Annotated in this window: 32 protein-coding genes (1 of these 32 running past the window's edge); 15 read left to right on the top strand and 17 right to left on the bottom strand. The window is 59.4% G+C overall.

The annotated features are described in order from the left end of the window. The first annotated feature begins 202 nt into the window (after positions 1-202). From LAP85_03115 to LAP85_03105, 3 genes are all read left to right on the top strand, one after another. The gene (locus tag LAP85_03115; GenBank protein ID MBZ5495367.1) at positions 203-1,741 is read left to right on the top strand and encodes a DUF4932 domain-containing protein; all 1,539 of its coding nucleotides are present in this window, start codon (positions 203-205) and stop codon (positions 1,739-1,741) included. A 272-nt stretch (positions 1,742-2,013) separates the two neighbouring features. Continuing rightward, the gene (locus tag LAP85_03110) at positions 2,014-2,976 is read left to right on the top strand and encodes a radical SAM protein (GenBank protein MBZ5495366.1); all 963 of its coding nucleotides are present in this window, start codon (positions 2,014-2,016) and stop codon (positions 2,974-2,976) included. Positions 2,977-3,039: 63 nt separating this feature from the next. Then, entirely contained in the window at positions 3,040-3,330 is a 291-nt protein-coding gene (locus LAP85_03105; protein MBZ5495365.1) for a hypothetical protein, read from the top strand. On the opposite strand, the gene LAP85_03100 is transcribed toward LAP85_03105, so the two are convergent. The 3 genes from LAP85_03100 to LAP85_03090 are packed head-to-tail and all read right to left on the bottom strand — an operon-like array spanning position 3,266 to position 7,879. Next, positions 3,266-3,733 (bottom strand): NUDIX domain-containing protein, encoded by a 468-nt coding sequence (locus LAP85_03100; protein ID MBZ5495364.1) that lies wholly within the window; start codon positions 3,731-3,733, stop codon positions 3,266-3,268. The genes LAP85_03105 and LAP85_03100 overlap by 65 nt on opposite strands. Before the next feature lie 51 nt (positions 3,734-3,784). Next, entirely contained in the window at positions 3,785-5,047 is a 1,263-nt protein-coding gene (gene odhB, locus LAP85_03095; protein MBZ5495363.1) for a 2-oxoglutarate dehydrogenase complex dihydrolipoyllysine-residue succinyltransferase, read from the bottom strand. Positions 5,048-5,068: 21 nt separating this feature from the next. Further along, positions 5,069-7,879 carry a 2-oxoglutarate dehydrogenase E1 component gene (locus LAP85_03090; protein ID MBZ5495362.1) on the bottom strand — a complete coding sequence of 937 codons (2,811 nt, stop codon included), beginning with the start codon at positions 7,877-7,879 and terminating at the stop codon, positions 5,069-5,071. Positions 7,880-8,084: 205 nt separating this feature from the next. Here LAP85_03090 and aceE point away from each other — a divergent pair, with 205 nt between their 5' ends. From aceE to lpdA, 3 genes are all read left to right on the top strand, one after another. Next, the gene (aceE, locus tag LAP85_03085; protein MBZ5495361.1) at positions 8,085-10,760 is read left to right on the top strand and encodes a pyruvate dehydrogenase (acetyl-transferring), homodimeric type; all 2,676 of its coding nucleotides are present in this window, start codon (positions 8,085-8,087) and stop codon (positions 10,758-10,760) included. Positions 10,761-10,847: 87 nt separating this feature from the next. Then, positions 10,848-12,134, top strand: coding sequence for a 2-oxo acid dehydrogenase subunit E2 (locus LAP85_03080; GenBank protein MBZ5495360.1), 1,287 nt, complete (start codon positions 10,848-10,850; stop codon positions 12,132-12,134). A gap of 82 nt (positions 12,135-12,216) precedes the next feature. Further along, positions 12,217-13,644, top strand: coding sequence for a dihydrolipoyl dehydrogenase (gene lpdA, locus LAP85_03075; GenBank protein ID MBZ5495359.1), 1,428 nt, complete (start codon positions 12,217-12,219; stop codon positions 13,642-13,644). A gap of 16 nt (positions 13,645-13,660) precedes the next feature. On the opposite strand, the gene LAP85_03070 is transcribed toward lpdA, so the two are convergent. Together LAP85_03070 and LAP85_03065 are read right to left on the bottom strand one after the other, a co-directional pair. After that, the gene (locus LAP85_03070) at positions 13,661-14,164 is read right to left on the bottom strand and encodes a hypothetical protein (GenBank protein MBZ5495358.1); all 504 of its coding nucleotides are present in this window, start codon (positions 14,162-14,164) and stop codon (positions 13,661-13,663) included. Between the two features lie 143 nt (positions 14,165-14,307). Beyond that, positions 14,308-14,742 carry a CBS domain-containing protein gene (locus LAP85_03065; GenBank protein MBZ5495357.1) on the bottom strand — a complete coding sequence of 145 codons (435 nt, stop codon included), beginning with the start codon at positions 14,740-14,742 and terminating at the stop codon, positions 14,308-14,310. Between the two features lie 344 nt (positions 14,743-15,086). Here LAP85_03065 and LAP85_03060 point away from each other — a divergent pair, with 344 nt between their 5' ends. Continuing rightward, positions 15,087-15,797 carry a single-stranded DNA-binding protein gene (locus LAP85_03060; protein ID MBZ5495356.1) on the top strand — a complete coding sequence of 237 codons (711 nt, stop codon included), beginning with the start codon at positions 15,087-15,089 and terminating at the stop codon, positions 15,795-15,797. Between the two features lie 3 nt (positions 15,798-15,800). Here the strand turns inward: LAP85_03060 and LAP85_03055 are convergent, their stop codons facing one another. After that, positions 15,801-17,621 (bottom strand): peptidase M14, encoded by a 1,821-nt coding sequence (locus LAP85_03055; protein MBZ5495355.1) that lies wholly within the window; start codon positions 17,619-17,621, stop codon positions 15,801-15,803. A 36-nt stretch (positions 17,622-17,657) separates the two neighbouring features. Next, the gene (locus LAP85_03050; protein MBZ5495354.1) at positions 17,658-19,625 is read right to left on the bottom strand and encodes a hypothetical protein; all 1,968 of its coding nucleotides are present in this window, start codon (positions 19,623-19,625) and stop codon (positions 17,658-17,660) included. 214 nt (positions 19,626-19,839) lie between these two features. Here LAP85_03050 and LAP85_03045 point away from each other — a divergent pair, with 214 nt between their 5' ends. Further along, on the top strand, positions 19,840-20,499 hold the full coding sequence (locus tag LAP85_03045; GenBank protein ID MBZ5495353.1) for a DsbA family protein: 660 nt from the start codon (positions 19,840-19,842) through the stop codon (positions 20,497-20,499). A 181-nt stretch (positions 20,500-20,680) separates the two neighbouring features. Here the strand turns inward: LAP85_03045 and LAP85_03040 are convergent, their stop codons facing one another. Continuing rightward, on the bottom strand, positions 20,681-21,265 hold the full coding sequence (locus tag LAP85_03040; GenBank protein ID MBZ5495352.1) for an NAD(P)H-dependent oxidoreductase: 585 nt from the start codon (positions 21,263-21,265) through the stop codon (positions 20,681-20,683). 126 nt (positions 21,266-21,391) lie between these two features. On the opposite strand from LAP85_03040, the gene LAP85_03035 reads away from it, so the two are divergent. Then, a complete protein-coding gene (locus tag LAP85_03035) occupies positions 21,392-23,821 on the top strand; it encodes a transketolase (protein MBZ5495351.1) in 2,430 nt (809 codons plus the stop codon). On the opposite strand, the gene rpiB is transcribed toward LAP85_03035, so the two are convergent. The 3 genes from rpiB to LAP85_03020 all read right to left on the bottom strand — a co-directional run bounded on the left by rpiB (position 23,818) and on the right by LAP85_03020 (position 27,570). Beyond that, positions 23,818-24,255, bottom strand: a complete 438-nt coding sequence (gene rpiB, locus LAP85_03030) for a ribose 5-phosphate isomerase B (GenBank protein MBZ5495350.1) — start codon at positions 24,253-24,255, stop codon at positions 23,818-23,820. The genes LAP85_03035 and rpiB overlap by 4 nt on opposite strands. Positions 24,256-24,353: 98 nt before the next feature. Beyond that, positions 24,354-26,039, bottom strand: coding sequence for an amidohydrolase (locus tag LAP85_03025; protein ID MBZ5495349.1), 1,686 nt, complete (start codon positions 26,037-26,039; stop codon positions 24,354-24,356). A 169-nt stretch (positions 26,040-26,208) separates the two neighbouring features. Beyond that, positions 26,209-27,570, bottom strand: coding sequence for a methyltransferase domain-containing protein (locus LAP85_03020; GenBank protein ID MBZ5495348.1), 1,362 nt, complete (start codon positions 27,568-27,570; stop codon positions 26,209-26,211). A gap of 242 nt (positions 27,571-27,812) precedes the next feature. On the opposite strand from LAP85_03020, the gene LAP85_03015 reads away from it, so the two are divergent. Both LAP85_03015 and LAP85_03010 read left to right on the top strand, forming a co-directional pair. After that, positions 27,813-28,955 (top strand): tetratricopeptide repeat protein, encoded by a 1,143-nt coding sequence (locus LAP85_03015; protein ID MBZ5495347.1) that lies wholly within the window; start codon positions 27,813-27,815, stop codon positions 28,953-28,955. A 293-nt stretch (positions 28,956-29,248) separates the two neighbouring features. Further along, positions 29,249-29,701, top strand: a complete 453-nt coding sequence (locus tag LAP85_03010) for an ATP-binding protein (protein ID MBZ5495346.1) — start codon at positions 29,249-29,251, stop codon at positions 29,699-29,701. Between the two features lie 275 nt (positions 29,702-29,976). Here the strand turns inward: LAP85_03010 and rseP are convergent, their stop codons facing one another. Both rseP and LAP85_03000 read right to left on the bottom strand, forming a co-directional pair. Then, positions 29,977-31,362 (bottom strand): RIP metalloprotease RseP, encoded by a 1,386-nt coding sequence (rseP, locus tag LAP85_03005; GenBank protein ID MBZ5495345.1) that lies wholly within the window; start codon positions 31,360-31,362, stop codon positions 29,977-29,979. A gap of 55 nt (positions 31,363-31,417) precedes the next feature. Further along, a complete protein-coding gene (locus tag LAP85_03000) occupies positions 31,418-32,602 on the bottom strand; it encodes a 1-deoxy-D-xylulose-5-phosphate reductoisomerase (protein MBZ5495344.1) in 1,185 nt (394 codons plus the stop codon). Between the two features lie 353 nt (positions 32,603-32,955). Between LAP85_03000 and LAP85_02995 the strand changes: the two genes are divergently transcribed. The 4 genes from LAP85_02995 to treZ all read left to right on the top strand — a co-directional run bounded on the left by LAP85_02995 (position 32,956) and on the right by treZ (position 39,801). Next, positions 32,956-33,609 carry a DUF5752 family protein gene (locus LAP85_02995; protein ID MBZ5495343.1) on the top strand — a complete coding sequence of 218 codons (654 nt, stop codon included), beginning with the start codon at positions 32,956-32,958 and terminating at the stop codon, positions 33,607-33,609. Position 33,610: 1 nt separating this feature from the next. Further along, on the top strand, positions 33,611-34,840 hold the full coding sequence (locus tag LAP85_02990; protein MBZ5495342.1) for a glycosyltransferase: 1,230 nt from the start codon (positions 33,611-33,613) through the stop codon (positions 34,838-34,840). Between the two features lie 160 nt (positions 34,841-35,000). After that, positions 35,001-37,931 (top strand): malto-oligosyltrehalose synthase, encoded by a 2,931-nt coding sequence (gene treY, locus LAP85_02985; protein MBZ5495341.1) that lies wholly within the window; start codon positions 35,001-35,003, stop codon positions 37,929-37,931. Continuing rightward, complete coding sequence (gene treZ / locus LAP85_02980; protein ID MBZ5495340.1) at positions 37,924-39,801, top strand: malto-oligosyltrehalose trehalohydrolase; 1,878 nt, start codon at positions 37,924-37,926, stop codon at positions 39,799-39,801. The genes treY and treZ overlap by 8 nt, the downstream gene beginning before the upstream one ends. Here the strand turns inward: treZ and LAP85_02975 are convergent. The 4 genes from LAP85_02975 to pyrE form a co-directional block, all read right to left on the bottom strand. Then, positions 39,788-40,591 carry a phosphatidate cytidylyltransferase gene (locus LAP85_02975; protein MBZ5495339.1) on the bottom strand — a complete coding sequence of 268 codons (804 nt, stop codon included), beginning with the start codon at positions 40,589-40,591 and terminating at the stop codon, positions 39,788-39,790. The genes treZ and LAP85_02975 overlap by 14 nt on opposite strands. 1 nt (position 40,592) lies before the next feature. After that, a complete protein-coding gene (locus tag LAP85_02970) occupies positions 40,593-41,366 on the bottom strand; it encodes an isoprenyl transferase (protein MBZ5495338.1) in 774 nt (257 codons plus the stop codon). Between the two features lie 137 nt (positions 41,367-41,503). Further along, complete coding sequence (gene truA, locus LAP85_02965; protein ID MBZ5495337.1) at positions 41,504-42,247, bottom strand: tRNA pseudouridine(38-40) synthase TruA; 744 nt, start codon at positions 42,245-42,247, stop codon at positions 41,504-41,506. After that, positions 42,244-42,300: the 3' end of an orotate phosphoribosyltransferase gene (gene pyrE, locus LAP85_02960; GenBank protein ID MBZ5495336.1), read on the bottom strand. It continues 516 nt past the right edge of the window; only the last 57 of its 573 coding nucleotides appear in the window; its start codon lies beyond the right edge, outside the window — the gene reads right to left on this strand; its stop codon occupies positions 42,244-42,246. Before pyrE ends, truA begins: the two co-directional genes overlap by 4 nt.

Below are 42,300 nucleotides of genomic sequence, written 5' to 3'. Positions count from 1 at the left end.
CCTTCCTCTTTCAAGTATGCGAGCCAAAACGGCACCTGAAAGAGAATAACCCACCTCAGTCACAGCCAGCACTACCCATGGTGATCTCACTTCATTTTCCTTCTACAGAGTCCCGATTGGCCGGTAAATTTCGCCAAAACCTCGTGCGCAGTGAAAGTAGGGATTTCAACATCTTAGTGTAGAGTCCTCGGCGCGGGAGTGGGTGATTGTGCTTCTGCTCTTCAACCAGGTCGGAAAGGGACGCCAGATGAGAGATCCAAAGACGGCGCACAAGGCCGCCTGTGTTTGCGCGGCAATATTTATGCTTTTGATAGCATTTTGTCTCAAGGCCGATCAATCGTTCGGAACCAAAGCCGGTGTGCAGGTCATGGTTGATCCGCGGGTCGAGCTGATGAGCATCATCTTCCGCCTGGCGGGAAATCCAGAATATTCGCGGGGTCGCGTCCCGTCCTACATTAAGGATATCGACGACTATTTCGGCAGGTATAAAAACCATCCCGCCGTGTTGACGGCCGTGAAGCTGCTGGAACGACAGGGGGTATCGTTCGACGCCGTGATGAGCATGGCGGTCCACATTACCGATGCCGCCGACCTTAAAGAGAAGGTCCCGTTCAACCCTTATCCGGAAGGCCTGGATAAGAGGTGGACGCTCGCGGGAGCGCGAGAGTTTCTGGCCGCGGCGCGGCGCTTCGTGAAGGACACGAATTTCGCGTCGTTCATCGAAGCCCACCAGCCGCTTTATGAGACTGCGGTCTCACGCATGAAAGCAGTGCTGGCAGAATCGGGCCGGATCGATTGGCTGCACGGCTTCTTCGGCGCCCGGCCGGACATCCGGCTGGCCGTCATCCTGGGCATGGTGAATGGCGGCTCGAGTTACGGCGTTCATGCGAGAATGCCGGACGGCATGGAAATCTTTGCCGTCCCCGGCGTCTGGCTCACCGACCTGCAAGGGCAGCCGCGCTTCGACAACACCGTCGTCCCTCTCGTCATGCACGAGTTCATCCACTCCTACACAAACCCGCTCGTGGACGCGCATGAGGCCGAACTCAAGGCCGCAGGAGAAAAAATCTTTCCTTTCGTTGCCCAGGACATGGGAAAACAGGCTTATGGAAACTGGAAAACGATGATGTACGAGTCGTTGGTGCGGGCCAGCGTTGTCCGGTACACGCAGACTTTCGATGGCCCCGAGGCCGCGCGCAGGGCCGTCCAGACGGAGGAATCGAGGTCGTTTCTGTGGGTGGGCGACTTGGCTGATCTGATGGCCGAATATGAAAAAAACAGAGCGCGATACCCGACTCTGGAGGCGTTTTCCCCCCGGATCACCGCGTTTTTCAACGACTATGCCGGCAAGATCGCGCGGAAGATCGCCGATCACGAGCAGCGGGTCGCTGCCCGCTGGGACGCCATCCGGGACAAGGCTCCTAAGATCGTATCCATGAACCCGGCGAACGGCGCCCAGGACGTGGACCCGGGACTGAAAACAATTACCGTCACGTTTGACCGGGCGATGAGGGACGGGAGTTGGGCTGTCATCCTTGTCGGCGGCCAGAACGGTTTCCCAAAGCTCACGGGGCAGGTGTATTTCGACGCGACGCGAAGAATCTTCACCATGCCCGTCGAGCTCAGACCGGATTGGAACTACGAGTTCGGCCTCAATGCCGACAGCAACACGGCGTTCCAGAGTGAAGATGGCGTGCCTCTCATCCCCGTCGTGGTGAAGTTCAAGACGAAGAGGATCTGAAGAGAAGCCTGATTCGCCATGGCCATCGAGTCTCGAACTATGGGATCCCCCTTCGACGTTAAGAAGTGGATTCTACAGACAGGGCCGCGTTACTTCCGCCGGTAGCGCCATCGGCTGTGTTGGAATGCGGACGTCAAGCGGTCACCACGAAACTCTTTTCATGCGTTTCGCGTCTTTCGTGGTTTTCAAATTCCGGTGGAACGGCGCGCGTCTCGGGCGCATACTTTTTCCTTATAATCATCATCCATCGGATGGGAGGGGAACGTTCACAAATGGGGTTCGTTTTTGGCCCCCTGCCTTCGCGCAGATTGGGGCAATCGCTCGGGGTTGATCCGCTGCCACTCAAGGTAAAGGTCTGCAACTGGAACTGCGTTTATTGCCAGCTGGGCCGCACGGTTCCGCTCTCGAATGAGCGCCGCGAATATTCTCCTCGCGCCAGCATCCTGGCCGAAGTTCGTGAGGTGCTGGCTGGACACAAGCCGGGGGCTATTGACTGGGTAACGCTCGTCGGCTCGGGCGAGACCACCCTGCACTCCGGTATCGGATGGTTGATCCGGCAGATCAAGAGCTCGACTGACATTCCAGTGGCTGTAATCACCAATGGCTCGCTCCTGCACCTGCCCGAGGTTCGGGAAGATCTCAGGGTTGCCGACGCCGTCCTGTCATCTCTCGATGCGGGAAACGCGCGGCTCTATCGCCGGATCAATCGTCCCTGGCCCGCTCTGAGCTACGAGTTGCTGCTGAATGGATTGATTGATTTCCGCCGGGAGTATCGCGGCAAGCTGTGGATGGAGGTGATGCTGATGAAGGGCATCAACGACGGCGACAAGGCGCTGCAGGAGATTGCCGCAGCCTTACAGCGCATTCATCCGGATCAGGTGCACATCAGCCTCCCCAGCCGCCCCCCCGCGGAGCCAAACGTGCAACTTCCGGATGAAGACCGGCTCAAGAGAGCGGCGGCTATCCTCGGCAGCCAGGCGCAGGTCGTCCAGGCCTCGAGCGGCACATTAGACCTGTCGGGATATGAAAACGTAGCGGATGCCGTTCTCGCCATCATCAGCCGCCACCCGATGCAAGAGGAGGATTTGAGACGTGCGCTGGAATCCTGGTCTCCGGGGCAGGTGGAGGAGGCGTTAAGACAGCTATCCGCGAGTGGCAATGCCCAGGTCGTCGAGCGTTACGGTGAGCGCTTCTGGAGCGCCGCTGCCTGCCGCTATCCCTCATGTGAGGGATAGCGGTCCACCCCTTCGAACTCGATTTTGCGACTGGGATCAAGGGGTTTCTATCAAAATCCGGAAATGAACCTCCATTCGAGCAACGGTCTCATGCTGCTCTTTTATCAGAAGACGGGAGCGCTCGCGAGCGTTCTCCTGGATGAGGGCTACCTTACCGACGTGCGCACGGCCGTCGCTGGCGCTATCGCTGCCAAGCACCTGGCCCCGCGGCACGCGCATCGCATCGGAATCCTGGGAACGGGCGTTCAGTCTCTTTCCCATGATTTCATGCTACCCATGGAATCCGCGGCTAATCCTCTTTACCCGCAAACTTCCGAACCAGTTCGTCCAGCAGCGCAACCTGCGCCTGATTGATCTTTCGCTTCGCTTCCTCGATGCCGAAAAACGCGGCGCGATCGATTTCGGGAAAATCACGCTTCCGGCCGGAGTGCGGCGGCCACTCCATGCTGAAGGTGTTGCTTTTTATCCTGACCGGATCGCAGTCGCCCGGAAAAGCCCAGGCCCGGACGATCTTGCCGCCCTTCTGTTGGATCGGTGTCAGCTCCAAAAACGGCCCGTGAGGTATGAATCCTGTTTCCTCCTCGAATTCACGGCCGGCAGCTTCCAGCGCCTCCTCGCCCGGTGCCAGTTCTCCTTTGCTGACGGTCCAGGCACCATCGTTTTTTTTCTGCCAGAGCGGCCCACCCGGATGGACGAGAAACACTTCGAGGTTTCCGTCGCGAAACCGATACATGAGCAAGCCGGCGCTGATTTTCATAAAGACGTTGCTGAGTAATGAGTGAGGTGCCTCATCCCTCTTTGCTTGTGTCTAGCTTTCCAGGAACAGATCTTCGGGGTGCTCGACGAGTTCCTTGATGCGTTTGAGGAAGCGGACTGCCTCCAGCCCGTCCACGATGCGGTGATCGTAACTGAGGGCCAGGTACATCATGGGACGGATCCGGATCTCGCCCGCGAAGCTCACGGGACGTTCCTCAATTCTGTGCAGGCCCAGGATGCCCACTTGAGGCGGATTGAGGATCGGGGCGGAAAGCAGGGAGCCAAACACGCCTCCGTTGCTGATGGTGAAGGTCCCGCCGCGCAGGTCATCCAGCGTGAGCGTTCCGTCCTCGGTCTTGCGGGCGAATGATTTGATCGCCTGCTCGAGCGCGCCGAACGACATGCGGTCGGCGTTGCGAAGCACGGGCACGACCAACCCTTCGGCGGCGCCGACGGCCATACCGATGTCGTAATGATGTTTGAGCACCATTTCATCCCCCTGGATCTCCGCGTTGAGACGGGGGAAGGTGCGCAGCGCGGGGATGGCGGCCTTGATAAAGAAGGAGACGATGCCCAGACTCACGCCGTAGCGTTGCCGGAAAGAATCCTGATGCCGCCGGCGCAGTTCCAGAACGGCGCTCATGTCGACGTCGTTGAAGGTAGTGACCATCGCAGCGGTTCGCAGTGCCTCCACGAGACGCGTGGCGATGGTGAGCCGGCGGCGGGACATGCGAATCCGCTCCTCTCCCGGCGCCTCTTCGACAGGAGCAGCCGGTACCATGGAAGGAGCCCCGGCTGCAAGGGCAGCCTCCGTTCTGTCCTCCCCGGCATCTGCGTATCCCTCCACATCCGCCGGCGTAATCGGCGCCCCTTCGTCAGAGGCCGGCACTTGCCGCAAGTCCACCCCTTTCTCGAGCGCGAGCCGTCGTGCCGAAGGAGTCGATCTTGGAGTGGCTGTCGGTTCCGGACCGGGCATAGTCCGGGGTGCGGGCGATGGAGTTTCCTTCGCCGGGGTTCTCTCCGGAGGTACGGTCGGGGTCTCGCGCGGCTTCTCCGGCCCTGCATCGGGACCGGGCGCGGCTTCCGCGATCACCGCGAGCACGTCGCCGATCTTGACCGTTTGGCCTTCACTGCGCTCAATACGGGTCAGCACGCCGGCATGGGTCGCGCCGACCTCGAGATCCACCTTGTCGGTCTCAAGCTCGACGACGACTTCGCCCGGGTTGACGAAGTCTCCTTCGGCTTTACGCCAGTGGCCTACGGTGGCTTCCACAACCGACTCACCCAGTTGGGACACAACAAGATTCACGGGCATGATCCGTCTCTCCAGGTAGAGTTACAGTTTCTCGATCAGCACCATGTCTTCCTGGCCGATGTCGAGGCGCGGATTGTAAGCCTGGCGCACAATCGCATCCTGATTGTGCGCGTGTCGCGCTGCAGATCCCTCGGCAGGGCTGGAGCTCCGGCTTCGGCCGACATAGCGCAGGGGCCAGCGTCCCTGAATCAGCCGGCGCAGAAGCGGGCGCACGAAATCCCATGCGCCCATGTTCTCGGGCTCCTCCTGTACCCAGACTACCTCTTCCAGGTTGCGGTAGCCATCGAGCACCGGCATCAGCTCTTCTTGTGGAAACGGGCAAAGTTGTTCCAGGCGGCAAATGGCGATGGCCGGGTTCTTTCCCCGATAACTGCTCCCGACCAGGTCGACGTAGATCTTGCCGCTGCATAGAATCAGCCGGTTTATCCCTTCCGGGGTGCGCCGGGCATGGGCGTCGTCGATCACGCGTTGCCAGCTTCCTTCCGCGAGATCGCGGAGCGGAGAGGCAACCAGCGGGTGACGCAGCAGGCTCTTCGGTGTCATCACGACCAGCGGCAGGGGATCGATTTTCAGGAGGCTCGCCTGCAGGCGCAGCAGGTGAAAATACTGGGCTGCGGTCGTGCAGTTGGCGACGCGCACGTTGGTTTCAGCGGCGAGTTGCAGGAAGCGCTCCGGCCGGGCGCTCGAATGATCGGGCCCTTGACCTTCGAAGCCGTGCGGCAGCAGCAGGGCCAGAGAAGGGATCAGCCCCCACTTGGCACGGGCGGAGAGAATGAATTCGTCGATCATGACCTGTGCCCCGTTGATGAAGTCACCGTATTGTGCCTCCCAGAGCACGAACCGGGACGGCTCCTGCAGGCTGTAGCCGTACTCGAAGCCCACGGCGGCATTTTCCGTCAGCGGGCTGTTGAAGACTGCGAACGAAGCTCGGGCCTGGGGCAGAGCCTGAAGCGGCGTGAAGGATGCGCCGGTTTTCAGGTCGTGGAGCACACAGTGCCGCTGGCTGAAAGTTCCTCGTTCGACGTCTTGACCCGTCAGGCGTATGGGGATGCCGTCTGCCAGAATGGAAGCGAATGCCAAGTCTTCGGCAGTGGCCCAGTGGATGGTTTTGGCATCCGGATCGTCAAGTTCCTTTCGACGTCGTTCCCGGGCACGCACCAGTTTGCTGTGAAGCGTGAAGCCGTGCGGCAGTTCGAGGAGCGCGCGATTCAGCTCGCGCAAGCGTTCCGCGGCAACCGCGGTTCGTGCCTTGCGTGCGGCGCCGGCGGGAGGACGAGCCGGAGTCGGTTCCACGAGCACTTCTTCCGGCCGAAGCTGTTCCCAGGCGCGCTGAAGCGCTTCCGTGTGTTTGCGCAGGAGTTGATCGGGCAGGCCTTGGTCCACACCCCCCCTCTCCAGGAGAGTCCGGGCCCAGATCTCGCGGACCGTCGGGTGCGAGTCGATCTTCTGGTACATGAGCGGTTGCGTAAAGCGCGGCTCATCACCCTCATTATGTCCGTAGCGCCGATAACCCACGAGATCGATCAAGAAATCACGATGGAAGCGGGCGCGATAGGCGAACGCCAGGCGTGCAACTTCGACGCAGGCTTCCGGATCGTCGGCGTTTACATGGGCAATGGGAATCTTGAACCCTCGGGCGAGATCACTGGCATAGAGTGTGCTGCGCGATTCCGCGGTCGTGGTGGTGTATCCTAACTGGTTATTGACGATTATGTGGACGGTGCCGCCGGTGGTATAGCCCGGGAGCCTTTCGAAATTGAGTGTCTCGGCCACAACTCCCTGGCCGATGAAACTGGCGTCACCATGAAGCAGAACGGGAAGCATCCGCGTGGGATCAAAGCGTGGCGATCCAGGATCTCCCGCATCCGTGCCGGCTGCCCGCGCCATTCCTTCGACCACCGGATCGATGGCCTCGAGGTGACTTGGATTGGGCGGAATTGCGATCACCACATTGATCTGCTTGCCGCCGTCCAACGCGCGGCGCGCGCCTGCGTGGTACTTCACATCGCCGGTCCAGCCGAGATCCTCACGGAAGTTGCGGCCTCGCATAGGATCTTTGAACTCCGTCAGAATCTGCGCGTAGGGTTTCTTCAGAACCTGAGCCAGGACGTCCACGCGCGCGCGGTGCGCCATGCCGATCAGGATATTGCGTACGCCCGACTCCGCAGCCGCTCCGATCACCTCATCCAGGATCGGGATCAACATGTCCAGCCCTGCACCGCAAAAGATGGATTTGCCCGGGAAGGTATGCAGCAGAAAGCGTGAGAAGGTTTCGACCTCTGTCAGGCGTTCCAGCAATGCCGTGGGATCGATCGGATGGGCGGGCGGCCGGAACCATCCCGATTCAGCCGCCTGGAGCAGCCACGCGCGTTCCTCGGGGCCCCGCAGGTGAGCGTAATCGTAGCCGATGCTGGAGCAGTAGACCCGGCGCAAGGCTTGGACTACTTCGAGTGCGTTCGCCTTCCCCTCCGCGATCGCGCCGACCACGATGCCGGCCGGCAGTTTGCGCAAATCGTCTTCCGTGACGTCGTGGGATTCGATCGCTAGAGTAGGGTCACCGGGTGGCGGGCTCCCGAGGGGATCGATCCGGGCGTCCATATAGCCGAACTTGCGGATGGACTCGACATAGTTGACTGCCCCCACGATCTTCCCGCAAGGCAGAGCCGCCAAGGTGGCGGGCTGCTGCGACATGCTCTCCGGCGGAGGCGGAGCCCATCGCTCAAAAATGGCTCTGCTGGCCGGATCGACGGACGCGGGATCCCGCCGATAGCGCTCGTAAAGTTCCGCGACATACCCCTCATTAAAAACGCCGAATCTCCCCCGTTCGCTCATATCAAATATTCTAACCCACGCTTCCCGCTACGGCCACTACACGAAACGCCATTCCCTTGTGATACTGTGAGGCAGTTGTCTGATGATCGGAGAATTCAGGAGTAGTTCAACGGCGGTGTTGCAGTTTTTGACATGCGTCCAAAAACATCGCAACGTATTGCAAAAGACGGTATTGGATTTATCATTTGAAGCACGGAGGCTGAAGATGGAGAATCCGAGTGCCGAGGAGTTAGCCGAATCTGAACGGATCGAGACCCGCGAATGGCTCGATTCTCTTGATTACGTCTTGAAGGCAGGGGGGGCCGACCGCGCCAGGCGAATACTGCAGCAGTTGCGCATTCGCGCGGAGGAGGCAGGCGTCAAGCTCCCTTATTCCGCCACTACCCCCTACATCAACACCATCCGCGCCGAGGAGGAGCCTACTTATCCGGGGAGCCGGGAGATCGAACGGCGCATCAAGAGCCTGGCGCGTTGGAATGCACTGGCGATGGTGGTGCGCGCCAACCGGCTGGCATCCGGCATCGGGGGGCACATCTCCACCTATGCCTCGACCGCAACCCTCTATGAAGTCGGCTTCAACCACTTCTTCCGCGGCAAGAATCATCAGGACCCCGATTTCATTTACTTTCAAGGGCACGCCTCCCCGGGGATCTATGCCCGTGCGTTCTTGGAAGGGCGCCTGACTGTGGAGCAAATGGAAAACTTCCGGCGCGAAACCAAGGAGGGAGGCGGCCTGTCCTCGTATCCACATCCCTGGCTGATGCCCGATTTCTGGGAGTTTCCCACCGTCTCCATGGGACTCGGCCCGATCATGGCCATCTATCGTGCCTGGTTCAATCGCTACCTGGAGGATCGGGGCCTGAGGAAACCGTCGGACGCTAAAGTCTGGGCCTTCCTGGGCGACGGAGAAACCGATGAGCCGGAATCTCTTGGAGCCATTACCCTGGCGGCGCGCGAAAAGCTGGACAATCTCATCTTTGTGATCAACTGCAACCTGCAGCGCCTCGATGGTCCCGTGCGTGGCAACGGAAACATCATCCAGGAACTGGAAGCGATCTTTCGCGGCGCGGGCTGGAATGTCATCAAGGTGATTTGGGGAAGCGACTGGGATGCACTCCTGGCCAAGGATCGTGATGGCCTCCTGGTCGAGCGCATGGAAGAAACTGTGGACGGCGAGTGGCAGAAGTACAGCGTCGAGTCCGGTGCTTACAACCGCACCCGTTTCTTCGGCAAGGATCCGCGCCTGCTCGAGATGGTCAAGCACCTGTCCGACGAGCAGATCCGGAGACTGCGGCTCGGCGGGCACGATCCGAACAAGGTCTACGCGGCTTACAAGGCTGCCGTCGCGCACAAGGGAGCGCCGAGCGTCATCCTGGCGCGGACCATCAAAGGCTACGGACTCGGCGAAGCCGGCGAAGGGAGAAACATCACCCACCAGCAAAAGAAGATGAACGAGGAAGAACTGCGGGAATTCCGTTCGCGTTTCGGCATCCCGGTCTCCGACGAGGAAATAGCCGAGGCACCGTTTCACAGGCTTCCGGATCACAGCACGGAGATGCAGTATCTGCAGCAGCGGCGAAAAGAACTGGGCGGATATGTTCCTACCCGGATTGTGAAATGCAAGTCACTGGAGGCACCCGGAGAAGAGCTCTTTCAGGAGTTTTATGAAGGAACAGGCGATCGGGAAATGGCCACCACGATGGTGCTCGTCCGCCTGCTTTCCAAGCTGATGCGCGATGAGAAAATCGGCAAACTGATCGTTCCTATCGTCCCGGACGAAGCACGCACCTTCGGGATGGAATCGCTTTTCCGGCAGGTGGGCATCTATTCGCACGTCGGCCAGCTCTACGAACCGGTCGACAAGGAGACCCTGCTCTATTACAAAGAGGCTCAAAACGGTCAGATCCTCGAAGAAGGGATCACGGAGGCAGGATCGATGTGCTCATTCATTGCGGCCGGGACTTCCTACGCGACTCAGTGCATTAACGCCATCCCCTTCTTTCTGTTCTATTCGATGTTCGGTTTCCAGCGTATCGGAGATTTGATCTGGGCCGCGGGCGACAGCCGTTGCCGCGGCTTTCTCGTAGGGGGGACGTCGGGCCGCACTACGCTGGCGGGGGAAGGCTTACAGCATCAGGATGGCAACAGCCACCTGTTAGCTTACCCGCTGCCGAATCTCATCAGCTATGACCCTGCCTTCGCTTACGAGATCGCTGTCATCGTGCGCGAGGGCATCCGGCGCATGTACGAGGCGCAGGAAAATGTCTTCTATTATCTGACGGTCATGAACGAGTTTTATCCCATGCCGCCCATGCCTGAAGGAGTCAAGGGAGGCATTCTCAAGGGCATGTATCGACTCAGGATTTCCGCGAAAAAGGATGCCAGGCTCCATGCCCAGCTTTTCGGCAGCGGCGCCATCCTGCGCGAAGTGCTGCGCGCGCAGAAAATGCTCGAAGAGAATTATGATGTCGCGGCCGATGTGTGGAGCATCACCAGCTATAAGGAACTGTATCGGGACGGGCACGATGTCGAACACTGGAATATGCTTCATCCGGCGGAGAAGCCCAGGGTCCCCTACGTCAGGGCGTGCCTGGCAGAATCTCCCGGCGTATTCTTGGCGGCTTCCGATTACGTCAAAGCGCTGCCTGACTCGATTTCACGGTGGTTCCCGCGGCCGCTGGTATCGCTCGGGACCGATGGCTTCGGGCGCAGCGATACCAGAGAGGCACTGCGCGATTTTTTCGAGGTCGATGCGCAGTTTATCACCCTTGCCACACTTGCTGCTCTGGCGCGCGAGCAGAAGATCGGGGCGGCGGTCGTGCAGAAGGCGATGATCGATATGAAGATTGATCCTGACAAACCCAATCCGATGATGTCCTAAAGCAAGACCAGCCGCGAATACCACGAATCCCACGAAAGTGCATTCGTGAGGTTTTCTGCATTCGCGGTGGCTTTGGGGAAGGAAGCCATGACCGTCCAATTCAAGTTGCCGGAACTTGGCGAGCACGTTGAGTCAGCGGATCTGATCAAGATCTTGGTGTCCGTGGGGGACAGGATTGCAGTCGACCAGCCCGTTCTCGAGCTCGAGACCGAAAAAGCCGACTTTGAGGTGCCTGCCACGGTCAGCGGCATCGTCAAGGCGATCCATGTGCGCGAGGGCGAAAAGGTCAAGGTCGGGCAAGTTCTCCTTACGGTGGAAGAGGAGGTTGTGAACGCCGTCAAGACTCCCGTGGAGGAGGAAGCGCCGGTGCCGGAGAAAACCGCGCCGGCTACCCCTCTTGGACAGGCGGCTGAACACCTCCAGCAGAAGAGCGTGAAACCTCTCCCGGAGGAGCGGGCCGAGGTTTCGGCTGCACGCCCGCTCGTGCCTGCATCGCCTACGGTCCGCAGGCTGGCACGGGAGTTGGGCGTTGCCATAGAGCAGGTCCCCGCCTCCGGACCGGCGGGTCGTATCCTGGCCGATGATGTGATGGCTTTCGCCAAGCGGCTCATCACCGGCACGGGCGGGTTGCGCCCCGCCGCCTTGCCTGCACTCCCGGATTTCTCCCGATGGGGGGAAATCGAGCGCAGGTCAATGACCGGGATCCGGCGCAAGATTGCGGAGAGCTTGAGCTACTCCTGGTCCAGCATCCCTCACGTGACCAATTTTGAGAGTGCCGACATTACGGTTCTGGAACAGCTGCGCAAGCGCTTCGCCGGAGAAATTGAAGCGTCGGGAGGCAAACTGACCATCACTTCCATCGCCGTAAAAGTCATCGCCTCGGCGCTGAAGGTCTTCCCGAGTTTTGCGGCGAGCCTGGATATGGAAAGAGAACAGATCATAATCAAAAAGTACTGCCACATTGGCGTGGCGGTAGACACCGACCGGGGCCTGATCGTTCCCGTAATCCGGGATGCGGACAAAAAAAATATCCGGGAGCTGTCCGTAGAACTTGTACAGCTGGCGGAAAAGGCAAAAAGTAAGAAGATCACAATGGAGGAGATGGAAGGCGCTGTTTTCACCATCACCAACCTGGGAAGCATTGGCGGCACTCACTTCGCCCCGATCATTCATGCTCCCGAAGTCGCTATCCTGGGCATTTCGCGCGCTCGGCTTGAAGCTGTCATGGTAGATGGCAAATTCGAGCCGCGCCTCTTGCTGCCGCTATCGCTTTCCTATGACCACAGGTTGATTGATGGCGCCGACGCCGCCAGGTTCTTGCGCTGGATTACGCAGGCTCTGGAACAACCGTTCATGCTGCCGCTTGAAGGATAGGGGAAAAGACAGATGCGATGGACGAACGAAATGTCTCTTCGTTTGTCAAGACTCAATCATTGCCGTGCTGGGGATCTTACCAATGAACGATAAGGATGATTCGGCGCAACTGGCAGTTATAGGGGCCGGTCCGGGAGGCTATGCGGCTGCGTTTCTGGCTGCCGATCTCGGACTCAAGGTCACTTTGATCGGCGAAGAGGAGAATCCCGGCGGGGTCTGCCTTTACTGGGGCTGCATTCCGTCAAAGGCGTTGCTTCATGCAGCAAGAGTGATCGCCGATGCGCGCCAGGCTGCGCGCTGGGGCATCCAGTTTGCCGAGCCCCGGCTGGACGTCGCCAGGCTGCGCTCCTGGAAAGGCGATGTGGTTCGCAAGTTGACCGCCGGTCTCGGCCTGCTCGGGAGGCAGCGCGAGGTCCGTTACATCAGGGGCCGCGCCTCGTTCCTGGACGGGCGCACATTGAAGATCGAGAAGCACGACGGGGGCGAACAGCAACTGGCTTTCGAGAAGGCGATCCTGGCGACCGGCTCACGACCCGCCACCCTTCCGGGCATCTCGCTCCGGAGCGCACGCCTGCTGGACTCGACCGCAGCCCTGGAACTCAACGCAATTCCCAAGACGATGCTGGTGGCGGGCGGCGGCTATATAGGCCTGGAGATAGGATCCATCTATGCCACCCTCGGGACGAAGGTTTCCCTGGTGGAAATGACGCCAGGGTTGCTCCCAGGCGTGGATCGCGACCTGGTATCCATTCTCTCGAAGCGGATCGAAGGCCTGTTTCACTCTGTCATGCTTGACACCAAGGTTGTAGGGATGAAGGAAGAGAACGGCGGCATTCGCGCGCAGCTGGAAGGCGCCGGAGCCGGGGCTGCAGACCAGATGTTCGAATCCGTTCTGGTCGCGGTCGGGCGCAAGCCCAACTCCGAGATCGCGGGATTGAAAAACACGCGCGTGGAACTGGACGCGCGCGGATTTGTGAAAGTGGATGGGCAGCGCCGCACCGCGGATCCCAACATCTATGCCATCGGAGATGTTGCCGGCGAACCGCTGTTGGCTCACAAGGCGACGCACGAAGGACGCACCGCAGCTGAAGTGATCTCGGGGCGCAAAGTTGCTTTCGAACCGCGGGCAATTCCGGCGGTTGTGTTCACGGATCCCGAAGTTGCCTGGTGCGGCCTCACTGAAAGCAGGGCCAAGGATGAGGGCCTGCGAGTCAAAGTGGTTCGCTTTCCCTGGGGCGCGTCGGGGAGAGCGGCGACCCTGGACCGTCAGGATGGCGTAACCAAACTGATACTCGACGCTGGGAACGGACAGGTTCTCGGCATGGGTATCGTCGGACCAGGCGCCGGAGAGTTGATCGCCGAGGGGGTGCTTGCGGTCGAGATGGGCGCCCTGGCTTCGGATGTGATGCTCAGCATTCATCCCCATCCGACTCTGTCGGAAACCGTTATGGAGGCTGCCGAGGCCTTCTTCGGCCAGAGCACGCACATCTATCGCCCCAGGAAAGACTGAATCGCTGTGTGAGCAATCACCGCCAGGCCGCCAGGGCGCCGAGTCCCCAAGACAATCCCAGGTCTGCCGGCGTGCTGACGCTCCGGCGTCCTGGCTGTTTCTCCGCTGCAGGGTAGCGATAGTGCCACGCGGCGTTTCTCCAGGGTGTCACGACCGGATCTTCTTCGAACAACTGCCGCAGGATTCTTCTGGCCCTCATCAATCTCACCCGCACGGCGGTCTGGGAACAATTCTGCTCTCGGGCAAGGTCTTCAATTTCGTAGCCGAAGAAGTAACGTTTTTCCAGAAGTTCACGATCCGTGTGGCGGCATTGATCGAGCAGATGGTGCACATTGATGGCGACGAGGCTTACTCGTGGCGGTATGGGAAACTCCCGTATTTCCTCCCTCTTACGATCCCTGCGACGTTGAGTTCTGTAGAGATTCAGGGCGATGCTGTTGACCCAGGTAAGGGTTTTTTCACTGTCCCTGATTTGAGCGCGGCGTTCCCAGCCCCGAACCCTGCCGGTCCCGTCAAGCACGCGGAAACAAACATCCGGGCCGGGATTTTGGCGCGGGTCAGAGGCATGAAAGGAAGATATCGACGTAAACCCGGTCTACTCGATCCTGATGATCAAGGGGGAGAAGAAGCGGGAACAAGAGCTCAGTGAAAACCAACCGGCTGCTACCTTCTTCCCGTAATGTAATCCTCCAGATCGCTGATGGTGCCCTGCTGTTCGACGATGATGCCCTTGACCACATCGCCGATGGATATTACGCCGAGGAGCGCATCCGCTTCCATGACGGGCAGATGCCGGATGTGGTTCTCCGTCATCAAACTCATGCATTCCTCGATTGTTTTGCCCGGAACTACGCAGATCGGTTTTTCGGTCATGACCTCGCGCACGAGCGTGTCCTTCGAATGTTTGCCTTTGAGAATCATTTTCCGGGCGTAGTCACGCTCGGAGAAGATGCCGATCAGGAGCCCCCCGCGCAGGACGAGCAGGGCCCCTACGTTCTTCTCCGCCATCAGCTTGAGGGCGTCGTAAACCGTGGAATCCGGGTCAACACCCCATACATCATAGCCTTTGGCCTGCAATATCTGGCGGACAGTCTTCATACCATGCCCTCCCATTTGGGCTACTTGATACGGCGAGCCTGGACAGTTCCATCACTCCCGCACAAAAAGGTATCTCTAAAGGGAGAGTTACCTCCCTACCCCCGAAGCGCAGCCCTGAAGGACCAGGGCTGACAGCATTTGTATAATAATAGGCAGAATCTCGAACGGCCCGCAACCTCTAAAAGCATCACCGGCGCAAGGCAAAGCTGCGTGTTTGTTTCTTCTGATGCGATTGATCAAGTCGCTTTATGGACTCACGACATATACGATGCCGACGAAAACCTTTTTCATGTATTTTGCGGTTGCTGATTTGGCTGCAGTCTATGCGGTGATATTTTAGAAGCGTGGATCTGGCTCACATTGCATTGCGGCTCCGCTCCGATTTGCGGCATCAGAAGTTCGGCCCGCCGATCGCCTGGGTCTATAACCCGGTCGAATACTCCTGGCCCACTCATGCCGAATACCTCCGCCGCTTTGGCCGGGGGCGGCGAGAAATCGTGCTCGTGGGCATGAATCCAGGCCCATGGGGCATGGTCCAGACCGGCGTTCCTTTTGGAGACGTGGAGATGGTAAGCAACTGGCTGGGGATTACGGGCCGTGTGGGCAAGCCCCGTTCCGAGCATCCACGGCGCCCGGTCGAGGGGTTTCTGTGCCATCGGAGTGAAATCAGCGGGCGCCGGCTCTGGGGCTGGGCGCGCGACACGTATGGCACCCCGGGCCGGTTTTTCGCGCGCTTCTTCGTCATGAACTACTGCCCCCTTTGCTTCTTTGAAGCCGACGGCACCAACCGCACGCCCGACCGGTTGCCAACGGGGGAGCGCGCATCGCTGTTTGCCGCATGTGATGATGCGTTGCGCGCACTCACCCGTTGCCTGAGGCCACGACTGGTGATCGGCATCGGCCGTTTTGCCGAAAGCCGGGCACGCGCAGCGCTGTCCGGCATGCCCGTTGTTGTCGCAGGTGCCCTGCACCCAAGCGGCGCCAATCCCCGCGCCAGCCGCGATTGGGGCGGCCAGATGAATGCTACGCTGAGGGCCCTCGGAGCCACAAGATAGAACCTACTTCAAGGCGATGGTCTTGCGGGCGGTTCCACCTTTGACACTCGCATACGCAACCGTGATATCGCCCGAACCTCTCACCAGGTACTCGATGGTACGCGTGGTGTCGCCCGGCTGACCATTGCGGAGCATGATGCGTTTGAGATTTCGCTGGTCGATCAGCTGCGTCGCGATCTTCCGGAACTTGTCGAGCACCCAGCCGGCCGAAAGCACCTCGACGTTTTTCCCCTCAACCGTCAGAAGGTCGGGGGTTACGACATTGTTCTCTGCCGCCTTTGCCAGAATGGTCGGGACCAGGTGTTCGTTTTTGATGTCGACGCGCACGCGATAGACATTATCGCTGATCAGCTCGACACTGCTTTCTCCCAGGCTGATCTTAGGCATCTCACCCGCCTGGTACAGAGTGAAGGCCATGTTGCGGTGGCAGAGTTCCTCGTTCATGAAACGAGGAGGCACGCGCCCATAGGTCTTCTTCCAAGTTCCGCCCATCTCGACTTTACCGAACTGGGGATGGTCGAATTCCTTCCACTCCGTGAATTCATCGCCGAACTCCAGATAGTCGTTGAACCAGTAGTTGGCAACACGCGGGTTGATCGGGCTGTTCGGATCCTTCTGCTGTTCCTTCAACTCGGGGCTGGTGTAGTACTGCCCGTTATTCCACAGCTCGTTGGAGAAGGACAGAATCCCGAGGCCATCATTAGTCCAGTCAATAAAGCCTCCGTGCACCGTGTAGAGGCCGCTCCAGATGACGAGGTAGCGGTAGAAGGGGAGGATGCGCTCTGCGTTCCGGCCCAGCTCGTCATAGGCCTGGACATCCGCGCGGGAATACTCGCCCATCCATTCGGCGCCCGGACCGCGCAAAATCATGCCGCCGTTGTTATGGTAGGACTGAACGCCGGCAATGTTGGGGTGAGCCAGAAGGAAGTCGTTGATTGCCTTGGCTTCCGGCAGTTCGAACGGGTAATGCATCGAACCACCCTGGATGTAGTCGGGCTGCCAGTCGCTGGCCCAGTTGCGGTTGGGGTCGTAGCCGCCCCCCATCCTGCCGGTGATGAAGCCATCGCCGTCGTTGTCCATGCCTTCCCGGCCAAGCACGATGTAGTCCCCTTTCTCTCCCTGGGGCACAGGTTCCATCATGCGGGGGTCGAGGGCGCTTTTTCGGTAGTTGCCCTGGCCCGGGACATACTTGCGGATCTGGTCAATGACGCCGTTGCCATTCAGGTCGATGATGTCATCCTGGTCCACGAGTCCGTCGTTGTCCTCGTCCGTGGGCACGTGACCGCCCCTCGCCTGAACCCCGGTAGGCCCCTTCATGAAATAGTCGCGGCCATCCGGGTTTACCGTGGGAAAGAGGTAAAATACGCGCTCGTTGACGAGCTTCGTGATGGCTTCGATCCTGCCGTAGTTTTCCATCAGGTACCAGACGGTATAGAGACAGATTTCCGCGCCCTGGATCTCGTTCCCATGCACGTTGGCTTCGATATACATGGCGGCCTTGCTCAGCTCCGGACCGGTGTCGGGATTGTTGATGGTCATGCACATCATGTCTTTGCCATCGTAGCTCTTGCCGACCGACGAGTACTTGAGAAATTTCGGCCAGGCCTTTTCCATGCGCAGCAGATCCGACTTGATTTCCGCGCAGTCATGCCAGCGATCAAAATCGAGCTTGACCTTAAACTGCGGGTCCGACCCGGATGGTTTCTGGTCGATCGCCTTGATGTCCGTCGCCTTCTGCCCCATCACTGCCGGAGCGAGGCTCACTGTGGCCAGGCAGGCCACCAGGACGAGGCAGCGAGTGAAGATCGATGAAGTGATTCGCATGTTGTCTCCGCTTGCTCTGAAAGATGTTGAACCCGACTACTTCAGCGTAATGGTCGCTGTGTCCGTCCCGCCCTTCTGCGCCACGACTTTCAGCGTGACCGTGGTACCGGGTCTCCCTCTGACGATCCACTGGTAGCTCTGCCTGCGGCCGGAGCCTGCCAGCACTGGAACATTGTTGGTCTTGGGGGCGCCCGAAATGATGTCCTTGGCGTCGACGCTGAGCTGGACCATGGTGGCCCTGACCGAGCGCGAAACCTGGCCGTGCGCTGTCGAGGTTGGCAGAAATCCCTTGTTCTCGATTTCGGCCTGGATGCGGAACAGGCCGCCGCCGAGGCTGGTTGCCGAGAAATCGGCAACGGCAATTTTCGGGAAAAGCGATGCCAGGTACAGGGCGAACTCCGCGTGGGTCTTGCCAAGCTCGGCGATCTTCGCCGCCGGTGGATTGGTCGTAGCATAAGGCTTGAAGCCGCCGATATCCACATCCCCGAGGGTTGGGTGCTTGTAGGGCGTCCAGTTGATGAATCCGTCGATCTTTTCGGCATCCATCCATCGGAGCAAGCGCAAATCAAAAGCAGCCGAGCCGTCAGAGGCCGCCGCACCACCGCCCGCGCCCCGGCCTCCGGCTGCCATGCCTCGGCCTCCGCCGCCACCCATGGCCACATCCGGAGCCGCTCCGCCGCGCGCTCCCGGCGCGGATGCCTGGGGGAGACCCCAGCCCGGGGTGCAGAAAGAAGGCACGCCGAATTGATAATAGCCGACCTCAAAAAACGCGCCCGCCGGCGTGCGGACGGGAGGATCGCTGCGCAGCCCGGTCAGTTCGCGGTACTTGTCGACGATCGTCTGCATGTATTCTGCGTCGCCAGGATTGATGGTCTCTGCCGGGCGCTGCCCACCCTGGCCGCCTCCTCGCCCGCCCGCCGCGGGGGCTGCCCCGGCCGCACCCCGAGCACCGGTGACAACCTGATCTATGCCCCCACCTCCCCGTCCACCCATCCCAAAGCCTCTTCCTCCGCCTCCGGCCTGGAACATGCCGACTCTTCTCGCCTCGGCTATGCCCTGCTGGGCGAAGTTGAAGAGGTCGATCGTCTGGGGCGGGGCATTGTCCCCGTTCCGTCCGGCGATGAGATTGTCACTCTCGCCGAAGGTGAGCATGGCAGCGATGTTGCGATGGTGACCGATGTACTCCATCAATGCACGCGTTTCCAGTTCACTGGCCATGAAGCGGCCGGCGTCGGTCTGGTAGTAAGGATACTTGTGCATGAAGTTGCGATTGAGATCGGCGCCCCCCGGTCCATCTTCGGCGATGAAACCGTCGTTGTCCCTGTCGATCCCTTCGTAGTAGAGCCTGTAAGCGCCCACTTCGCCGCGCTGCGGATCCGCCCTCTTCAACAGACGAGGATCATCAGGATGGATCATATAAGGGCCTTTCGGGTCCTTGACGCGCATCAGCGTGATGTAACCATCCTTATTCAGGTCCTCGGGAGGGTTCTCGTCGACCCGACCGTCGTTATCGTCGTCAAGTGGAGAGGTGTTGGTCTTGCGGTCCGCTTTGACCGGTGCGAAGAAGAACTCCGCCGCATCCGGATTCATCCGCGGAATGATATAGAATGCATGCGTATCGATCTGCTGCTTCACTTGCGGGCTGGTTGCATAGTTGCTGAGCAGGTAGTCGATTATGTAAACCGCAAGCTCGCTGCCCACCAGGTGATCGCCCTCGAAATTGGCCGCCACGAGCAGCGCCGGCCGGGTTGGCGATGCCGATCCGGCAGCGTTCATGATCTCCACCGCCCAGATCGAGCGATTTTCGCGGGTCTTGCCGATTTCGACAAGCTTTGCGATGTCGGCGTGGTCCTTGACGAGACTTTGAAGTGTGGTGGTCAGTTCCGCATAGGTATGATATTTCGAAAAGTCAGCGGCCGGGGAGGCCATGGGCCAGGAACAAAGGGCAATGGCCAGTACAGCGGCTGCCGGCAATTGTAGCCGGCCGATTGACAACTTTCGCACGGCGTCCTCCTGATGATGAAATGCGAACTGCTTGAACCTGCGCCGCGATGGCTCGATCCGGCAAGGTGCTTCTAGCCCTGATCCCACCGAACCTCAGCCGGGCGCGCTGGCCCCTCAGCATAGAGAGGTCGGTATTATGGTGCAACAAGAAAAGAACAACGGATAAGATCAAGGTATACTAAGTCTACGATTTATGCAAAAATTGGGATTGGCAATGATTAGAGGATTGGGACTTAAGAAATTGTGTGGAGTCTGGGTCGGTCCGGCGGCTGCGTTCACACTCCTGGCGGCGGCATTGCCTTTGACCGGCCAATCCAGTGCCTATCAGCCCGTGGAACTTTACCTCGGCGGTCAGCCTGGCGCCCCGGTCAAGATCGAGGTGTTCTCGGATTATCAATGCCCTGTCTGCCGCACATTTTATCTGGATACTCTGAAGCCTCTTCTCGCCGACTACGCCAAGGAGGACAAGATTGACAAGATCTGCGTGGTTTACCACGATTTCCCCTTGGATATGCATCCGTTTGCGCGCAAGGCTGCGCGCTTCGCGCTGGCAGCCCAGCGCCTCAGCCGGGAGCGCTGGTTGCGGGTGACCGACGCGCTCTATACGGAGCAGGAGAAGTGGTCGCAGGATGGCAATATCGAGGCCGTCCTGGCAAAGACGCTGGATCCGACCGAGTTGGTACGGCTGCAGAATATGGTTGCGAATCCGGCGATCGACGCAACCATCAACCAGGAAATCATGCTCGCGCAGAGCCGCGGCATCACATCCACCCCCACCTTTTTCATCATCACCGAAACGGGCCGGCAGAATCGTGTCATTGGCGGAGTTCCCTACGCAGTTCTGAAAAACTACTTGGACGGGCTCGTCAAGTAACGACTCCATTGAAGGTGTCGCGATTCCACAAAAGGGTCCATGAGCCCCCTTCTGGAATGCGCGCACCGGTTGCTTCCGGGGAGCAACGCCGGCTTGAAGCCCTGCCCAGGTTACGGGCGTTGCCTCGAGGCGGGCGGCTTCCGCATCTACGCGCATCGAACATCAAGGACAGCGCTCAGTTTCAGAAGTAATCGCGGCCCAGCCGCCGCACCCGCTCGAGATAGCGCAGGCGGGCGGCGTCGCTGACGTTAAGAACATCGTGAAAAAACACGTTCCTCACGGTGCGGACTCCGCAAGTCCTCAGAGTCCACTCATCGAAGGTCTTTTCCAGCGGCCGACCAAAACGGAACAGCCGATAGAACGACGCGCTTGCGCCGGCAGTGCGGATCACCAGGGCCTTTTCGTGGTGCAGCAGGCCTCGGACCCCTCTATCGGAAGTGAATCGGAATGCGAACTCTTCCTGAAACACGCGATCGACAAATCCCTTGAGAATGGCGGGGACCCCGAACCACCACACCGGAAAAACGAACGCCAGAGCTTGTGCCTGCAGGATGCGATTCTGATAGACGGCCACATCGGAGAGCGGGTGGCCCGTCCCCAGCGTGTCGAGTTCCGGACCCCGCAGCACCGGGTCGAACCCTTCAGCATATAAATCTGCGATGTCAGTTTGGTGACCGGCCTCGGCGAGCCCTGCGCACAGTGCGCCGCACAAGGCTGCATTGAATGAGTCGGGCTTCGGATGAGCGAGGACGATCAATATCCGCATGAGCCCATAAAATAGCCAGGATGGTTATGAATTAACACGAAAATCTCTCTGGGAGCCGGGTGGGCTGCCTCGCTTTGTTCTTTCCGCGCATTTCGTGTATTTCGTGGTTTGTGTTAGTTTTTAGCAATGAGCTCGCCCTTCGAGACGGCGTCACAGGAAACCTCTCCGAAGCTCCCCAGGGAAACCGTGGTGCAGGACTATCGGCTGGCGTTTCGCAGCCGGCATGCCAGCATCGTGGCTCATCGGGAAGTCCTGTCCGGCAAGGCTAAGTTCGGCATCTTCGGAGCCGGCAAGGAGGTTCCCCAGGTGGCGATGGCCCACGCGTTCCGAAAAGGCGATTTCAGGGCGGGGTATTATCGGGACCAGACCATGATGTTCGCCCTGGGGATGCTGAGCGTGGAGGGGTATTTCGCTCAACTTTATGCTGATGCCGAGCTTGCCAACGAACCCGCCTTCGGCGGCCGTTCGATGACGGGGCACTTTGCGACGAGGCTGATCAACACCGACGGCAGCTGGAAGAATCTTCGGGCCACCTGCAACTCCTCCGCCGATGTATCACCCACCGGCGCCCAGATGCCCCGGCTTCTGGGCTTGGCTTATGCATCGGTTCTATACCGGCGGCTGGAGGAGTTGAAGGAACTGGGGTCCGCCGGCTTTTCCGACAACGGTAATGAGATCGCGTTCGGCACGCTCGGCAATGCGAGTTGCGCGGAAGGGATCTTCTGGGAGGCGATCAATGCCGCCGGAGTGCTGCAAGTGCCTATGCTGCTGTCGATCTGGGATGACGGTTATGGCATTTCGGTGCCGAATCAGTTTCAGATGACAAAGGGGGATATCTATCGTGTCCTGGAGGGCTTTCAGCGGCGTCCAGGAGAGAAGTCCGGCCTGGATGTCTATGCCGTCGCGGGCTGGAATTATCCTCAGTTGTGCGAGACCTACCTCCTGGCGGCCGAATCGGCCCGGCGGGATCATGTCCCCATCCTGATTCACGTAACCGAATTGACCCAGCCGCTTGGGCACTCGACCTCCGGGAGCCAGCAGCGCTACAAGCCGCCCGAGCGACTGGCGTGGGAGAAAGAGTTCGACTGCATTCCGAGGATGAGAGAGTACGTGATTGGAGAAGGGCTGGCCTCGGCGCGCGAGCTGGAGGAGTTGGAGGAGGAAGAGAAGAAGGAGGTGCTTGCGGCGAGGGACCGGGCCTGGGCGGCGTTTCGCCAGCCGATTGAAGCCGAGCGGAGCCAGCTGATCGCTGTGACGCAGAAACTGGCGCAAGGCTCGGCCCACGCCCCGGCGTTGGCCCGCATTGCCGACGCCCTGGCAGGCCAGAAGGCCGCGCTGCGGCGCGACTTGATGGCAGCCGCGGAGGAGGCGCTGATTGCGGGACGTTCAGAGGACACGCCCGCCAGGCAACGGCTGGTCGAATGGAAACTCGAGCGGGAGGAAGAGAACAAGAGACGCTACGGCTCGGACCTGTACAGCGAGGCCGCGGAATCGGCTCTCAAGGTAGCTGAAGTTCCCGCCGTCTACTCGGAGCATCCACCCATGCTGCAGGGTTTTGAAATCCTGAACGCCTGCTTTGATGCTGCCTTTGCCCGTTATCCACAACTGGTCGCGATGGGGGAAGACGTCGGCCAGCTGGGCGATGTCAACCAGGGGTTCGCCCATCTGCAGCAGAAGTACGGCGCACTGCGCATAACGGACACCGGGATACGCGAGGCTACGATTCTGGGGCAGGCCATCGGAATGGCGCTGCGCGGCCTCCGCCCGATCGCGGAAATCCAATACCTGGACTACGCTCTCTATGCGCTGCAGATCATGTCGGATGATCTGGCCACGCTGCGCTGGCGCACGCGGGGAGGGCAGAAGGCGCCTGTGATCATCCGGACCCGGGGGCACCGGCTCGAGGGCATCTGGCATTCGGGCTCTCCCATGTCCGGCCTGATCGATCTGCTGCGGGGCATCTACATCTGCGTGCCGCGCGACTCCACGCAGGCCGCGGGCTTCTACAACACGATCCTGCGCTCGGACGATACGGCGCTCATCGTCGAGGTGCTGAATGCCTATCGGCGCAGGGCGCCCTTGCCGGACAACATCGCAGAGTTTACGATTCCGCTCGGCGTGCCGGAGGTGATCAGGACCGGCAGGCATGCGACCGTCGTCACTTATGGCGCCTGCTGTACAGTTGCGGAGGAAGCGGCGGAACTGCTGAGCCGGGTCGGCATCGAGGTGGAGCTGATCGACGTGCGGACACTGACGCCGTTCGACTTGCGCGGCGTAATCGTGGAATCGCTCAGGAAAACAAACCGCGTGCTCTTCGTGGACGAGGATTCACCCGGGGGAGCTACGGCCTACATGATGCAGCAGACTATCGAACGGCAGGGCGGCTACGAATGGCTCGACGCGGCACCTCGGACATTACCCGCCCGGGAGCACCGGCCGCCTTATGGCTCTGACGGCGATTACTTCTCGAAGCCGAACCGGGAGCAGGTTTTCGAGGCGGTTTATGGCCTCATGCATGAAGCAGATCCGCGAGGCTTCCCACCGCTCTTCCGCTAGCGGGTCGGGTGGTCTATCAGCTCGATCCGCCTGAGGTGGCGCCCGCCATCGAAGGGCTCCCCGAGCCAGATGCGCACGATCTCGAGCGCAGCCTGCAGTGGCATCATCCTTTGGCCGAGCGAGATCATGTTGGCGTCATTGTGCCTGCGAGCCAGTTCCGCACTTTCGTTGTTCCAGCACACGGCACATCGAATGCCCGGGAGCCGATTGGCAACTATAGCTTCCCCATTCCCTGAACCGCCGAGCACGACGCCGCGCTCACATGCGCCATCCGCAACCGCCTCGGCAGCGGGCCTGATGAAAAGAGGATAGTCCACGGGATTTTCGGAATACGTGCCGAAGTCCCGCACCTCGTGTCCCGCGGCAGTGAGCATCGCACGAATCTGTTCCTTGTAGAGGAAACCGGCGTGATCTGAGGCCAATGCGATCTTCATAAGCCAATTATCCTCCTGCAAGCCGAGCCCCGCAAAACTGAAGCCGCGAAATGCACGAGATACACGAAATCACCTTCGCCTATTTCGTGGCCCTGATCCTAACGCCTTATGTAAGCCATGTTGCCGCCGATATAGGTCCGCTCCACTTCGAGCGACAGGAGCGCTCTTGGCGGTATCGTCAGGATATCATCGGAGAGCACGATGAAGTCAGCCAGCATGCCGGGTGCGATCTGACCTTTGATTTCCTCCTCGAACCCGGCGTAAGCGGACTCGACGGTGTAGGCGCGCAGGATTTCCTTCCTCGTGAGGCACTGCTCGGCGTGCCAGCCGCCTTCCGGCTTGCCGTCGGGAGATTGTCGCGTCTCCGCAGCATACATACCCCAGAATGGATTGGGAGTTTCGCCCGGGAAGTCGGAATTGAGCGGCACATGCACACCGGCATCCAGAAATGCCCGCCACGCATAAGCGCCTTTGATCCGCTCCGTGCCGACACGGTTTTCCGCCCACGCCATATCCGAGGTGCAGTGGGGCGGCTGCATGCTGGCTATGATGCCGAGCCTGGTGAATCGCGGGATGTCCTGCAGGGCAATCACCTGGGCATGTTCGATCCGCAGCCTGGGATCCTTTGCGCCGGGCGCTTCTTTGAGCGCGGCCTCATAGGCATCCAGGGTGACCCGGTTGGCACGATCCCCGATGGCATGCACGGCCACCTGCAATCCGGCTTTCAGTGCCCGGGAGGTCAGTTTGTAGATCTCCTCCTGCGACGTGGTCAATTGTCCGCGGGTTTCGGGAGCATCCGAATAGGGTTCAAACAGGGCTGCGCCGCGCGATCCCAGCGCCCCGTCGGCAAATATCTTGAGGCAGCGTATGGTCAGCGTAGCGTTAGCGTCAAAGTAAGGTCCATGCTGGAGAAAAGGCTCGATCAACTCCCTGTCGGTAGCGTCGAGCATCACGTAGACTCTGGTTTTAAGCTGTTTTTTGTTCGCGAGGGACATGAGCGCCGCGAGCATCGGTTTCGACACATTTGCGTCGTGAACCGTCGTCAGGCCATACTTCAGGCATTCCTCACCCGCCAGCGTGAAGGGCTTTTCCATAAGCGCGGGGGACAACGGGGGAATGTGCCGCGTAAGCAACGCCTGTGCATCATTTTTCAGGATGCCGGTCGGCCTTCCGGTTTTAGGATCCTTGAGAATCTCCCCGTTCGGCGGATTGGGTGTGTTGCCTGTAATTCCGGCGATCTCCATCGCTTTTGCGTTTGCCCAGCCGGCAAAGCCGTGCAGCCCGCTGAGCCATACCGGGTTGTTCGGCGCCGCAAGGCTCAACTTCTCGTTGTTCGGGTAAGCTTTCGCCCACGCCCCCTCATCCCATCCCCAGCCTGTGATCCACTCTCCCGCCGCCGATTGGGCGGCACGATCCTTTACTTTCTGCACCACTTCATCCGGTGTCGTGATTCCTTCGACATTCAGCTCGATGAAGCTCTTACCCAGACTGAAAAGGTGAACGTGCGATTCGATGATTCCGGGCATGACCGTCCTGCCGCGCAGGTTGATTTGCTCGGCGTCCGAAAACGCACGTCTCATATCCCCAGTTTTGCCTACGGCTACGATTTTGCCGTTCCCCACGGCGAATGCTTCGGTTTCCGGGAGTGAGTCGTTCATGGTGACGACGTGTCCATTTACAAAGATGCGCTCGGCACGCGGGAACGGCTTGCATGCGATCATGAAAGTTGAGACAAGGACAAGAAGTGCGCCTCGGGTCAAAAGAATCACTGCTTTCCCTGACATGAGTCCCCCTTGTGCAATGCCGGAAGTATAGGCTGCGAACTGCTATTTCTGCATGATAAGCAGAAACAGCTGCGAATGACACGAATAATTTCCAGGGCGTGTCGAGTGTTTCTCACGAAGCACGATGCTTTGCGTTATACCTGATCACTGAAACGCAATCCCTGTTGAATCATCCCCGCGTCCCGACTACCAGGCACGTCGGCCCCGGCAGCCGGATGTGTTTCACATCCGGGAAACCCGCCTCCCGCATCCAGGCTGTGTATTCGTCTATACTATAGCTGCTGCCGGCACGGGTACCCACCAGCATGTTGAGCGCGAACAGTGCTGCAGATTTGGGTGAGGTTTTGTCCGGCTCGAGGATGAAATCCTGCACGACCAGGCGACCCTGCGGCCCGAGGGCCTGACAGCAACGCTGGAACAGGTCGCGGTTTTCCCCGGGATCGAGCATGTGACAGATCGCCGATACAAAAACGAGATCGAAGCCGGCGCCGAGGGGGTCGGCGCGCAGATCGCCCGCGCCTATCTTTATGCGTGCAGTCAGACCGGCCATTTCGACATATTTCCCGGTGATCGGGACAACCTCAGGAAGATCTAATATTTCCACCTGCAAGTCGCCGGATGCCTGTGCGAACGCTATCGAGTAAGCACCGGATCCCCCGCCCAGATCCAGCATCCTGTGCACTCCCTCCAAATCCACGGCGCGGACAACGAGCGGTATCCGCTCGGCAGCGTTGCGATCCATGGCGGCGATGAACGCATGCGTCCAGTTCTCATCGCGCGCGCCCGTCTCCCTGCTTATGACGGCGGTTCCGGCGCGAATGCAGTCGGTCAGGGTGGACCACCGCGGCCAAAGATGGACGGTGTGCATCAGGCCCTCTCGGGAATTGTCCGGAGAGCCGGCAGTGAAATAACGCGCGCTTGTTCTCGTGTTGTGGAAAATCCCGGACTCTTTTGACAGCATGCCTATGGCCGCCAGGGCGTTCAAGAGCATTTCCGTGGCGCGTGTGTCAGTAGCCAGGCAGGCCGCAACTGATTCCGCCGACGCTCCCCCTCCGACAGCGGAAAAAACGTCGAGCTCGATCGCGGTCAACAGCGCGCGGCTTTCCTGGAACGCGCGCAGGGTCTGCAGCAACTCGTCCGGAAGAGATCCGGAAGCATCCCGGGCGCGCATCGCAGCCTCTCTCTTCTCACGATTGCAGAGGATTTCCGCCCTCAACTGCGAGGTGTCACTGCGCATCAAGCGCTCCACCGGAGTTCCTTCCTTGAAATGGGAGCGCACGATTTCGGGCACGTCCTCGGGGCTGACGCCGCCATACCAGATGCCATCCGGATACACCACCAGGTTCGGTCCGTGCTCGCAGAGTCCCAGCGACCCGCACGTGGTGAGCTGAACCTCGTCGATCATTCCCTGCGCGGCAATCTCTCTGCGAAGCGTCTCAATGACCGCCCCGGCGCCACGAGCGGTGCAGGCGGGTGCGCCTTCCGGCTTTACCTGATCACAGATAAACACGTGATACAGAAACGGTTCCATCTCTCCCCCTTAGACTTTTTTATTGTGTTAAGCCCGAAGCGGCGCTACCGTCGTTGGTACGAAATCCTGATCCGGTGGGCTGTAGCCCGGAGGGGGAGCTTCAACCCCGTCTGGCTCATATAGCTTCTGAGCCGGCTCAAGAATCTGAATCCCTCTCCCGGTGCTCACGGTCATCAACAGCTCCACGGGCAATGCGCGCATGGCGTCCTCGAAAGCGGACGGTCTCCCGATTAGGGTACTACATGGCCAACTTGCTCGAAAAGGCTCGAATTACTTTCACCGGGAAAATGGCTTCGATGACACGCCGGGAAGCCTGGTGCATTGTACGCGACCACGGCGGCGAACCCACTTCGTATGTATCGCATCGAACGGCGATGCTGGTCGTCGGCACCGACGGCTGGCCGCTGCTTCCTGACGGTGAGATCAGCCACAAGCTTAGACGTGCGGAAGAGCTGAGGGGAGCAGGCTGCCCGATTCGCATCGCGCCCGAGACGGAGTTCCTGGAGGTTATCGGCAGGGCGGAGCCAGGGGAGGCGCAGCGCAAGATGTTCCCGCCAGGCGAGGTATGCCGGATCCTGAAGATCGACAGAGGGACACTCCGCGGCTGGCAACAGTCTGGGCTGATCCGGTCCCAGGATGGGTTCTATGATTTTCAGGATCTGGTTTCCATCCAGGCCATCCACGAATTGGTACGTAATGGCGTCCGGCCGGAGAAGATCGCCCAGAGCCTGCGCAATCTGGCAGTCATCCTCCCGGGTATGGAAAGACCACTGGCCCAATTGCGGGTGATCGGGGAGAATCCGAACGTGCTGCTTGTCAATCACGATGGTGTGCGCTTCTCAGCGACCGGGCAACTGCTGTTCAATTTTGAGGGGCAGGGCCGGGCCGGAGGCGTCGTGCTCCCTCTGGACCTACAGGCGCGCAATTCGGCTGAGTGGTTCGAACTGGGCCTCGGCTGCGAAGAGGAGGGATTGTATCCGGAAGCCACCGAGGCATTCCGGGCGGTTCTGGCGCTCGAGCCCGGTTCTTCCCAGGCCTACATGCATCTGGGAAACGTCATGCGTGAGATGGGCGTCCTGTGGGCTGCCGAGGAGTTTTACGGCAGCGCCACGCAGCTGGACCCCGGCATGGCTCTGGGTTGGTGGAATCTGGCTGGAGCCCAGGAGGAACAGGGAAAGACTGAGGAAGCCATCGCGAGCTATCACTCGGCTCTCGCGGCAAGCCCGGATTATGCCGACGGGCACTTCAACCTGGCGCTATGCTATGAAAAGGCCGGCCGCAGGCGGGATGCCTGCCGGCATTGGTTTGCCTACCTGAAACTGGATCCGGCAAGCGCCTCGGCACGTGTCGCCAGGCGGCACCTTTCCGTGAGCGCCGAGGCGTGAGCGGGAAAACGGGCAGGCGCGGACCGGCGTCAAGGAATGAAGCCTCTCCGGTACCAACGGGGTGGACGAGGACGGAGGAGGCCTCGCGCCCCGGGCTTTCCCGGTCGACCATTTCGCGGTTGGGTCCTGCTATCTCCCTTTCTGAGGGCGGTTCATGCCTCTCCCTTTTTCTGTAATGCAACGACAAATCGCGCCTTGACAGGCTCTAAGAGCCACGGCTAAGATTGCGGCGGGCTCAGCGTGAATGCACGAACATATCTCATGAGCTACTTTACGTTTGTAGATTCCATCCGATGACCATCAAGAGCGACAGGATTGAGATAAGGATCGGCAGCGCGCTGGAATACCTGGATCTGGTGCAGACCCTAACGGACTGCGTTACGGACTTCATGGGATTTGACGATGATACGGCTCACTGGATCGGCATGTCGGTCCGTGAATCGGTAACGAATGCCATCCAGCACGGCAACCGGATGGATCTGAGCAAGAGAGTGGACATCACCTTCGAGGTTGCCACGGATCAGCTCGACATATCGGTCCGGGACGAGGGTGCCGGCTTTCAGATTGACAGCCTGCCGAATCCGCTCGATCCCGAGAATCTCCTGAAGCCCAGCGGGCGCGGAATCTTTTATATTCGGTCCTTTATGGATGAGGTAGAATTCATTGCGCACTCCCAGGGTGGAATGGAAGTTCGCATGGTTAAGAAGGTACCTTCAAATTCAGCAGTCAAGGAGACAGAGATATGAAGATCGAGAATCGCATCGTCGGGGACGTGCATGTGCTGGATTGCAGCGGAAAAATAACCCTCGGCGAGGGGACGATGGCCATTCGGAATACGGTCCGCGAGGTGATCAAGGCCGGCGGCAAGAAAATCGTGCTCAACCTTGCCGACGTCAACTACATCGACAGCTCCGGCATAGGCGAACTGGTCAGCAGCTTTACGACGGTCACCAATCAGGGCGGACAGACTGCTGACAGTGTTTCAGACTTACGACAACGAGCAGACCGCGATCGGCAGTTTTTAGCGGAAGATACTGTTGAAGTTCAGGACCTTGGTGAGATCGTTGATCACGACAAATCCCATCAGGAGGATCAGGAAAACGAAACCCACCTGAACGATCTTCTCTTTGATTCCGAGGCTCAGGTCCCGCCCGATCAGGCCTTCGATCAGGAGCAGAGCAATTACGCCGCCATCCAGAATGGGGATCGGGAGCAGGTTGAAGATTCCGAGGTTGAGGCTCAACAACCCAATAAAACCGATGAAGAGCCGGGCGCTGTGAGTACGGGCAGCGTCCCCGGCTACGCCTGCAATCCCGATAGGTCCCGAGATAGTCTTGACTGAGGCGCTTCCGGTAAATATCCTGCCGATAACCTGCATCGTAAGAACTGCGATGTCATAGTTGTGGCGAACCGCGTGTTTCACCGACCCGAGGAGCCCGTAGCGCTCGTGGTCTGCCGGAATCTTGGCGTAAAAGCCGACAAGCACGCGACCCTTGTCCTCGATCGGCGTGATTGTGAGCCAATGCGTGGCACTGGTGCGAGGAAGCTCCTGAACTGTGGATTCCCAGCTCGCGCCAGGCGGAGGCGAAACGGCTGGGCGCCGGATCTCGAATTGCAGCGGCACACCCTTGCTTTCCGAAATGATGCTGAGGATCTCGTCATAGCCGCTGCCCCGCTTGCCGCCTCCCTGAACCGAGAGGATCTCATCCCCTGGTTTCAGGCCGGCCTTCTGTGCAGGCGAGTTTGGATCCAACTCCTGCACGATCGTCCTGGGCAGCATGTAGTTAAACCCGAGGCTGATAGGATCGACGTCTTCTGTCGGCGGTGTATCGAAGTGCAGCTCGATCCGCTGGCCGCTGCGATCGACGCTCACGTTCAGCGCATCCCGGGGCGCCGTCCCCAGCGCGATCTCCATGCTTTGCCAGGTGTTGACCCGGTTGCCGTTGACCGCCACGATGCGGTCTTTCGACTTGAGTCCGGCGCGCTGCGCGACCGAGTTGTATATGACCGGGCCAACATCGGCCGGGCCGATGAGATAGCGGTATGCCAGCACACCCTCCATGTAGGAAGTGGTCACAATCGCCACTGCCAGCAGGATGTTCATGAACGGGCCAGCCAGTGAAACCAGCAACCGGTGCCACTTGGGATGAGACTGGAACTCGTCCGGAGCTCCTTGACGCTCCTCATCAAACGCCTCCCCGGCCATCTTCACGTAACCGCCCAGAGGTAGGGGGCTTACGCGATACTCCGTGCCTCCGCGCGTAAATCCAGCGAGGCGTGGGCCGAAACCCAATGAAAAGGTGATCACCCGGATCTTCAACAGCTTGGCCATGGCGAAATGACCGAACTCGTGAACAGTGATCACGATGCCCAGCACCACGATGAAAGCCAGGATAGTTGTTACCATCAGAACAGTTTCCTCTTGCTCCCCCTAATTATGATGCTCCAAAGGGGAAAAACTCTCAATGCGCAGCCGAGCACGTGTGGTCTGCGAACTCCCATGCCTTCCGTCGCGCCCAGGCATCGGCATCGAGAACGGCGCCGAGGGAGGAAGCTTCTACCGGAGTATGTGCGTCCAGTACCGAGGCAATGATGCTGGGGATGCCGTCGAACCCGATCCTGTTGTCCAGGAAAGACTCGACAGCAACCTCGTTGGCAGCATTGAGCACTGCAGGGGCCGTGCCCCCGGACCGCAACGCCCGATATGCGAGGTTCAGACACTGAAACTTGTCATGATCAGGCTCTAGAAATTCGAGCCTGGAGAGTTTCTGGAGATCGAGGGAGGGGAGCGCGCAGTTCCACCTTTCCGGATATGTCAGGGCATACTGGATGGGGACGCGCATGTCTGCCAGCCCCAACTGAGCCAGGACGGATCCATCGATGAATTCAACCATCGAGTGGACGATGCTCTGGGGATGGACCGTGACGGCGACCTCGTCGGCTGTGACACCGAACAGCCAGGAGGCCTCGATGACTTCAAGCCCCTTGTTCATGAGGGTGGCGGAATCGATGGTGATTTTCTTTCCCATGCGCCAGGTGGGATGGTTCAAGGCCTCTTCTCTCGTAACCGCGGCCAACTTCTCCTTCGGGGTGTCCCGGAACGGCCCGCCCGAAGCGGTCAGGATCAAACGCCGGATCTCGCTCCGGCATGCGCTGCGCAGGCACTGGTGGATCGCGTTGTGCTCGCTGTCCACCGGCAGGATTTCCACGCCGCGCTCGCGCGCCTTTTCCATCATCAATTGACCCGCCATGACCAGCGTCTCTTTGTTGGCCAGGGCGATGTGCTTGCCGCTCTCGACTGCGCGATAGGTCGGCAGCAGCCCCGCGGCTCCGGTGATGGCCGACAGGACTGTCGTCGCCTCCGGATGGCACGAGACCTCGGTCGTCCCCTCCTCTCCATAAACGAAGCGGGTCTGATCGAGAGGGTACCCTCGGTGGCGCAGGATCGCCTGCAACTCACGGGAGGTGCATTCGTCCAGGCTGGACGCGATCCGTGGATGGGCGGCCTCTATTTGGTTCGCCAGCAACGAGATGTTTCTGCCGCCGGCCAGCCCTACGACACGAAAAGCAGCGGGGAAACTGGAAGTCACCCGGAGAGTATTGGTGCCGATGGAACCCGTCGAACCAAGAATTGATATGGATTTCATGGAAACGCGCCTCGTGGGCCAATATAAAACTTACATTCTATCGAATCCGGCTCCGCGGCGCCACCAAACTTCCGAAAAAGGCACCTTTGGGAATCCTGATGTCGGCAAGATTGCTCTTTGTTGCCCCATCGAGTTCCGCTGCAGGCGGTCGGCCATCCTGTCCGAACAGATCCACGAGGCGGGGCAAGCCGGGTGTGCTGGCCTTTGAAACAACGATCTCAGCGGCCGATACAGCTCCCCTGGCAAATTGCGCCAGGACGGCAGCAGACCCGGTTGCCGCAGCTTGCCCAACGACCAATCTGGAATCACAATATAGACGTGTGTTGTTATCATCCACCGCGGAGGTTGGGGGGATGAACCACCCTGAGCCGTTTCGATTTTACACGGAACGTCATCTGGTCGAACTCACCGGCCGGAACGCGCGTACTCTCCCCCAGCTGCTCGCCATTTTGCGCGAAGTGCCGGGCTCTTCTGTCTTCTATCACACCCACCAGCGTTTTCTGACACACCACTTTGAGAAGCCCGTGGTCTACAACGACTTTGCCGTTTGGGTCGGCGAGGCGTTGCGGGAGGATGCGCTATCGGAAAAACTCGCCGCCATCGACATGCTGGCTTTCACCTCGGTGAGGCAACTGCGCGACAGCATCGTGCAGACGATCGAGATTCACCTGCGCACGGTCGGCGGACGTGCCCGCGAATGCCCGCCTGGCGATGAGTTTCATTTCTGCAAGTCCAAGAGCTTTATCATGCCGCTCGGCACGGTCGGGAGCAACGTCGCGGATTTTTTCTCCAAATTGCCGACGATTACGAACAACTCGCTCTACTTCCATTTTCTGGAGGCGCGCTTCCGGCTGGAGCGTGCCACCAACGATTTTTCCCAATGGCTGGCAGGGTGGGGTAAGACGGAACTTGCCGGGGCTATCGGTGCACTGGATCCCTATGAACGCACCATGGACGAGCTGAAAAACGAGATCATCGAGTTGAGCCGCCGGAAGGGAGCGCATTGATATGCCCATGAAGCTGCGGGATTACGAGGGCATCGTTGGGGTCGAGATTCTGGACGAGCTCAAAGTCGTCGCCGATCGTGTCCGGACCAAGCGGCTGCAAAACATCAATTCGACCCCGGTCGGCGGCGGCGTGGCAGAGATCCTCACGAGGATGGTGCCCCTGCTGCGCGAACTCGGTGTCGATGCGGCTTGGGATGTGATCAAAGGAGACCAGGCCTTTTTCAATGTCACGAAGGCCTTCCACAACGCCTTGCACGGAAAATCCGAGCAGATTTCTGAAGAAATGCTGGAGTGCTACCGGGCAAATACTGAGATGAATCTGCGCGAGATGAATTTCACCGGAGACGTCGTGTGGATTCACGATCCGCAGCCGGCCGGACTGATCGCCGCAAAGAAAGAGATCGGCCGCCAATGGGTCTGGCGGTGCCACATCGACATATCAACCCCGGATCCGCGCGTGTGGGAGTTTCTCAGACCCTTCGTGGAGCAGTACGACGCATCGATTTTTTCCATGCCCGATTTCGCCCAGCGCCTGCCCATCCCGCAATTCATGATGGCTCCTTCCATCGATCCCCTGAGCGAGAAGAATCGCGACCTGGAGCCGGGCGAGATTGTCAAGGTTCTGGAAAAATACGGGATCGATCCCGAATGCCCGATTCTGACACAAATCTCGCGATTCGATCGTCTCAAGGATCCTGTGGGCGTGATCGCATCTTATCGGAGAGTCAAGAAGCGATGCAACTGCCAGCTGGTTCTGGCCGGAGGCGGGGCATCGGACGATCCGGAGGGGGAACTGGTTCTGCAGGAAGTGCGGGAAGCGGCAGGAACTGATCCCGATATTCACATCCTGCTGCTTCCGCCCTTCAGCGATATCGAGATCAACGCACTTGTTCGTGCCTCCACCATTGTTTTTCAGAAATCCATCAAGGAGGGCTTCGGTCTTACCGTGAGCGAAGCTCTGTGGAAGAAGAAACCGGTCATCGGGTCCGCGGTGGGCGGCATCAAGATACAAATTATCGATGGAGTCACGGGATTCCTGGTTCATTCTCCCGAAGGCGCAGCGTATCGAGCCCTTCAGTTGCTCTCCGATGCGGAACTGCGCCGGAGGCTGGGTGAAAATGGCTATCAGCACGTGAAGCAGAATTTTCTGCTGACCCGGAATGTGAAGGATTACCTGTTGATCATGCTTGCGCTCGACTACCCTGAGAAGGATATCGTTTATCTGGACTAATGCCGGAGAGAGGCTATCTGATTCCACTCTGCCTGGTTTACGCATGGTGCTTCCGAAGCGGGCATCTCGAATCTTGGGTCCTTTTGGCGTCTCCATTCAAAGTGCCTTTGTCCCGATGCCGGGCTGGCATGTTTCCGCGTCGGCGAAAGGTGCAATGGGTATGAAGAAGCGCACTAGGGGCGACCCCGTTTACGTTCCCGCGTCCACTTATCGACTGCAATTCAATCGCTTCTTTACCATAAAACATGCTGCGGCACTTACAGACTACCTGGACAAGCTCGGCATCAGCGACTGTTATGCTTCACCGTTGCTCATGGCTCGCCCCGGCAGCCTGCACGGCTATGACGTGACAGATTTCACCAGGATCAATCCGGAGATCGGAACCCTGGAGGAGTTCTCGAGCTTTGTCGGACGTCTCAGACAACTTGATATGGGCCTGCTCCTGGACGTCGTGCCTAATCACATGTGTATCGGAGACTCGAGCAACATCTGGTGGTGGGATGTACTCGAGAACGGTCCCAGTTCCCCTTACGCGTGGTTTTTTGACATCGACTGGAATCCGCCCAAAGAGGACCTCGCCAACAAAGTGCTCCTTCCGGTTCTTGGCGACCAGTACGGGCGAGTCCTGGAAGACCAGCAGATTACCATAGCATGGGACACCAATGGCTTTTCCACATGTTTCTATCAGACCCGATTACCGGTCGCACCGCATACCTGGCACCTGATTCTCGAGCCGGCGCTGGCTGAACTGAAGCAGACTGTCGGCGATTCGCCCCAGGATGTGCTCGAGTTGGAAAGCATCCTCACCGCCATATCGCACCTCCCGGACCATAGCGAAACCGATGAGGCCAGGATCCACGAGCGGCAGCGGGAAAAGGAGGTCATCAAACGGCGCCTGTCGACCCTTCTCGAAGCCAGCGCTCCGGTCCGGTGCGCCTTCGAAGCATCCCTGACGAGGATCAACGGAACGCCAGGCGATCCCAGGAGCTTCGACCGGCTGGAACGGCTCCTGGCGGGGCAGGCGTACCGTCTTAGCTTCTGGCGCGTCGCTGCCGACGAGATCAACTATCGGCGGTTCTTCGATATCAATGATCTGGCAGCGATCCGGGTAGAGGATCCCGCAGTATTTGCCGCGGTTCATGCGTCGATTTTCGATCTCATCCGGCTCGGCCATGTCATCGGGCTGCGAATCGACCATCCGGACGGTCTGTTCGAGCCGGAACGGTACTTCCGGGACCTGCAGGAGGGTTGCCGGACCGCACGCGAATCCTCCGGTTCTGCTTCGGAACACCCGTCTTTTGTCGTGGCGGAAAAAATCCTGGTTGGTGATGAAGCTCTGCGCCCCGGCTGGGAGATCGAAGGCACGACAGGGTACGACTTCCTGAACCTCCTCAATGGAGTCTTCGTCGACAGGGCGAGACGACGCACGTTTGTGCATCTTTACCAGAAGTTCACCGGCTGGTCGGGGCCGTACGAGAGCATGGTTTTTGAGCACAGCAAGAAACTGATCATGCAGGTGTCGATGTCAAGCGAGCTGAACGTGCTGGCACGCATGCTGGATCGCGTTTCCGAGCAGCACCGATGGTCGCGGGATTTCACACTCGAAAACCTGCGCGATGCGTTGCGCGACGTGGTCAGCTGCTTCCCGATCTATCGAACCTATATTGAAAGCGACGCGACAAGGGTGGATTCCGAGGACGAACGCTACATCCGGCTGGCGATCTCAGTCGCAAAACGACGCAACCCGGCGTTGAGCGCGTCGGTTTTCGACTTCATCCAGAGCGTGCTTCTGCTGGAGGACCCCGGCGGACTCAGTGACGAACAGCGGGCCGAACGAAGGCTCTTCGTCCTGCGCCTGCAACAGTACACCGGGCCGGTGATGGCGAAAGGCCTGGAGGACACCGCGTTCTATCGCTATTATCCCCTGGCTTCGCTCAATGAGGTTGGCGGCAGCCCGCAGCGATTCGGCGTATCGCGTGATTATTTCCATGCCCGGAATGCCGCGCGCATGGACCAATGGCCCAACTCGCTGCTGACTACGTCCACTCATGACAGCAAGTGCAGTGAGGATGTCCGGGCTCGTATCAATGTCCTGTCGGAGATACCCGCGGAATGGTATCGGGCGCTGCGCTCCTGGCAGAAACTGAACCGGAGCCGGAAGGCAGATCTTGCTGGCGTCGAAACGCCGAGCGCCAATGCGGAGTACCTTCTCTACCAGACGCTCCTGGGTGTGTGGCCCCTCAAGCCCATGAACCCTCAGGAGCACGAGGAGTTCGTATCCAGAATTCAAGCTTACATGGAAAAGGCGTTGCGTGAGGCAAAGCTGTTCACCAGCTGGGTCAGCCCCAACACATCCTACGAGACTATCGTGCGTAATTTTATCCAGGCGGTTCTGGATCCCGCGCCCGGCAACGAGTTTCTCAATGGATTCATCCCCTTTCAGCGCAGGATCGCGTGGGCTGGAATGCTGAATTCTCTGGCGCAGGTGCTGCTGAAGATCGCTGCGCCGGGCGTCCCCGATTTCTACCAGGGTAACGAAGTCTGGAACTTCAGTCTCGTGGATCCCGACAACCGCCGCCCGGTGGACTATCAACTGCGTCGGTCCCTGCTCGAGCGGCTGGATGATGAGAGTCGGGAAGATCCGGCCGATGCGGTCCTGCGCCTGGCAAACGAACCCAGCGACGGCGGCATCAAGCTCTATGTGACGAGTCGAGCTTTGAAGTTTCGCAAGGCCAACCGGGATCTCTTTGCCCGGGGAGCCTACCTCCCTTTGCGCGCAGCTGGGAGTCGGCAAAAACACATCATTGCTTTTGCCCGGACGCTGGGTCGCCGGTCCGTGCTCGCCTTGGCCGGCCGCTTTTTCACGGCGCTAGGGAACGGCGGGCCATTTCCGGTGGGAGAGGAGGCTTGGGGGGACACGATTGTGCTGCTGCGCAAGAGGGTGGTCGGCAACACCCTTCTGGATGTGTTCACCCAGCGGCGTATAAGCGTGGACAGCAACAAAGGCAGGCTAGCTCTTCCTTTGGCGCAGGTTTTTTCGCACCTGCCCTTCGCTTTGCTGGATATGGAGGACACCTCGCGCAATGCCTGAGGGACCGCTAAGGGATCCATGGGAACTTCGATTTGGCGCTCGGGTTTTGCCGGGCGGCGGCGTGCAGTTTCGTGTCTGGGCGCCACGGCTGCAGACCATCGCCTTGCAGATCCTGCAGAGCGCGACCCGCACAATCCCGATGAGTCCGGAAGCCGCAGGAGAGTTCACCGCAACAGTGCCGGATCTTGCCGCGAGTACCGATTACAGTTTTATACTGGGGGACGGCAGGGAACGCCCCGATCCGGTTTCCCGCTGGCAACCTGCGGGAGTCCACGGCCCTTCGCGGGTGGTCGATCCCCATTCGTTTGTCTGGTCCGACCAGGACTGGAAGGGGATCGCTTTCAGACAACTGGTGATCTACGAACTGCACGTGGGGACCTTCACACCAGAGGGAACTTTTGAGGCAATTATTCCCAGACTCCATTATCTGCGGCAACTGGGGATTACCGCGGTGGAACTGATGCCGGTGGCGGAGTTCCCGGGCGCGCGCAACTGGGGCTATGACGGCGCTTGCCTGTATGCCCCCCATTCAGCGTATGGAGGTCCGGCTGGGCTTCAAAGACTTGTGGATGCCTGCCACCGCGCGGGTCTCGCCGTTGTGTTGGACGTCGTTTACAATCATTTCGGTCCGGAGGGAAATTACCTGGGAGATTTCGCTCCCATCTTCACCGCCAGATATCACGCGCCCTGGGGTGACGCGGTCAATTTCGATGGCGCCGACAGTGACGGCATACGCCGCTTCTTCGTCGATAACGCCCTGTACTGGTTGACCGAGTATCATGTCGATGCCTTGCGTCTTGACGCCGTTCACGAGATTTTCGATGGCGGATCCCGGCATTTCCTGGCGGAACTGGCTGAATCTTTTCATGGACAGGCGGAGCGATTGGGACGCTCAGCCTGGATCATCGCCGAAAGCGACCTCAACGATGTCCGCATCATCGAGCCCCGATCCCGATGTGGCTTTGGGATCGACGCCCAATGGCACGATGATTTCCATCACTCTCTGCACGCGGTTGTGACAGGAGACAAGCGCGGATACCTGGCGGACTTTGGCACGCTCGAGGATCTCAGGAAGTCCATTTGTGATGGTTTCGTGTATGACGGCAAGTACTCCGCTTATCGCCGGCGATGCCATGGCAGCTCGTCGAAGGAGCGGCCAGGCAGTCAATTCGTGGTATATGTTCAGAACCACGACCAGGTTGCAAATGCATGCCTCGGGGCCAGATTGTCGATCCGCGTCTCGCCGGAGCAGCAGAAACTGGCAGGGGCAGTCGTTTTGTGTTCCCCCTGTATTCCTATGATCTTCATGGGGCAGGAGTATGGAGAGACTGCGCCGTTTTTCTTTTTCACGAGCTTCGATGACCCAAAATTGGCGCAGGCGGTTCGCGAAGGGCGCAGGAGAGAATACGCCGCATTTTACTCCGACCGCGAATTTCCAGAGCCGCAGGCGCCTGCAACATTCGAGAGGTCCAGACTCTGCTGGCCGTTGATGGAGCGATCGCCACACGCCGGAATTCTTCGATTTTATCAGGATTTGGTGGCCTTGAGAAAGCAGCACAACTGTCTGTCCAATTGCCGTAAGGATCTTACCAGCGTCGATTTATCCACGCAGGCGAAATGGCTGGTCATTGAGCGGAGGGACTCATCCGCCTCTCGGGCCCTGCTGGTCTGCAATTTCTCCTCTGGCAGTCAGAGCATCCCGATCCTCTATGATGACTGTGATTGGCGGCTGGCGCTGTGGAGCGGCGCTTCTCAATACGGGGGCCGTTTGGGCGAATCAGAACCGCCCGCGCTTCTAAGAAAAAGAGCTGAAGCGCCCCTGCATGTCGTTACTGCGGGATATGGAGCTATTCTGTTCACGAGTACATGAGCTGGAGATAGAAATACATGGCAGGGAAAGCAAACAGAAGGCTGTCAATGCGGTCGAGCAGGCCCCCGTGCCCCGGGATCAGGTTCGAGCTTTCTTTGACCTCCGCTGCGCGTTTGAGCATCGATTCCGCCAGGTCACCGAGCTGGCCGAATATGCCAACGAGCAGCGAAGTCGCGATGACGTGCCTCAAGGGAAGATCGGCAAAGAAGTAATGACGGAGAAGGACAGCCACCAACAGCCCGGCCAGCAGGCCGCCCAGTGCCCCCTCATTGGTCTTTTTAGGGCTTAGCCGGGGTGCAAAAGGTGTGCGGCCGAAGCTCTTGCCGGCAATAAAGGCGGCGGTGTCTCCCGCCCAGATGACGGCCAGCAAAATCAGGGTCCACTCCAAACCGAACTTGGCGCCAAATGCATAACGCACGGCAAAGGCGGCGTAGAGGCAGAGCGCCAGGTAGCAGACGCCCAGCAGGTTGACCATCAGCCCCAGCACACGGTCCCGCATCGCATCCCGGCGCCACATTGCCGCCAGGAACGCGGCCACAAACAATCCCGCACCCAGAACGGTGGTCGGAAACCGCCCCGACTGAAAGCCGATGAGAAGAATCCAGAAGCCGGCGTAACCGAGCCACGGCTGCCCGCGTATCCCCATGCTCTGCATGATCTGAAAATACTCATTGAGGCACAAGGATCCGACGATCCCCAGTGCCGCGAGGTAATAAGCCGGCGGAGAGAGGAGAACAACAGCCAGTGTGACCGGTATCAGCAGCAGGGCAGATAGGACTCGTTTGAGCATATCATCTGGAGACATCCGGGATGCCCCCATAGCGGCGATCTCTTTTTTGAAAGTCCAGGATGGCTTCGAACAGGTGTCGCCGGCGGAAATCGGGCCAGTAGGTCGGCGTGACATAGATTTCGGCATAGGCGATCTGCCACAGAAGGAAGTTGCTGACCCGCAGTTCGCCGCTGGTGCGGATGAGCAGGTCCGGGTCCGGAATGCCCCCCGTATAAAGGGATTGAGAAATCAGCTCTTCCGTAATCTGGATCCGGCGTCCATTCTGCTGATCCAGCAGCCTGTTAAAGGTGTCCACGAGTTCGGCGCGTCCCCCATAATTGAGCGCCACATTGAGGATCATTCCGGTATTGGAGCTCGTCTTTTCCATGGCCCGTTCCAGCTCATGCCGGACCGAAGGTGCGAGTTCCTCCACGCGACCGATGGCGAGAAAGCGAATGTTCCCGTCGACCAGCCTGGTCAGCTCGCGCTTGACATACTCCTTGAGCAGCCGCATGAGGATGCGCACTTCGGTTTGCGGCCTCTTCCAGTTCTCCACGGAGAACGCATACAGCGTCAGGACTTCAAGGCCCAGGCGCGCAGAAACCTCGACGATCTCCCGAACCGAATCGATACCGGCACGATGTCCGGCGACCCTTGGCAGTCTGCGTTGTCGTGCCCACCGGCCGTTACCATCCATGATGACGGCAACGTGACGCGGCAGCCGGTCTCTGTCAATGCTCCGGAGCAGGCTCGCTTCGACAGTTCCTGGTTGGGCAAGAACACCCTTACCAGTCATACAAGGAAACCTCGCTCTATGATTAGATGTACCATGGTAGCACCAAAATGGGACCCCGAAATACATGAAATGCGGCCAAGGAACCTTCGGGGATTCTCCGCAGTTCAGGGTTGCCTTGGAGATAGCGGCCGGCGCCCTCAATACCGGACTTTGAGCAGGATGAGGCCGTGGGCCGGGACCGTGAAACCGGCCCGGCTGCGATCGTGGCACTCGAACAGATCCTCGAATTCGGGCAATGTCATCAGCCCACGTCCCAGTTCGAGGAGCGTGCCCACCATGTTGCGGACCATGTGGTGCAGGAAACCGTTCCCCTCGACCGTGAAAAGCAGGCGGTAGCCGGCGCCTTTGAGCCGGCAACTGTAAATATGGCGCACGGTATGTTTCCGGCCACCCCCCTTGGCGGCGAAGCTGGCGAAATCGTGCGCGCCCACAAACAACGCCGCCGCCCGCTGCATGATCGTAAGGTCAATGGGGTATGGGTAATGAAAATGCTCCCGTGCCAGATGAGGCGGCAGGACTGAACCCCGGTAGATCTGGTAGCGATAGATTTTTGAGAGCGCGCTTCCCCGGGCATGGAAATCCTCAGGTACCTCACGGGCCGATAGGATCCGGATGTCAGGCGGCAAGACACTGTTCAAGGCCCGGGACAGGCTCGCGACGGGAATGCGGGCGCCGGTGGTGAAGCTGGCCACAAAGCGGCGTGCGTGCGTACCGGCGTCGGTGCGGCCGCTTCCAATGGGATTTGACTGCTCTCCGGTGATTTCCTGGAGCGCCTTGCGGAGCTCCCCCTGGACGGTTTTTTGTCGCTCCTGGATTTGCCAGCCATGATAGGCCGTGCCGTCAAATCCAAGAACGAGCTTGATATTGCGGCGGGATTTCATCGGCTCCCCGGCTTAACCACCCTGCTGCCAGACCGACACATGGGACAATCGTC

The organism is Terriglobia bacterium (assembly GCA_020072565.1).
In the GTDB taxonomy this organism is placed as follows: Bacteria; Acidobacteriota; UBA6911; order UBA6911; family UBA6911; genus JAFNAG01.
The sequence above is the reverse complement of the archived record's forward strand: the minus strand, read 5'-3'. Positions and strand labels throughout refer to the sequence as shown.

What these genes read in the sequence shown, in the direction of transcription:
- LAP85_03110 (MBZ5495366.1), top strand. Translation starts at nt 2,014, where the DNA reads ATGGGGTTCGTTTTTGGCCCCCTGCCTTCGCGCAGATTGGGGCAATCG.
- LAP85_03105 (MBZ5495365.1), top strand. Translation starts at nt 3,040, where the DNA reads ATGAACCTCCATTCGAGCAACGGTCTCATGCTGCTCTTTTATCAGAAG.
- LAP85_03100 (MBZ5495364.1), bottom strand. Translation starts at nt 3,733, where the DNA reads ATGAAAATCAGCGCCGGCTTGCTCATGTATCGGTTTCGCGACGGAAAC.
- odhB (MBZ5495363.1), bottom strand. Translation starts at nt 5,047, where the DNA reads ATGCCCGTGAATCTTGTTGTGTCCCAACTGGGTGAGTCGGTTGTGGAA.
- LAP85_03090 (MBZ5495362.1), bottom strand. Translation starts at nt 7,879, where the DNA reads ATGAGCGAACGGGGGAGATTCGGCGTTTTTAATGAGGGGTATGTCGCG.
- aceE (MBZ5495361.1), top strand. Translation starts at nt 8,085, where the DNA reads ATGGAGAATCCGAGTGCCGAGGAGTTAGCCGAATCTGAACGGATCGAG.
- LAP85_03080 (MBZ5495360.1), top strand. Translation starts at nt 10,848, where the DNA reads ATGACCGTCCAATTCAAGTTGCCGGAACTTGGCGAGCACGTTGAGTCA.
- lpdA (MBZ5495359.1), top strand. Translation starts at nt 12,217, where the DNA reads ATGAACGATAAGGATGATTCGGCGCAACTGGCAGTTATAGGGGCCGGT.
- LAP85_03065 (MBZ5495357.1), bottom strand. Translation starts at nt 14,742, where the DNA reads ATGAAGACTGTCCGCCAGATATTGCAGGCCAAAGGCTATGATGTATGG.
- LAP85_03055 (MBZ5495355.1), bottom strand. Translation starts at nt 17,621, where the DNA reads ATGCGAATCACTTCATCGATCTTCACTCGCTGCCTCGTCCTGGTGGCC.
- LAP85_03045 (MBZ5495353.1), top strand. Translation starts at nt 19,840, where the DNA reads ATGATTAGAGGATTGGGACTTAAGAAATTGTGTGGAGTCTGGGTCGGT.
- LAP85_03040 (MBZ5495352.1), bottom strand. Translation starts at nt 21,265, where the DNA reads ATGCGGATATTGATCGTCCTCGCTCATCCGAAGCCCGACTCATTCAAT.
- LAP85_03035 (MBZ5495351.1), top strand. Translation starts at nt 21,392, where the DNA reads ATGAGCTCGCCCTTCGAGACGGCGTCACAGGAAACCTCTCCGAAGCTC.
- rpiB (MBZ5495350.1), bottom strand. Translation starts at nt 24,255, where the DNA reads ATGAAGATCGCATTGGCCTCAGATCACGCCGGTTTCCTCTACAAGGAA.
- LAP85_03025 (MBZ5495349.1), bottom strand. Translation starts at nt 26,039, where the DNA reads ATGTCAGGGAAAGCAGTGATTCTTTTGACCCGAGGCGCACTTCTTGTC.
- LAP85_03020 (MBZ5495348.1), bottom strand. Translation starts at nt 27,570, where the DNA reads ATGGAACCGTTTCTGTATCACGTGTTTATCTGTGATCAGGTAAAGCCG.
- LAP85_03015 (MBZ5495347.1), top strand. Translation starts at nt 27,813, where the DNA reads ATGGCCAACTTGCTCGAAAAGGCTCGAATTACTTTCACCGGGAAAATG.
- LAP85_03010 (MBZ5495346.1), top strand. Translation starts at nt 29,249, where the DNA reads ATGACCATCAAGAGCGACAGGATTGAGATAAGGATCGGCAGCGCGCTG.
- rseP (MBZ5495345.1), bottom strand. Translation starts at nt 31,362, where the DNA reads ATGGTAACAACTATCCTGGCTTTCATCGTGGTGCTGGGCATCGTGATC.
- LAP85_03000 (MBZ5495344.1), bottom strand. Translation starts at nt 32,602, where the DNA reads ATGAAATCCATATCAATTCTTGGTTCGACGGGTTCCATCGGCACCAAT.
- LAP85_02995 (MBZ5495343.1), top strand. Translation starts at nt 32,956, where the DNA reads ATGAACCACCCTGAGCCGTTTCGATTTTACACGGAACGTCATCTGGTC.
- LAP85_02990 (MBZ5495342.1), top strand. Translation starts at nt 33,611, where the DNA reads ATGCCCATGAAGCTGCGGGATTACGAGGGCATCGTTGGGGTCGAGATT.
- treY (MBZ5495341.1), top strand. Translation starts at nt 35,001, where the DNA reads ATGAAGAAGCGCACTAGGGGCGACCCCGTTTACGTTCCCGCGTCCACT.
- treZ (MBZ5495340.1), top strand. Translation starts at nt 37,924, where the DNA reads ATGCCTGAGGGACCGCTAAGGGATCCATGGGAACTTCGATTTGGCGCT.
- LAP85_02975 (MBZ5495339.1), bottom strand. Translation starts at nt 40,591, where the DNA reads ATGCTCAAACGAGTCCTATCTGCCCTGCTGCTGATACCGGTCACACTG.
- LAP85_02970 (MBZ5495338.1), bottom strand. Translation starts at nt 41,366, where the DNA reads ATGACTGGTAAGGGTGTTCTTGCCCAACCAGGAACTGTCGAAGCGAGC.
- truA (MBZ5495337.1), bottom strand. Translation starts at nt 42,247, where the DNA reads ATGAAATCCCGCCGCAATATCAAGCTCGTTCTTGGATTTGACGGCACG.